This is a genomic window from Streptomyces olivochromogenes (assembly GCF_001514115.1).
Lineage (GTDB): Bacteria > Actinomycetota > Actinomycetes > Streptomycetales > Streptomycetaceae > Streptomyces > Streptomyces olivochromogenes.
The window spans coordinates 398,995-456,011 of the sequence record NZ_KQ948456.1 but is presented as its reverse complement, the minus strand read 5'-3'; the positions used below and the strand labels follow the sequence as shown (position 1 = coordinate 456,011).

The following is a 57,017-nucleotide window of genomic DNA, read 5'->3' as shown; positions in this document are numbered from 1 at the left end:
GCCCTGGCCCGCGCCCTGATCACCCGCCCCGAGGTGCTCTTCGGCGACGAGCCGACCGGCGCCCTCGACTCGCGGACCGGCCGAGAGGTACTGAGCCTGCTGCGCGCCATGGTCGACGACGACCGCCGGACGATCGTCATGGTCACCCACGACCCGGTGGCCGCCGCGTACGCAGACCGCGTGGTCTTCCTCGTCGACGGACGCGTCGACGGCGAGATGGCCGGCGCCGGCGCCGGCGACATCGCCGCGCGCATGACCGAGCTGGAGGCCGCGCCGTGCTGAGCGTCGCCCTGCGCACCCTGCGCGCCCGCTGGGTCACCTTCGTCGGCAGCTTCGTCGCGCTCGCACTGGGCGTCGCGCTCATCGCGGTGATGGGCCTGTCCCTCGCCTCGTCACTGAACGCGCCCGACGGGAAACCCGAGCGGTTCGCCGCCGCGCCGGTCGTGGTCAAAGGGGCCGACACCCTGCGCGTGCCCACCTCGATCGGCGTCCGGGTGCACAAGCTCGCCCGGCCGCGTGCCGTGCCCGCCGGGGCCGTCGCGCAGCTGAAGAAGCTCGGCACCGTCGTCGAGGACCGGTCGTTCGCCGTACGGGCCCGGGGCGGCCCCGGCGACCTGGTGGGCCATCCCTGGTCCACCGCCGCCTTCGCCCCGTACGAGATCGACGCGGGACGCGCGCCCCGGGCGGCCGACGAGGTCGTCGTCAGCGGCGACTGGGCGAAGCCGGGGGAGCGCGTACGGACCGATCGCGGCACGGTGCGGGTGGTCGGCACGGTACGGGTGGTCGGCACCGGACGGGTGGCCGGTACCGGACGGGTGGCCGGTACCGGACGGGTCGGAGCCGCCGGACGGGTCGGAGCCCCCGGACGGACCGGCGCCCCCGATCGGGTAGGCGCCACCGATCGGGTAGGCGCCGCCGGACAAGTCAGCGGCGCAGTCGCCCGACGCGGCTTCGAGAACGCCGTCTTCTACGTCGACGAGCGCGCCGCCGTATTGTCGCCCCGCAGTGTCCAGCTCGTCGTGGACGCCGACGCGGCGGCCGTACGTGAGGCGGTGCGCGGCAGCACGGGCGTCCAGGTCCTCACCGGCGACGCGCGCCGTTACGCCGACGCGGACCCGGACCGGGACAGCGAGGCGCTCACCGCCATGAACGCCCTGTTCGGCACGGCCGGCGGTGTCACCGGGTTCGTCTCGGTCTTCGTGGTGGCCTCGACCTTCGCCTTCGCGGTCGCTCAGCGGCGCCGGGAGTTCGGGCTGTTGCGCACGGCCGGGGCGACCCCGGGACAGATCCGCCGGATGGTCATCGCCGAGGCCGTGGTGGTGGGCGTGCTCGCCTCGGCCACGGGATGCGTGCTGGGCGCGTACGGTGCCCCACGGCTGGCCGCACGGATGGTCGACGGCGGGCTAGCGCCGGGCTGGTTCACCATCGGCGACGCCACCTGGCCGTACCACCTGGCCTTCTGGACGGGCCTGTTCGTCGCGCTGTGCGGTGTGGTGGCCGCCTCCTGGCGGGCGGGCCGCACGGCCCCCGTCCAGGCGCTGGGCGAGGCCTCGGTGGACACCCGTGCGATGACCCGGGGCCGACGGTTGTCCGGCCTGGCACTGCTGGCGACCGCCGCCGTCACCCTGGTCCTGGCCCTGGTCGGCGACCCGGGTGAACTGCTGCACCGGAAGACCTATGTGAGCCGGCCGATGCTGCTGATCACCGCCGTCGCCCTGCTCGCGCCGGTCGTGGTGCGCCCGCTGACCCGGCTGATCGCCTGGCTCCCGGCCCGACTCCCCGGCGCCGGCGGCATGCTGGTCCGGGAGAACGCCGCCGCCGGTGTGCGCCGCACCGCCGCGATCGCGGCGCCGGTCCTGGTCACCGTCGCCCTGGCCGGCTCGCTGCTGGGCGCGACCGCGACCCTGAACGAGGCGAAGGCCGACGAGACGCGCCGGCAGACGGCCGCCGACTTCGTCGTCACCCCGGCGAGCGGCGCGGGCTTCGACGCGGCCACCCTGCGCGGGCTGCGCGAGGTCTCCGGCGCGGAGGTGTCCGCGACCGCGTCGAGCGCCGTCTATGTGCTGGAGGACGGCGTGTCACTGGCCAAGTCCGAGGCGCGCGCGGCGGATCCCGGACCGCTCGCCGCCACCACCCGGCTGCCGGTCGAGGCCGGGCGGACGAGCGACCTCGACGACGACTCCATCATCGTCAACCGGGAGTGGCAGCGTCATACCGTGGGGCAGCGGGTGCGGGTGTGGCTCGGCGACGGCACGAGGAAGTCGCTGCGGATCGCCGCGGTGATGACCACCGGCACCGGCGACAACGGCGTGTACGTCACTCCGCGCAACGCCCCTGGCGCGCCCGTCGACCGGGTCGACGTCGCCCTCACCACCGGCGCGGACGCGCACGCCGTGGCCGCCGGACTGCGCGCGGCGGTGCGCACCTCGGGCGGGCAGGTCCTCACCAAGGACCAGTGGGTACGCGCGACTCGTCCCGAGACGAACCGGACGACCCGGCTCGGCCTCCTGCTGATCCTGGGCATCGCCCTCCTCTACACCGGCATCTCCCTGGCCAACACCATGGTCATGGCGACCTCCGACCGCGTGCGCGACCTGGCCGTGCTGCGCCTGGCCGGAGCCACCCGGTGGCAGGTGCTCCGGCTGGTGGGCGCCGAGGCGCTGACGGTCGTCACGGTCGGAGGGGTACTGGGCCTCCTCGTCGCGGGGCTCAACCTGCTGGGCATGTGGAGCGCGATGGGTCTGCTTTCGGCCCCGATCCCGATCGAGATCCCCTGGACGGCCGTCGGTGCGGTCCTCGGCGCCTGCGCGGTGACGGCCGTCGTCTGGTCCGTCATCCCCGCCGCACTCGCCATGCGGCGCCGGGCGGTGGAACCGGCGGCCGTCCGGGAGTGACGCCCAGTGCCCTCCCGTACCGCTACGCGGAGGTCCGCGACGTACCGCTACGAGGAGGTCCGCGCGGTGGTCGCGGCGATGGTTTCCAGCGAGCCGATGAGCAGGTCCCACAGGCGCTCGGTGTGCAGCTTCGTCGCCACGGAGGTGTTCGCCGGGCCGGAGCGGCCGCGGAAGTCGGTGACCGTCATGCCGTAGGTCGCCGTGCCCCGCAGTTCGACCTCGACATGGGCCGGCGTGACCTCCATCAGGCTCGGGTCGATGGCCCGGCCGACCGCGCACGCGTCGTGGATGGTGGCCATCGCGCCGTGCACCTTGCCGACGTTGGCGTTGTAGTGGTCGAGGAGGTCGACGACGAACCGGGACACGGGGGTGCCCAACGCCCCGATGCGGGAGAGCAGTTCAGGTGTGGCGGCGGCCTGTGCCGTCAGATCGAGGCCGACCATGGTCAGGGGCCAGCCCGCCGAGAAGACGATCGCGGCCGCCTCGGGGTCGGCGTGGATGTTGAACTCGGCCGCCGGTGTGATGTTGCCGCGGGTGTACGAGCCGCCCATCAGGACGACCTCCTTGACCAGTGCGGCGATACGGGGCTCCCGGCGCAGCGCCAGTGCGATGTTGGTCAGGGGTGCGGTGGGGACGAGGGTGATCTCACCGGGGTGGGCGAGGACCGTCTCGATGATCAGATCGACGGCGTGCCGGGGGTCGGTCTCCACGGCCGGGGGGATGAAGGCGGGGCCGTCCATTCCGGTGTCCCCGTGGATCTCGGCGGCGAGGGTCTGGTCCCGGACGAGGGGACCGCCGGCACCTGCCGCGACCGGTACGCCGCGCAGGCCCGCCAGGGTGCAGACCTGCCGGGCGTTCAGGGTGACCTTGTCGATGGTCTGGTTGCCCGCGACGGTCGTGATGGCGACGATCTCGACGTCGGGGTTCCCGGCGGCGAGCAGGATGGCGATGGCGTCGTCGAGCCCGGGGTCGCAGTCGATGATGATCTTCTTGGGCATGGGCGTCCTTCGGGGTGGGACGGGGATGCGGACCGGATCACTGAGAACAGCGTGTGCCGGTCCCACCCTGCCCTTGTCGGCCCCACGCCACCCTTGTCGGCCGCACCCCGCCCCTGTCGCGAAGGGTCACCTCGGCCGATGCGAGGTGGCTCACCTCGGCGGATGCGAGGCAACTCACCTCAGCCGATGCGAGGCAACTCACCTCAGTGGATGCGAGATCCTCCCCGACGCCTCGTCGATCTCGTCGTGCGCCTTGGTCAGCAGCTTCATCGCCAGTTCGTTGAGCGCCCGCGCGCCCGCGACCTCCTCGCCGACTCTCGGCTGGTTGGAGTCGGAGGGGTGGCGGCTGGCGTACCCGTGAGCGCGTACCTCGTTCCCGTCGGGGAGCCGGAGGAGAGCGGCGGCGCGGGTGCGGTGGTCGTCCTCCTCGAACTCGATCTCGACATGCCAGCCGACGGCGGTCCGTGCCTGCGCGGCGGCCGGTTGCGACTGTGTCATCTGTGTCATTGCGATCACCTCCGGGGCGGGCCCAGCCCCTGGTACGGGCCTCGGCCCCTCCTACCAGAGTGTGCTTCTTCCGCCGACTCCGCACGGGATGACGACCGACGTCGACAAGGAGTGACCGAACGACTACGAACCGCCCGTGCCGGGGCCGTTGAACCAGTGACAGGACGGCTGTCGGCGCGCTCGGCGAACGTCCAGGTCACGGCCCCCCGGCCGAACGGGTTTCCCCCCAGGGGTGGCGGTCAGGCAAGATGGGGTGTATCTGCCCACTGCCGATTTCAAGCGTCCGGACGGTTTCTCTTGGCTGAGTTCATTTACACCATGCGCAAGACGCGCAAGGCGCACGGCGACAAGGTGATTCTCGACGACGTCACCTTGAGCTTCCTGCCGGGTGCGAAGATCGGTGTGGTCGGTCCGAACGGTGCTGGTAAGTCCACCGTTCTCAAGATCATGGCGGGGCTCGAGCAGCCCTCCAACGGTGACGCGTTCCTGTCACCCGGCTACAGCGTCGGGATGCTGCTCCAGGAGCCCCCGCTCGACGAGTCCAAGACGGTCCTGGAGAACGTCCAGGACGGCGCCGCCGAGATCATGGGCAAGCTCAAGCGCTTCAACGAGGTCGCCGAGCTGATGGCGACCGACTACTCGGACGCGCTGCTGGACGAGATGGGCAAGCTCCAGGAGGACCTGGACCACGCCAACGCGTGGGACCTGGACGCCCAGCTGGAGCAGGCCATGGACGCCCTGGGCTGCCCGCCCGGCGACTGGCCGGTCACGAACCTCTCCGGTGGTGAGCGCCGCCGCGTCGCGCTGTGCAAGCTGCTGATCGAGGCGCCCGACCTGCTGCTCCTCGACGAGCCCACCAACCACCTGGACGCCGAGTCCGTGCAGTGGCTGGAGCAGCACCTCGCGAAGTACCCCGGCACCGTCGTCGCCGTCACCCACGACCGGTACTTCCTCGACAACGTCGCCGGCTGGATCCTCGAGCTCGACCGCGGCCGCGCCATCGGCTACGAGGGCAACTACTCGACGTACCTGGAGAGCAAGGCCTCCCGCCTCAAGGTCGAGGGCCAGAAGGACGCCAAGCGCGCCAAGCGGCTCAAGGAAGAGCTCGAGTGGGTGCGGTCCAACGCCAAGGGGCGTCAGGCCAAGTCCAAGGCGCGTCTGGCGCGCTACGAGGAGATGGCGGCCGAGGCCGACAAGATGCGGAAGCTGGACTTCGAGGAGATCCAGATCCCGCCGGGCCCGCGTCTGGGCTCCATCGTCGTCGAGGTCAACAACCTCTCCAAGGCCTTCGGGGAGAAGGTCCTCATCGACGACCTCTCCTTCACGCTGCCGCGTAACGGGATCGTCGGCGTCATCGGCCCGAACGGCGCCGGCAAGACCACCCTCTTCAAGATGATCCAGGGTCTGGAGACCCCGGACTCCGGCACGATCAAGGTCGGCGAGACCGTCAAGATCAGTTACGTCGACCAGAGCCGCGAGAACATCGACCCGAAGAAGTCGCTGTGGGCCGTCGTCTCGGACGAGCTGGACTACATCAATGTGGGCCAGGTCGAGATGCCGTCGCGCGCGTACGTCTCCGCCTTCGGCTTCAAGGGTCCCGACCAGCAGAAGCCGGCCGGTGTCCTGTCCGGCGGTGAGCGCAACCGGCTCAACCTCGCCCTCACCCTCAAGCAGGGCGGCAACCTGCTGCTCCTCGACGAGCCGACCAACGACCTCGACGTCGAGACGCTGTCCTCGCTCGAGAACGCGCTGCTGGAGTTCCCGGGTGCGGCCGTGGTCGTCTCCCACGACCGTTGGTTCCTGGACCGGGTCGCGACGCACATCCTCGCCTACGAGGGTGAGTCGAAGTGGTTCTGGTTCGAGGGCAACTTCGAGTCGTACGAGAAGAACAAGATCGAGCGCCTCGGCGCGGACGCCGCCCGCCCGCACCGTGCCACCTACAAGAAGCTGACCCGGGGCTGATCGATCTTGCGGCACATCTACCGCTGCCCGCTGCGCTGGGCGGACATGGACGCGTACGGCCACGTCAACAACGCGGTCTTCCTCCGCTACCTGGAGGAAGCACGTATCGACTTCCTGACCCGCCCGGACAAGCAGTTCAAGCAGGGGTCCGTGGTGGCGCGCCACGAGATCGACTACAAGCGGCAGCTCGTCCACCGGCGCGAGCCGGTGGACATCGAGCTGTGGATCACCCAGATAAGGGCCGCGTCGTTCACGATCACGTACGAGGTCAAGGACGCGGACCAGCTCTACGTCCGGGCCGCGACCGTGGTCGTGCCGTTCGACTTCGAGGCCCAGCGCCCGCGCCGCCTCACCGCCGAGGAGCGCGAGTTCCTGGCGGAGTACCGGGACGACCAGGCTGAGGAGGCCGTCGCGGCATGACCGTGACCGCCCTGCACCTCACCGACGACGGGGAGGCGGCGGACCTCGCCGCCTTCCTCGCCCGGCTGATCCACTACGACCGCGCCGCCGCCGTACGCCTCCAGGTGTCCGGCACCGCGCTCGCGGTCTTCGGCCGGCCGCCGTCGTTCGAGGTCCTCGCGATCCGTACGGCGCGGCTCGCCAAGCCGTACGAGAACGGTCTCGACGTCACCCTCGACGTGACCGTCTCCGCCGGTGAACTCCTGGAGTCCATCGACGAGTCGGCGGCCACCGTCAGTGTTCCCGGGGCCGTCACCGGGCCGCCGTGGGCCGGGGTCCTCCCGCCCCGCGGAGGCTGGCAGCCGGAGCCGGGACTGCCCGGGCCGGACGCCGTACGCGCGATGATCGCCACCGCGGTCGCCGAATTCCGGTCCCGTACGCAGGAGTTGGCGACCGAGGCACGTACGCGCGCCGAACTCGACCGCATAGGGCGGGAGATCTGGTCCCGGCCGATCGGTGACACCGGCCTTCAGGTACGGGCCGTGCACGCGGCGCAGTCGCTCGGGTTCCTGCTGCCGGTGCGTCAAACCGACCCGGGCGAGAGCCCGTTGAGGCTGTACTCGTCCGGGGCGTGGCTGCGGCTGCGTACGCCCTACGGATCGATCGCCGTCCGCAGGGCGGGACTCGGGGCACTGGACGTCAGCGTCCGCTGATTCCCCCGGGGCGCTGTCAGCCGGCCGTGTTGATCATCGACGCCGCCGCGTACGTCAGGTAGTTCCAGAGCGTGTGCTCGTGCTCCTCGGAGAGGCCGAGTTCGTCGACGGCCACGCGCATGTGCGCCAGCCAGGCGTCGTGTGCCGCCTGGTCGACGGCGAACGGGGCGTGCCGCATCCGCAGCCGGGGGTGACCGCGGTTGTCGCTGTACGTCGTCGGGCCGCCCCAGTACTGGATCAGGAACAGCGTGAAGCGTTCCTCGGCCGGGCCCAGGTCCTCCTCGGGGTACATGGCTCGCAGCAGCGGGTCTTCGGCCACTCCCTCGTAGAAACGATGCACGAGGCGCCGGAAGGTCTCCTCGCCGCCGACCTGCTCGTAGAAGGTCTGCTCCTGAAGCGTGCCGCGCCGAATCTCTTTCACCTCACCATCGTCTCAGACCGGGTGACCGAGGACGCAAGGCTTAGGACCAGCGGCCCAGAGCCCCCCCAGAGCCCCCCAGAGCCCTTCAGAGTCCCCGGCGGCCCAGCGGGAGTGACACTCGCCTCGCGGCCCGTCCCGCCGCACAGTGGAGGTATGGGCGCGCACGCTCTCGACCACGACCACGACCACGACCTCGACAACCTCGCCACCCTGGCGCGGGCCGCCCTGGTGCGCGAGATCGACCGGAGCGGGGCCTGGGCCGCCGACCCCGTGTGGCGGGCGGCGTTCGAGGAGGTCCCGCGCCACCTCTTCGTGCCGTACTACTACGTCGGTGCCGTGGGCGGCTTCGAGCGGGTGTGGGGCGAGGACCCCGACCCGCGCAGCCGGGAGCACTGGGTGCGCGGCGCCTACGCGGACGCCCCGCTGGCCACCCGGGTGCGCGACGGCGAACTGGTCTCCTCCAGCAGCCAGCCGTCGCTGATGGCGATGATGCTGACCGCGCTGGAGGTACGGGAGGGGGACGCCGTCCTCGAGATCGGCGCCGGCACCGGCTACAACGCGGCGCTGCTCGCCCACCGTCTCGGCGACCGCCTGGTGACCACGGTCGACCTCGACCCGGAGATCACCGAGTCCGCGCGCCGGCACCTGGCTACCGCCGGATACCACCCGACCGTCGTCACCGCGGACGGCGCCCGCGGGGTCCCCGAGCGCGCCCCCTTCGACCGGATCATCGCCACCTGCACGCTGACCTCGATCCCGCGGCCGTGGCTCGCCCAGTGCCGTCCCGGCGCCCGCATCCTGGCTCCGCTGGCCACCGGCCTGATCGCGCTGAGCGTCCGGGACGCCGGGCACGCCGAGGGGCGCTTCCTGCACACGCCGGCCTACTTCGTGCCCCTGCGCGGCGCGAGCCGACCCGAGGAGTCGGAGCCGCAGGACCTGCGTGAGCTGCCGCGCCGGGCCCGCGGCGACGAGCTGTTCCGGTTCCTGCTGACCCTGGCAGGGAGCGGCCTCGACCCGTACGAGGCGTACGAGCTGTGGGAGCGCGAGAGTCGGCCCGTGCGCGAGCGGTACGGGGTCACGGTCGACGGCGCGGACGCCTGGGCGTGGCTGGACGACCCCGAGGGGCCGTACGCCTGGCCGCTGCCGTGACTCGTGCCGTGACTCGTCCCGTGACTCGTGCCGCGGCTTCTGCCGCGACCTCCGCCGTCAGCCTCGCCTGATGGTGATCGTCGTCCAGGCGCCGACGTGCACCCGGTCGCCGTCCTGGAGCGGGATCGGCACGAAGGGCTGGATGGGCTCCTCGCCGCCGTTGACCGTGGTGCCGTTGGTCGAGTTCTGGTCGACGACCGCCCAGCTGCCGTCCGGCTGCTGGACCAGGACCGCGTGCTGGTGCGAGACGCCCGGGTCCTCCGGGGGCACCGAGAGGTCGATGTCGGGGGTGTCGCCGGTGGAGTGCCGACGGCGGCCGATCGTCATCTGGTTGCCGGTGAGCGGGCGCTGCTGCTCCGGTGAGTACGCGGGCAGGTTCAGGCCTGCGGCCTCGGGGCCGGAGCGCTGCATCATCGCCATGAAGTACTCGCGGTCGGGACCGATCGTCGCGCTCCAGGACAGCGGCTGGCGGTGTTGCTGGTAGTCGGGACCGGGGCCGGGCGGGGCCTGGGTCGCGCCGGGCTGTGGATAGCCGTAGCCGCCGCCCTGACCCATACCGGGACCACCGGGACCACCGGGACCACCGGGACCACCGGGGCGTCCGCCGGGACCGCCCGGTCCGCCGGGCGAATTGCCCGACGGCGGGGAGATCACCCAGTCGTCGTCACCGCCGCCGAAGGACGGGCCCCCGGACTGCGGACCGCCGGGCCCGGGCGGGCCCTGCTGCGGGAACGTGGGCGCGGCCGGCTGCTGGGTGAAGGCCTGCGGAGCGCCGGGACCACCGGGGCCACCGGGCGTGGGCCCGGGCGGCGGCGGAACCGGACGGGACGGGTCCGCGCCGAAGCCGCCGGGACCGGGACCAGGACCACCGAAGCCACCGGGACCACCAGGACCGGCACCAGGACCGCCGGGACCACCCGGGCCGGAAGGACCGCCCGGACGGGACGGGTCACCGCGGAAGCCCGACGGATCCTGCCCGTAGGGCGGAATCGGTTCCGCGGGGCGGTTCATCTGCGAGGGCCGCGAGCTCTGGTAGTCGAACGGGTCGTGACCGGGACCGGTCGCGGGGCCGGGACCACCAGGCTGCCCCTGCCCCTGCGGGGGCTGCTGGAAGCGCAGCGCCGGATTGGGCATTCCGGGCGCGGGTGACTGCGGACGCGGCGCCGCCGGGGTGTACGAGGTCGCCGTGTTCGTCAGGAAGTTCCACCGGCACTCCTCGCAGAACGGCGCACCGCCCTCACGGGGCGTACGGCACTGCGGGCAGAGCTCAGGCTCGGGATTCGGCACGGCGGACAGGTGCGGGCGCCCACCGGGGGCGCCGGGTCCACCCGGGCCCCCGGGACCGGACGGCGGGGGCGAGCCGGGCGGCGGATAGCCGTAACCGGCGGCGGGCGGCGGCGGTGGAGGGGGCGGAGGCACGGCACCGGCCATGCGGTGACCGCAGACCTCGCACCAGTCGTCGGAACCCGACTGGTGTCCGTTCGGGCAGGTCGGCATGTCGGCGCTTCCCCCTCTCCTTTTCCGGCCGTTATGACCGGGTTTCTCCAGCTCCCAGCGGGAACTGGGCTCGCTACTTCTTTACACGAACAGTCTTTGTGGACCGTGTCTCAAGGGTCATTTCGTCGGCCTCTTCGACCCTTGCCTTCAATCGCACAGTACCTGCCGCGGCGTCGACCACGTCCACCACCTTCGCAAGCAGTTTCGCAGTATCGGCGTTGCCCGACGCGCTCGCGAGCTGAACGGCCCGGCCCAGCTTGGCCGTTGCTCCGTCGACATCTCCCGATTTGCGAAGATCCAAACCCTGTTGGATGACTTGCGCCAGTTCCGCCTGACCTGTGTAGTGCGCGACCTGGGAGTTGATCCTCGTCGAGGCCACCATGTCATCGGTCCACACCGCCTTGACGAGCCCCTGGGCGCCGAGGTTGTGCACGCCCCCGTCGCCCTGCGGCACGACGAGCGAGACCCGGGCGGCCAGCATCTCCTGGCCCACTCCGGCCGAGGGGACCTCGACGCACACGTGGTAGTCGCGGGACTCGTCGCCCCAGGACCCGGTGGGGTAGTCGCCGGCGCGCGGGCCCGCCTCGGTGCGACGGTCGGTCAGCTCCTCGACCGTGGGGGCCACTTGCTTGACGAACTTGATCTCGGTGCCGACCGGCGTCCACAGGCGCAGCGCGACGTCCGCGACCTCCTTGCCCATGGCTGTTTCCATCATCTGCGTGAAGTCGGCGGACAGGGCGGCCGGGTCCGCGACGATGTCGGCGGTGCCGAGCAGGGCCGAGGCGATCCCGGTGACCTCCTTGACCTCCCAGTCCGTACCCACTCCACGCGCGTCACACGTGAAACGTCCGGCACAGGAGTCGAGGGCGGCCTTGAGGTCCTGCGGCGACTCGTGTTCGTTGCGGCCGTCGGTGAGCAGGATGCCGTGCCGGATCGACACCTCGGCCGAGGACAGCAGCCGGTCGGCGAGGCGCAGCCAGGTGCCGATCGCCGTACCGCCGCCCGCGCTCAGCCTGCGCAGCGCCTCCTTGGCCTGGCCGCGGGTCGCCGCGTCCGCCACCGCGAGGCGCCCGTTCCCGGGGTAGACCTCCTTGGCGACGTGCGTGCCGCCGATCACCGCGAAGCGCACCCCGTCGCGCAGGGTGTCGATCGCGGCGGCCGTGGCCTCACGGGCGCCCCGCATCTTGGTCGGCGGGTAGTCCATCGAGCCGGAACAGTCGACCATGATGGCCACGGCGGCGTCCGGGCTCTGGCCCGCCGCGTACAGGTGGGGCGCGCCGACCGCGCTCCCGACGGTGCCGCCGCCGGTGGCGCTCACCGTGACGATCGCGTTGACCTCGCGGCCGCCCTCGGGCAGGTACTCGTTCTGGTACACGTCGACCGAGAACTGCGGCACGTTCGACTTCGAGAAATTGGCCATGCCTTCTTCGTCCCCCTCAAGACCTCCGGTAGTTGGCGGAGGCGATGACTGTATGCGGACCGGTCCCCTCCGGTCCGAGGCCGTCCCCGTGGGCACGGATTGCGCCTTTTCGCGGCCTCAGGCCGATCCTGCCCCCTGCGGCGGGGCCGGGAACGGCACGACGGCCACTGTTACGTTGTCGTGGCCCCCGCCGTCCAGGGCGTGACCCACCAGGACCTGGGCGCTGTGCAGGGGCCTTTCGGCGGCGTCCAGCGGCACGACCTCGGCCATCTCCTCGGCCGCCTCCGCGTAGTTCCACAGTCCGTCGGTGCACACCACCACCACACCCGGCCGGTCCGGCTTGAAAGAGGCGGTGTGCGGCTCCAGTTCGTACGCGTCCGCGCCGAGCCAGCCCGTGATGGCGTGGGCGCGCTCGTCGGCGTACGCCTGTGCCTCGCTCATCAGGCCCGCGGCGACCATCTGCGCGGCCCAGGAGTCGTCCTCGGTGAGCCGGGCGGGGGGTGAACTCCGGTCGACGGGGACCCAGTAGGCGCGGCTGTCGCCGACCCAGCCGACGATCAGCAGGGCGGGGGTGACGACGGCGCCGACGAGGGTGCAGGCGGGCGCGTTCTGGTGCGGGGCGTGCTCCTCGTGCGCGGGGGGCGCCTCGGCCAGCGAGTTGACGGCCTCGGAGGCCGCGAGGATCGCCTCGTGCATGGCCTGCTGCGGGTGGGTGCCGAGCGGCAGCGCCGCCAGCAGCGCCTCGCCCGCCGCCCGCGACGCGGCGAGCGAGGCCTCGTCGGGGCGGGTCGCCGAGGAGACCCCGTCGCAGACGATCGCGACGACCGCGGGGGAGCCGTCCGGCAGCGCCGTCGAGGAGATCGCGAACGCGTCCTCGTTGCGGTGGTGGCGCAGGCCCCGGTCGCTGACCGCAGCCACCGCACCCAACTCCTGCTCCATGTGGTCCCGTTCGCGCGGCTGGGCGTGCCCGCAGTTCTCGCAGTAGCCGTCGCTGTCCACATGGCCGGAGCGGCAGGCGACGCACAGTTTGGTGCCCGCGGGGGGTGTGACGGGTGCGCCGAGGTCGGCCGTCCGCGGATCGACGACGGGCTCGGCGGGGGCTCCGGCCGGCGGGGCGAGCGGGTACTCGTCGGGCTCCGGGGGCCGGTCGAACCGTACGCCCGAAGGCTGCCCGCCCGAAGGCTGTGCACCTGAGGGCTGCCCGCCCGAAGGCTGTGCACCCGAAGGCTGTACTCCCGCGGGGTGGTCGCCCGGCTGCTGGGCCGCCGTGGACTCCGTGTCCGGGTGGGGGAGTTCGGAGCCACCCGAGTCCGTGCCCCGGATGTCGGTCGCCCGGTGCACCGGCGCGGGCGTGTCGGAGCTCGCCGGCTCCGGCGCGAGGGGCCAGTCCAGGGACGCGGCGGCCTCGGAGGGGCGTGTCGACGAGCCGTTCATGGCGATCGTGGGGTGGTCCTGGGGCGGTGCGGGCACCGCCGACAGGTCGTACCCGCACGCACCGCAGAAACGGTCACCCGCCTCCAGGGGCTCCTCGCAACTGGGGCACCGCGAAAGGGCCGTCGGCTGGGGCATCTGGGACATCAATCACACCCACGTCCGGGGGCGGTAACGGTTGGCACGTTCCACCAGGTCGATCCTCTCCTCGCCGCCCCGCGCGAGGCGGGCCAGCGTGCGGTACGAACGCTCCAGTGCGAAACGCAGACCGCGCTCGTCCACCGCACTGCCGAGCAGCACCGGTCCGCCGCCGGACTGCGGGGCGGAACTCCGGCTACCGGAGAGTACCCAGTCCAGGGCGCAGCCTAGGACCTCCGTCGACAACTGCTCGCGTCGCACCGCGTCCAGACCGTATCCGTCCAGAGCCTCGACCTGGCCCGCGGCGGCGGTCAGATCGTCCAGGAACGCGGCGGCCGCCGCCTCCTCGGCCAGCCGCTGCCGCAGCCGCGCCCGCACCGCCGCGACCCGCGCAGCCGTGTAGTGGATCGACGACTCCGGCACGGACTCCAGTGTGCGTACGGAGCCGCGGCGGTCGCCCGCCGCGAGCTGCACGCGGGCCAGGCCGAACGCCGAGCTGACATAGCTGGGGTCGGTCGTCCACACCAGGCGGTAGTACTCGCCCGCGTTGTCCAACTGCCCCAGCACCTCCGCGCACAGCCCGAGGGCCAGCTTGGGCGCGGGCTCGCCCGGGAAGGCGTCGTAGATCGCGTCGAAGGACAGCGCCGCGGTCTCGTGCTCCCCGGTCGCCAGGGCCGCGACACCCCGGTACCAGACCACCCGCCAGTCGTCGGGATGGTCCGCCTCCAGCGCCTCCAGCGCCCTGCTCGCACTGGCCAGTTCGCCCATCTCCAGCCGGGCCCGCAGCTCGCGCAGGCGCAGCTCCAGAGAGCCGATGGGCGCCGCGTGCAGCGCGGTGATCAGCTCCGCGGGCGCCGAGGCCATCAGGCCCGCGAGGAAACCGGCGTTGGGATCCCCCGGGTCGACCCGGGGGACCGGCAGCGCGAGCGCGGTCGCCGCGGCGTTCAGCGGCTTGACCAGAGCGGCCGGGACCGGAGCGGGAGCCAGGGGGAGCGGCGGGGTCCCGTTCACCCCCGCTCCGTTGCTGCCGGGGGGCGGCGCGGGCGCGCGCTTTCTCCCCCGCAGGGGCACCGCGCGCGCCCCCAGCCGTGACACGTCCCCGTCCAGCTTCCCGAACAACTCGGTGTCCGTGACCTTCAGTTCCGGCCCGAACAGGGTGGACAGGGCAGGGCGCGCCCGCCCCGTCTGGAGGGACACGACCTCCCTGAGCACACCCGTCAGCTGCTCCGCCATCTCCTGCGCGGACGCGAACCGGCGCGCCGGATCGGGGTCGGTGGCGCGCACCAGGAGCCGGTAGAAGGACTCGTACGTCCGGAAGACCTCGATGTTGTCCGGGTCCGGCAGGGAGTCCACGAAGACGTTCGTGTACCCCTGGAAGTCGAAGGTCAGCACGGCCAGGGTGCGGGCGACCGTGTAGAGGTCACTCGCCACCGAGGGACCGACCTCGGCCACCTCCGGCGCCTGGTAGCCCACCGTGCCGTAGATGGCCGACTCGTCGTCGTCCATCCTGCGCACCGCGCCCATGTCGATCAGCTTGAGCTGGTCCTCGGTCTGGATCGCGTTGTCGACCTTGAAGTCGCAGTACAGCAGATTGCGGCTGTGCAGATGGCCGAGCGCCTCCAGGGCCTCGATGCCGTACGCGCAGGCCTGCTCCACCGGGAGCGGATCGCGCTTGCCGTCCTTCGTACGACGGTCGTTGGCGATCTCCTTCAGCGACTTGCCGCCGACGTACTCCATGACGATGTACCCGTCCAGCGAACCCGTCCGCTGGTCCAGGTGCTCCACGAAGTTGTAGATCCGCACGATGTTGGCGTGCTCGATCTCCGCGAGGAAGCGCCGCTCGGAGATCGCCGCCGCCATCGCGTCCTGGTCGCCGGTGTCGAGCAGGCCCTTGAGGACCACCCAACGGTCGGAGACCGCGCGGTCGACGGCGAGGTAGACCCAGCCGAGCCCGCCGTGCGCGAGACAGCCCACCACCTCGTACTGGCCGTGCACGATGTCGCCCGTGTGCAGCTTCGGCACGAACGAGTACGGGTGACCGCACTTGGTGCAGAACCCCTCGGTGCGCCCCACCCGCTCACCGCGCGAACGGCCCACCGGCGCCCCGCAGTCGGAGCGCGAGCAGAACCGCTTGCGCTCGGGCACCTCCGGGTTCTCCAGCACCATCGCGCGCGGGTCGGGCCGCGGCACGTCCGGCACCTGCACCAGCCCGACGCCGAGCCGTCCGCGGCCACTGGAGGAGGCGGTCGAGCCCGAGCTGCGCACCGACACCGAGCGGCTGCTCGCGTTGCCGGACAGCGAGCGCGACAGGCGCCCGGAGACCGAGCGCCGCGACTGGGAGGAGCGCGAGGACGTACGGGAACTGGAGCTGCGGGAACTCGCCCGCGAACTGCTGCCGGAGCCGCGCGAGCCCTTGCCGCCCGCGGTGAGTCCGGTCGGGGGCGAGCCCACCATGCCGTTCGACGCGACGACGGGTGCCAGACCGCACGTGTCGCAGTACAGCTCGCCGCCGCCCACGTCCTCGTACGACCCCGGGCAACCGGGCCGCTGGCACTTCTGCTGCTCACTCACACTGCATCACCTTCAACGCTCACGCGTGTGGCCCCCTACGGTCGGTGGGCCCGCCCTGTTCGGGCACCCGCGGGCTGAGCAGATCGACGGCGGCCCGCTGATAGCGCAGCACCGCCTCCTCCGCCACCCGCAGATCGCAGGGCGCGCTCCACAGCATGCGTCGGGCCGCGTCGTAGCGCTCGATGAGGAACGGGTCCTCCGCGAGGCCGTGCCGGGCCACCTTCGCCTTGTACGCGTCGAGGCGGCCGCGCAGCTCCGCGCGGACCGCGAGCGGCTGGGTGACCGCGGTCAACGACTCGCGGGCGCGCAGCAACTCGTCCTCGGCCTTCTCCTCCAGCGCCTCCAGGAGGGGCGACAGACGGTGCCACTGGGCGTGTCTGCGGTACTCCGCGGCCGTCGCCAACTGCTCCTGCAGCACCGTAGGCGGCCCGCTGACGGCCGGCACCTCGGACGCGGCGATCTTCGCCAGTACCTCACCGCGGGCGCTCCTCGCCTCCGCGAGCGTGCGGTCGGCGCGACTGAGCACGTCCCGCAGCCGCACGAGACGGGCCTCCGCGTCCTGGCGGACGGTGAGCACCGCGTCGATCTCGCGGCGCACGTCCTCCAGCGCGCGCGCCTCGCGGTCGTACGTCGTCGTGTCGGGACGTCCGCCGCCGGGCGCCGAACTGCCCTTCGTGGGCGCCCAGAAGGCCAGCGGGTCGGAGACGACCTGCTGACGCAGGGTGCTCAGCGTCCGGGTGATCCGCTCCAGGTCGTCGCCCGCCGGGTGCTCGCCGGGGCGTACGCCCACGGAGTGCGCGAGCTGGCGGGTGCGCTGGAGCTCCGCGGCCAGTAAATCGATCCGGGCGGGCAGCGCGGACCAGACGGCGTCCGCCGCGACGACCATGTCGAGCGAGGACGCGTACAGCTCGTTCATCCGCTCCACCAGCGCGACCAGCGAGAACCGCTCGCTGAGCCTGCCGGTGCCGGTGAGCGTCGGCGCGTTCGCCGCGGCGGTGGTCGAGCCGGCGACCGTGATGCCCGCGCCGCGCAGCAGCTCGGTCAGGTCGACCAGGTCCTCACGGCTCGACCAGCGTCGCCGGGAACGGATGTCGCGGGCGGAGCGCAGCGCGTCCGTGTACGCGTCGAAGTACGCCCACAGCAGCGTGATCGACGCGTCCGCGGTCGACCAGCGCTCCTTGGTCGTGCCCGTGAGCTCGGCGCCCTCGAGGAGTCTGCGGCCCGCGTGGTCCTGCAGGGCGAGGAGTGAGGTCTCGATGGCCTCGTGCTCCGCGCCGAGCCGCGCCAGCGCACGGTCCACCTCGTCCCGGTCCATCACCGGCTCGGGGGGTCCCGTGACGCCCATCGATCACCTCTCGCTCTCGGTCGTGCCCGTCGCTTGCGTTCCCGCCGGCCGCGTCGTCCGCGCCGCCGTTACCCGGTTTCCGTCATTTGTAGTGCGCCGTCGGCGGAGTCGCCGACGGGGAGTCCGCCTTCAGGGTCGCGGACAGCCACTTGGTGTACGAGGCCTGCCAGCCGCCGCTCTTGCGGTAGTCCACGAGTACCTGGTTGACCCGGCGTACCAGATCGTCGGCGCCCAACTTCATCGCCACGCCGTAGTAGTCGTCGGTGAAGGTCTTGCCCTTCAGCTCGACCGTCGGGTCCTGCGCCGCCTGGCTGGCGGCGAGCGCGCCGTCGGTCACCACGGCGTCGACCTGACCGAGCTGCAGCCGCACCAGGCAGTCGAGTTGGTTGGGCACGGTGGTGGTGATGTCGGCGGAGGCGGTGAGCGCGCCCGCCTTCTTGTCGGCCGACAGCTTGTCGTACGCCGTCGAGCCCGCCGCCGAGCAGATCCGCTTGCCCGCCAGCGTCTCGTCGTACCCCTTGATGCCCGAGGTCTTGGGGGCCAGGACCTGCTGCCCGGTCAGGAAGTAGGGGGCCGAGAAGGCCACGTCCTTGAGGCGGGAGCAGGTGATCGTCATGGTGCGCACCACCATGTCGACCTGACCGGACTTGATCGCGGGGATGCGCTGGTTGGTGGGGATGGCGTGGAAACGGACGGCGCTCGGGTCGCCGAGGATCTCCTTCGCGATCTCGTGCGCGAGATCGATGTCGAAGCCCTCCAGGTCGCTGCTCTTCGCCGTGTTGTTCGGATCGCGGTAGCCCCAGCGGTAGCTGTTCTGGTCGACGCCGACCGACAGATAACCGCGCTGCTTGATGGCCGTGATCGTCTCGCCGCTGTCGTCGGAGGACGGGGAGGGGCTCTGGTCCTGCGGGTCGGTGCACGTGTCGGCCCTGGCCTGGATGCCCTGGCCCACGCCCTGGCCGCCGGTGCCCGTGCTGCCGTCCCCGCGGGCGCTGCTCAGCGGCAGCAACAGGGCGAAGACGGCGGTGACGACCAGGGCGAGGGCCATCGCGCCCACGCCGCCCCAGCCCTTCAGGCTCGCCCTCAGACGTCGTGCGGTCATCGCCATGCCCCCTTTCACCGCTCCCCCTCTCACCGGTACTCCGAAAGCCTGCGCCCGATGCCCAGCAGGGCGCCCGCCGCGGCCAGCACCGCGAGGACGGCCGCGCCCGCGGGGAGCCCGCTCATCGCGTCCCGGCCGTTGCCTGCCGCCTGCTTGAACTCACTCTCCTCGTGCGTCAGCGCCGCCGCGAGGTTGGTGTCCACGCCGTCGAAGCACTCACCGGTGGGCTTGTCGGCCGCCGAACCGATCACCTTGTTCAAAGCGCCCTGGTAGTCGCCCGAGTCGTCGGCCGTGCGGGCCTCCTGGTGGCGGGACTTCCAAACCTTCATGTTGGCCGTCGCGGCCTCGACGGGCTTCTTGCCCGCCGTGTCGTCGGCGATGCCCTCGGCCAGCGCCAGGCCCTTGGTGAGGGTCTTCATGTCCTGCTGGAAGTCGTAGTCGTAGAGGTCCATGACCTGCGTCGTGGACACCTGCTTGGTCTCCGCGCCCCGGCTGACCAGCGTCAGGTTCTCGTTGCCCCGCGCCTTCAGAGAGGCGATCCGGGCGTCGTGCAGCACGTTCAGTGAGCGGACCCCGTGGTCGTACGAGGAGTTCAGCCCGGCCCGGGCCACGCTGTGCCCGACCACCAGCCAGAGCAGCACCACCGCGGAGGCGGCCGTGGCGGCGACCAGTCCCTGGTTCAACACCCGGTTCGTACGGTGGTAGTGGCGTCGCTGGGCCCAGAAGAGCCCGCCGAGCGCGAGGACGCCGAGACCGATCGCGGCCCACGGGTAGGGCTTCGCGTCGGCGTAGTCGGCGCTCAGCCGGGCGTTCTCCCGCTTGTAGAGATCCTCGGCCGCGGGGAGCATCTGCTGCTGCATCTTCTCGTTCGCGTACCGCAGATACGCGCCGCCGAGCGGATAGCCCTGCCGGTTGTTGGCGCGGGCCCGCTCGATCAGGCCCTTGTACTCCGGCAGCAGCTTGTTGAGCTTGGCGATCGTGTCCGTGGACGGGGATCCCGGGTCGGAGTTGGCGGCGGCGGTGATGAGCCCCTGCGCGGCCGTCCGGATGTCCTTCTCGTACCGGTCGCGGGTGTCCGCGCTCTCCTGGCCGCCCGCGAGGAAGCCGCTGGAGGCCGCGGTGTTGGCGTCCGCGAGCGAACGGTAGATGTCCGCGGCGCCGGCGCTCAGCGGCTGGCTGCTGTGCAGCACGTCGTCCGCGGCGCTCGAACGCTCCGTCATCTGCCAGGCGGTGACCGCGCCGAACGCGACGACCAGGAGGGCGAGGACCGCGCCGATGAGGCGCAGCCGGCCCGGTTCCGTCGTCGCCGCGGCGCGCAGGCGGTCCACGCCCTCCGCCCAGGCGGTGCGGCGTGCGGGGGCGGTGTCGGGCGTGGCGGGTCTGCCCGGTGGTGAGGGGGGCCCGGACCGCGGCGCCGTCGCTGTCGCCGTCGCGCCGTACTGGGCCGCTGTCGCGCCGGACTGCGGTGGGACGGCAGGCATCGTGGGCGTGGCCGGCTGCCCCGGTGGCGCCGTGCCCTTCGGCGGCTGTGTCACTTGACCTCCCCCATGGTCATCCGTCGGTCACCTCCCCCGCGTGCGCGGGAGCACGAAGAGAGGTACACGGCCGCAAGTATCGCCGCCGGGACTGACATCCGCACAGGCCTTGACTCGATCTTGTTCGGATTGCAGCCCACCCTTCGTACAGCGGTGGCCCGTTCGGACGGCAGCGCGATCGCGGCGCTCCGCGCTGCCCCCCTGACCATGAATACGCGGCCGGTGTGTGTTCGGTTCCCTTTCGAATGCGCCGGTACGCGGGGTATGTGCGAGGGGTGGTCTTTTCGGGCGCGGGTGAGTGGGGGCCGTTCGCGCCGTTCCCCGCGCCCCTGGGCCGCGGGGCTGCGCCCCGGCCCCCCATCAAACGCCGGTCAGCCCCAGGCCTTTACGGGCGCGGGGAACGGCGCGACCAGCCCCCACTCACCCGCAGCCGAAAAGACCACCCGGGGTCTGGGGGGGGCGAAGCCCCTCAACCCCCCTCGTAGAAGGCCCGTACGCGGGTGTGGATCTCGGTGGGGGCGTGGAGGTGGTCCAGGCCCAGGAGGGCGGCGCCCAGTACGGGGCGGGACGAGATCACCTGGGGGACCGCCTTGGGAGCCTGGGCCGACAGGAGTTCGCGGATCCGGTCGTCGAGTTGGGGGTGGCGGGCGGCAAGGACACCGCCTCCCAGGAGGACGGGGGTCTCCTCGGCGAGGAGGTCGAGGCGGGTCAGAGCGACCGTGGCCATCGCGACGACCTCGTCCGCGAGCCGGTCCACGAGAGCGCGAGCGACCTCGTCACCCTCCGCCGCCGTCGCGAACAGCACCGGAGTCAGTTCATACCGGCGGTCGTGCTCGATGTGCTCCAGGTGCAGCGCCTCGATCAGGGCGTACATGGAGGACAGGCCGAAGTGGGCCGGGAGGGTGTGGGACAGGGCCGTGGGTCCGCCCCGGCCGTCCTCCGCGCGGGCCGCGTACCACAGGGCCTCCTCCGCCAGGCCCCAACCACCGCCCCAGTCCCCGGAGATCCGGCCGAGCGCCGGGAAACGGGCGGTGCGGCCGTCGGGACGCATGCCGACGCAGTTGATACCCGCGCCGCACACGACGGCGACCCCGCGCGGCTCCGCTATCCCGGCGCGCAGGATCGCGAACGTGTCGTTGCGCACCTCCACGCTCGTGCCCCACGCGCGCGCGTGCAGCGCGGCCGCCAACTGCTCCTCCTCCACGGGAAGATCGGCGTTGGCGAGGCAGGCCGAGACATGGGTCACGGAGTCGACGCCCGCCTCGGCGAAGGCGCGGGCGACGGCCTCGCCCACGGTGTCCACGGCCGTGGCGACCCCGACCGTCGGCGGCCGGAATCCCCCGCCGCGCGCGGCCCCGATCACCCGCCCGTCCGTGGACACGACCGCGACGTCGGTCTTGCTGTTCCCCGCGTCGATGGCCAGGACCATGCCCGCGGGGTCGGATCCGGCGGCCGTCCCGGCGCCGGGTCCGGATGACGTCATGCCCACGCGAGGTGCTCCCGGTTGTGCGCGATCAGTTGGTCGGTGAGGGCGTCGGCGTACTCGTACTGGCCGATGAGGGGGTGGGCGAGGAGGGTCCGGAAGACCCGGTCGCGGCCGCCGCGCAGGGCGGCTTCCAGGGCCAGGTCCTCGTAGGACGTCACGGCCGCCATCAGCCCCGCGTACAGGGGGTCGACCGGCAGGACCGGCAGTGGTGTCGGGCCGTGCGGACCGACGGCCGCCTGCACCTCGATCACCGCGTCGTCCGGGAGGAAGGGCAAGGTGCCCCTGTTGTAGGTGTTGACCACCTGGTAGGGGCTGCCGCCACCGCCGAGCAGCGCGGCGGCGAGGTCGACGGCCGCCTCGGAGTAGTACGCGCCGCCCCGCTTGGAGAGCAGCTCCGGCTTCTCGTCGAGCGCCGGATCGCCGTACATCTTCAGCAACTCCCGCTCCATCGCGGCGACCTCCGCCGCCCGTGACGGCTTCGTCCGCAGCTCTCGTACGACCTCGTCGTGCGCGTAGAAGTAGCGCAGGTAGTAGGAGGGGACCACGCCCAGGCGGTCCACGAGGGTGCGCGGCAGGCGCAGGTCGTCGGCGATCGAGTCGCCGTGCTCGGCCAGCAGCTTCGGCAGGACGTTCTCGCCCTCGGGGCCGCCGAGGCGCACCCCGGTCTCCCAGCTGAGGTGGTTGAGACCCACGTGGTCCAGATGGACGTCCACGGGGGCGACGCCGAGCATGCCGGCGAACTTCCGCTGGAAACCGATCGCCACGTTGCACAACCCGACCGTCCTGTGGCCCGCCTGGAGCAGCGCGCGCGTCACGATCCCGACCGGGTTGGTGAAGTCGATGATCCAGGCGTCGGGGTTGGTACGGCGGACGCGCTCCGCGATGTCCAGCACCACCGGCACCGTGCGCAGCGCCTTCGCCAGACCGCCCGCGCCCGTCGTCTCCTGGCCGATGCAGCCGCACTCCAGCGGCCAGGTCTCGTCCTGCTCGCGGGCCGCCTGGCCGCCGACGCGCAGCTGGAGCAGGACCGCGTCGGCGCCTTCGACGCCCGCGTCCAGGTCCGAGGTCGTGACGATCCGGCCGGGGTGCTCCTGCTTGGCGAAGATGCGTCGCGCCAGGCCGCCCACCAGCTCCAGGCGGTCGGCGGCCGGGTCGACGAGGACCAGTTCCTCGACGGGCAGGGTGTCCCGCAACCGGGCGAAGCCGTCGATGAGTTCGGGTGTGTAGGTCGACCCTCCGCCGACCACGGTGAGTTTCATGTGTGTGTCAACCCTTCACTCCGGTGAGCGTGACGCCCTCGACGAACGCCTTCTGTGCGAAGAAGAACACGAGGATCACGGGGGCCATGACCAGCACGGTCGCGGCCATGGTGAGGTTCCAGTCGGTGTGGTGCGCGCCCTTGAACGACTCCAGCCCGTAGGAGAGGGTCCAGGCGCCGGGGTTCTCGGAGGCGTAGATCTGCGGGCCGAAGTAGTCGTTCCAGGCGTAGAAGAACTGGAAGAGGCCCACGGCGGCGATACCCGGCTTCGCCATCGGCAGGACGACCTTCAGCAGGGTCTTCAGGTCCCCGCAGCCGTCGACCTTCGCCGCGTCGAGGTACTCGTTCGGGATGGTCATCAGGAACTGGCGGAGCAGGAAGATGGAGAACGCGTCACCGAAGGCCATCGGGATGATCAGCGGCCACAGTGTGCCGGACAGGTCCAGCTGTTTCGCCCAAAAGAGGTACATCGGGATGATGACGACCTGCGGCGGCAGCATCATCATCGAGATGACCAGCATCAGTGACAGGTTCCGGCCCCGGAAGCGGAACTTGGCGAGGGCGTAGGCCACCGGGATCGACGACACGACCGTCAGGACGGTGCCGGCACCGGCGTACAGCAGTGTGTTCTTCCACCAGGTGAGGAAGCCGGGGGTGTCGAAGACCTTGCGGTAGTTGCCCCACTCCCAGGTGTGCGGGATGAGATCGCGGCTGAGTGCCTGCGAGTCGCTCATCAGGGAGGTCAGGAAGACGAAGACGAAGGGGAGGACGAAGAAGAGGGCGGCGGCGACGCCGAGGGCGTGGATCGCGACCCACTCCAGGAGCGCCTTGCGGCGGGCGGTGCGCTCGGCGGGCGAGACCGGGGCCCGCAACTCCACGGGCTTGTCGAGTACTTGTGTCATGGCTGTCAGTCACCTGCCTGGATGAGACCGCCCCGGCGCCGCATCAGGAACGCGGTGAACACCATGGACAGGGCGAAGAGCACGAGCGCGACCACACAGGCGGAGCCGTAGTCGAAGCGCTGGAAGCCGAGGTTGTAGACGAGCTGCGGCAGGGTGAGCGTCGACTTGTCGGGGTAGCCGGGCTCGAACTGCGTACCGGCGCCCTGGATGACGCCCGACGCGACCTTCCCGGCGATCAGTGGCTGGGTGTAGTACTGCATGGTCTGGATCACGCCGGTGACCACGGCGAACATCACGATCGGCGAGATGTTCGGCAGCGTGACGTACCGGAACCGCTGCCAGGCCGAGGCGCCGTCCAGCTCCGCCGCCTCGTACTGCTCCGTCGGTACGTCGAGCAGCGCGGCCATGAAGATGACCATCAGGTCGCCGATGCCCCACAGGGCCAGCAGGGTCAGGGCCGGCTTGGACCAGCTGGGGTCGTTGAACCAGCCGGGGGCCGGGATGCCGACCTTCTCCAGGATCGAGTTGACCGGTCCCGTACCGGGGTTGAGGAGGAAGGCGAAGGCCATCGTCGCGGCGACGGGCGGGGCGAGATAGGGGAGGTAGAAGAGGGTGCGGAAGACGCCCGTGCCCGTCTTGATCTTCGTGATCAGCAGGCCCACGCCGAGTCCGAAGACGACCCGCAGGCTGACCATGACCAGCACCAGCCACAGGGTGTTGCGCAGCGCGGGCCAGAACAGCGGGTAGTGCTCGAAGACGTAGGTCCAGTTCTTCGTCCCGCTCCACGTCGGCGGTTTGAAGCCGTCGTAGTGCATGAACGAGAAATAGACGGTCGAGAGCAGCGGATAGGCGAAGAAGACCGCGAAGCCGATCAGCCACGGCGACATGAAGGCGAGGGTGCGCAGCGCCGATCGGCGCCGCTTCGAAGCCAGAGTGACGGTGCTCATGTCCGTGCCCGTCTACTACTTCGCCTGCGCGATGTCCGTGTCGATCTGCGCGGCGGTCTTCTGCAGACCCGCCTTCAGATCCTTCGCCTTGCCGCTCTCGTAGTCGTATCCGAACTGCTGGATCGTCACGAGGTAGGTGCCGCCGTTGATGGACGCGGGAGTCGTCGTCGAGTTCGGGTTCGAGGCGATGTCCAGGAACGTCTTGAAGCGCGGGTCGTACTTCAGTTTCGGCGACTTGAGCGCGGCCAGCGTGGAGGGGACGTTGTGAATCGCGTTGGCGAAGCCGACCACCGCGTCCGTGTCCGTGGTCATGTATTTGACCAGTTCCCAGGCCGCGTTCTGCTTCTTGCTGGTGGCCGCGATGCCCGCGATGGTGCCGGTGATGTAGCCCTTGCCGTACTGGTCGGCCTGGTCGTCGGGAACGGGCAGCGGGGCGACGCCGATCTCGAAGTCCGGCTTGGCCTCCTCGGCCATGCCGAGCCGCCATTCGCCGTCCAGCTGCATGGCGACCTGGCCGGTGTGGAAGGGGTGCTTGGGGCCCCATTCGTCACCGAGCTTGGAGCGGTACTTGTCCAGCTTCTGGTAGCCGCCGAGTTCGTCGACGAGCTTCTTCTGGAGGGTGAATCCGGCGGTGAAAGCGGGGTCCTTGGCGAGGGTCGACTTGCCGCTGCTGTCGAAGTACGTCGGGGAGAACTGCCCGAAGTAGTGCTCGGTGGTGGACTCCCAGCCGTGGTAGTTCGGCATGAAGCCCAGCTGGGAGTAGGAGTCGCCCTTGGAGACGGTGAGCTTCTTCGCGTCCGCCTCGAATTCGGACCAGGTCTTCGGGGGGCTGGAGATCCCGGCCTTCTTGAATGCGTTCTTGTTGTAGTAGAGGCCGTACGCGTCACCGAGCAGCGGAACCGTACAGCGGTTGCCGTCGAACTGGCTGTACTCGTTCATCGCCTTCGGGAAGGTCGTCGTCGGGTCGATGCCCGCCTTCTTGAAGAAGGGGTTGAGATCGACAAGGGCGCCGGAGGAGCAGAACTTGCCCACGTTGTTGGTGGTGAACGAGGAGATCACGTCGGGAGCCTTGTCGCCGCCGGAGCGCAGGGCCTGGTTGATCTTGTCGTCGGTCATGTTGGCGACGATGTTGACGTGGATGTTGGGGTGCGCCTTCTCGAAGCCCGCGACCAGGGCCTTCACGCCCGCGATCTCACCGGGCGCGCTCCAGGCGTGCCAGAAGTTGATCGTCGTGTCCTTGGAGGCGTCGTCGCTCGCGCCCGAGGGCGACTGGCCGGTACAGGCGGTGGTGAGGAGGGCGAGCGAGGCGGAAGCGGCGAGAGCTGTGGCGACTTTCCTGGATATTCCGGGCATGGCGGGGTCTCCCTACGGCAGGGCGGCGGTGGTGGTGGTGTTCGCGGGACGATTCGCGGGACGGGGAGTCGGTCGAGGGCTGGGACTCAGCGGGAGGTGTCGAAGACCTCGTCGCGGGTGGCCGCCAGCGCGCTCTCCAACGCGCCGCGCAGCACGGGGTGTTCGTGTACGTCGCCGACCACGAGGCGCGGTCGGGAGGCGGCCAGCTCCTCCAGCTCGGCCTGCACCAGGACGCGCAGCGGTTCGCCGCCGGCGGTGAGCGAGGCGCCGCTGAGCACGACGAGTTCGGGGTCGAGCACGGAGACGAGTGAGGCGAGACCGGTGGCGAGACCGGTCGCGTACGTCTCCAGGAGCCGCAGGTGCGGCCCCTCGTTGATGCGGGCGGCCTGTTCGACGAGGGCGGCGGCGACCTCGGCGTAGGGCCCGCTCGGCACCGGCTGGATGCCCAGCTCGCGGGCGAGCTTGGGAATGGCCTGGGAGCCGGCCAGCTCCTGGTAGCCACCGCTGTTGGCCTTGGTCACCTGGCGTACGAGGGGTGCGCCGGGCACGGGCAGGAAGCCGACCTCGCCCGCGCCGCCGGTCCAGCCGCGGTGCAGTCGGCCGCCGAGGACGAGGGCGGCGCCGAGGCCGCCCTCGTTCCACAGCAGTACGAAGTCCTCGTGCCCGCGCGCCGCCCCGAGCCGCTGCTCGGCGATGGCCACCAGGTTGACGTCGTTCTCGTACTCGACGGGCATCGGCAGCGCGGCCGCGAGCTCGTCGAGGAGGCTGGGGGAGTGCCAGCCGGGCAGGTGGGAGGCGTACCGCAGGCGGCCGGTGTTGGGGTCGAAGGCGCCGGGTGTGCCGATGACGAGCCGGTGGACGTCGCCGCGGGCCAGCCCCGCCGCCTTCACCGCGCCGTCGAGGGCGTCGGTGATCTGGCGTACGACGGGCTGTGCGGGGTGCCGGCCCGGGGTGGGCAGCTCGTACTCGCCCACGGTGCGGCCGGTGACATCGGCGACGGCGGCGAGGATGCGCTCGGGCGTGACGTCCAGGCCCGCCGCGTGGGCGGCCCTCGGATTGACGGCGTACAACTGGGCGTTGGGGCCCGGCCGCCCCTCGCTCGTGCCGGTGGCCAGCACGAGTCCGGCGGCCTCCAGCCGGGCGAGGAGCTGGGAGGCGGTGGGCTTGGACAGCCCGGTCAGCTTTCCGATCCTGGTCCGCGAGAGCGGTCCGTGCGCGAGCAGCAGATCGAGGGCGGCGCGGTCGTTCATGGCGCGCAGGACGCGCGGGGTGCCCGGCGTACCGGCGGATCCTGCCATGTTTGTCGACACCTGCCTTTCAACTGCCCAGTCGCTCAGCTTCCCAGGGTGGCCGCGGGGAAGTCCACTGCAAGATCATTGTTAGGAAAGTTTCCTATTGGTGGGAGGAAGGTAGGCCGCGGGCCACGGAGGCGTCAAGAGAAACCGCCCCCGAGGCAACAGAGTCGTTACCTGGGCCGGAGGTCCGCATCCTCGCCCCGGAGTTCCCCCGGACGCACGAAGTCGCCCCCGCCGCAGACGAATCTGTGTGCCGCGGGGGCGACTTGCGGTGAGCCGGGGGAGGACCCGGCCTCGTTTACTTCACGTCGACGTAGTCGCCCGTGGCCGTGGCGGTGCCCGTGGTGGTCGTGCCCGCGAAGCTGTAGCGGTACGAGCCGTCGGCGGAGGCCTTGACCGTGGTGGTCAGGGCGCCCTTGGAGCCGGAGGTCACCGTCTTGACGGTCTTGTAGGCGGTGGCGCCCTTGGCCTTGAACTGGAGGGCGACCGGCTGACCGGTGTAGCCGGAGTACTTGGCGGTCTCCCAGTCGGCGCGGGTGAGCGCGCCCTTGACGGTGAGGGTCTTGCCCTTCTTCACCGGCTCGGGGGTGGCGTCGGTGGTGAGCTTGGCGGCGCGCTTGATCTGCGTGGTGCCGAGGCCGCCCCACATGTCGTAGCCGTAGTTGACGCTGATGTGGTTGCCGGAGTCGTCGGTGGTCGAGGTGCTGAGGCCGTAGAAGCCGGCCACCTTCCAGGTACCGGCGTCCGACGCGCCGAAGAAGTAGTCCTGCGGCTCGATGGCGATGACCTCGGTGCAGGAGTCGGTGACCGTGGTGGCGGTCGTCGAGGTCGTGGTGCAGCTGGGGACGTCGTCCGACTCCATCTCGTTCTGCATCTTCGAGAGCGACGATCCGCGGTAGAGCGCGATGCCCGCGATGCCCGTCTTGTTGTCGATGACGAGGTCGACCGGGTGGGTCAGGGTGTACGTGATCGGGACCCTCACCGTGCTGGTGGTGCCGACAACGATCGCCTTGCCGTTGTTGACCACCACGTGGGAGAAGGTGAGGTCCGGCGTGGCGGCCGACGCGGACGGCACGACCAGGGCGGACAGGGCCAGGGCACCGGAAACGGCGGCGCCGATGGCGAACTTGCGCATGGATTCCCCACATTCGAAGCGGGCCCCTGGGCGTGGAGCTCCAGAACAAGGGCCGCTGTTGGGGCGACAGTAGACGTCCTCCGGATGTGGCCGAAATACGGGGGGTATGTGAAGGAGATTAATTTCGAGGGCGCGCTCCGGACGCATCACGGCTTCGTCACGATCGGCAGATGCGCAGGTGGGACGGGGTGCGGAGCTTTGAGGTGATCTGCGGCGTTGGGGACGGTGATGCGACGTCAAAGGGGGATGGTGGCGGCGGTGATATCCGGTCACCTTCACAGGTTCTTGTTCATAGGATCCGGCCACATGAGAGTGAACCGTTTGGTGCGGGGTGGGGCGGGACGGGGGCCTCGCGCATGAAGCCCGTGAAGCTGCTGATGGCCTGCTGGCGCGCGGCCGCGGCCAAGTGCGTGCCGTTGGCGCTCACCCTGATGCTCATCGACCTTGTGAACGACGGTCTCACCTGGGATTCCGTGAGCGGGGAACTGGTCTTCAGCCCTCTGACATGGGGGATCCTCACGTTCGCGACGGCGGCCGTCGGGGTCCGGTCGCTGCGGCGGCGGGCCGGTGCGGCCGGCATCCCGCTCTCCGTCGAGGCGCTGGACGACCGGCAGACGCACGTACTGCGCCCGGTGCCGGTCTCGGACGGGTGGCAGGAGCGGGTCCGCGAAAAGCTGGCGGCATCGGAGCGGGCGTTCCTCGTCGCCGAGAAGGGCCACGAGGAGATCCACTTCCGGTGGCGTCCCGGGCGGGGGAAGCAGTCCGTCTGGGGATCGATGTCCTTCGACGCGCCCTCGGGAGACGTCGTCCTCGACGTCCGGGACGGTGAGGGACTCCTGGGGGTGGCCGGACTGGGCAAGGGGTCCTCGTTCGCCGCGGTCTGTCAGATAGCCGGGGCGACCGGGCTGGCGTCCGGGACCGCCCGTGGCTGAGCAGTCGTGGTACGGCGTTCGGTGTGTCTTCCGCCATCGTGAACTGGGCGTCTACGAGGAGCGGGTGACGCTGTGGACCGCAGGCTCCCTGGACGAGGCCATCGGCCGAGCGGAGGCCGAGGCGGGTGAGTACTGCGCGGCGCTGGGGGAGGCCGAGTACACGGGCTTCGCCGAGGCGTTCCGGATGGACGGGGTGCCGGGGGAGGGGGCCGAGGTCTTCTCGCTCATGCGGGAGAGCGACTTGCCTTCTGGCGCCTACGTGGGGAAGTTCTACGCGACGGGGCGAGAGCGGACCGGCTGACGGCTGAGCGGGTGAGGCCGAGCGGCCGGTCGACGAGATCGCCGTACGTGAGCCGATGGCTGATGCCGGAGCTGTGGACTTGCTCGTACGTGAGAGGGGGGCGGCGCCCGGAACACCCGGGCGCCGCCCCCTCACACGTACGGCCGGGGCCTACTTCGGTGCGCTCGACGCGGCCGGGGCCGAGGCGGGGGCCGGGATGGGGGCGGTCGCCTCCGACTGCGGGGAGGCCGGGTTGCCGAGGACCGACGGGGCCGCCACCGCGGCGGTCGGGTCGATGGGCTCCGCCTCCGGGGGCACCGTGGGGCCGCCGACGATGCGGATGTCCGCGGCGTCGAAGGCGCGCTTGACGCGCCAGCGGAGTTCGCGTTCGACGGAGAGGGACTTGCCGGGCATGGTCTTCGCCGAGAGACGGACGACCATGGAGTCGAGCAGGACGCTGTCCAGACCGAGGACCTCGATCGGACCCCACAGGCGCTCGTTCCAGGGCTCTTCCTTGGTCATCGCCTCGGCGACCTCGTCGAGGGTGCGCTTCACCTTGTCCAGGTCCTCGTTCGAGCGGACCGTGACGTCGACGCCGGCCGTGGCCCAGCCCTGGGAGAGGTTGCCGATGCGCTTGACCTCGCCGTTGCGGACGTACCAGATCTCGCCGTTGTCGCCGCGCAGCTTCGTCACGCGCAGGCCCACCTCTATGACCTCGCCGGAGGCGACCCCCGCGTCGATCGTGTCGCCGACGCCGTACTGGTCCTCAAGGATCATGAAGACGCCGGAGAGGAAGTCCGTGACCAGGTTGCGGGCGCCGAAACCGATCGCGACACCCGCGACACCGGCGGAAGCCAGCAGCGGGGCCAGGTTGATCTGGAACGTGCCCAGGATCATCAGCGCGGCGGTGCCCATGATCAGGAAGGACGCGACCGAGCGGAGGACCGAGCCGATGGCCTGCGAGCGCTGCCGGCGGCGCTCGACGTTCACCAGCAGGCCGCCCAGGGCCGTGCCGTCGACCGCCTGGACCGTGCGGGTCATGCGATCTATCAGCTTGGTGATCGCCCGCCGCACCACCACTCTCAGCACCCCCGCGATCACCAGGATCAACAGGACGCGCAGACCGATCGCCAGCCACGTGGACCAGTTCTGCTCGACCCAGCTGGCGGCGTTGGTCGCGCTCTGCTGGGCGTCCTGAAGCGTGGCGGTCGTCGGGTCCGTCGTCGCCGAGGGGGACGGCGACGGGGTGGACCCCGAAGCCAACAGGGCGGTCAAGAACACGGAAGGTACCTCCAGGCGTAGCGGTCCGCCCGCGGCTCGGGGACATGTGAGGACAGCGGCGGGCAGAACCACCACACTAACGGGGCATCGTGTGTGGATCGTTGCAATGTTCGAGGGAGAGACCCTACTCACCTGGGGATGAAAGAGGGTGTGGTCGAAAACACTCCCAGCCCGTTACCGGGACATGGTGGCGCTTCCACCAGGCAAGAGGGGAGACTGACTGCAGATCGTCCCGGCGCGAGCCACGCGCCGCCGGCGTACAAGGAGGCATCCGTGCCGCACGTCCTGGTCCTCAACGCGTCGTACGAGCCACTCGGCGTCGTACCGCTCCGCCGCGCGCTCGTCCTCGTCCTTGAGAACAAGGCCATCTGCCTCGAGGAATCCGGCGCCTTTATGCACAGTGCAACCGTTACTGTCCCCGCACCCAGCGTGGTCCGGCTGAAGAGGTTCGTACGGGTCCCTTACCGGGGGCCCGTTCCGCTGACCCGTCGGGCACTGTTCGCCCGCGACGGCGGCCGGTGCATGTACTGCGGTGGCGTCGCAACCAGCGTCGACCACGTCATCCCGCGCTCCCGCGGAGGTCAGCACGCCTGGGACAACGTGGTGGCGTCATGCCGCCGCTGCAACCACACCAAGGCCGACCGCCACCTGGTCGAGATCGGCTGGCGCCTGCGCCACAAACCCGCCCCGCCGACGGGGCTCGCCTGGCGCATCATCGGAACGGGGCATAGGGACCCGCGCTGGCTGCCCTACCTGCAGCCGTACGGCGCGGAGGATGCGATGGCCCGGATCGACGGCATTTCCGCCTGACGATCCGGGCCTTTGTGTTCCCTGCGGCTCTCCCGCCGTGACCCTGTCGTGCCGTTCCGGCTCCCCAGGAGGACCCCCGTGCCTTCCGGGGAGCCGGCCGTGCCCGCGGGGCGGACGGTATGCGGGTCACGCATTTCAGGTGCAGGGCGGCTCAGGTGTGGCACAGCCTTGGTGGAGCGTGGCTCAGGTGCGGCGCGGCCCTGGTGGAGCGTGGCTCAGGTGTAGCGCAGCTCCGCCGGGTGCACGGAGCGGCGCAGCAGCGGCAGTGACGTGGCCGCGGCGAGCAGACACGCCGCGTAGACGGCTACGGGCACCAGCAGCGGCATGAGCAGCGGTACGGATCCCACGCCCGCGGCGACCGACGCGTACCCGGCGCCGATGCCCAGGCCGCCGAGGCCCGCCAGCGCGACCGCCGGGGCCAGCGGCAGGGCCGTCTCCAGGAGCAGCGCCCGGCCCAGTACCGCCGCCGGTACCCCGGCGGCGGCCTGCGCGGCCAGGCCACGGCGGCGGGTGGCCAGGGACTCGGCGGTACCCACAGCGAGGCCGGAGAGGGTGATCGCGAGGGCGATCAGGACGGCGGCGCCGGTCAGGTTGATACCAGTGGTGTAGAAGGACATGCTCGCGGCGAGTGAGTCGGGCCCGCGTCCTTCGAGCTCCTGGAGCAGCACCTGGCGGATGCCGAGGAAGCCGGTTCCCACGACGGTCACCAGGAGGACGGCGGCGTGGCTGCGGGCGGCGGCCCACGGGTCCTCGCGCAGGCGTTCGGCGGCGATCAGTACCGCCGGGTTCCCGGTACGGGCCGGGAGTCGACGTCCGATGCGCCGGGCCGTGGCGCCGGTCAGCCAGACGGCCCCCATACCGGTGACGATCACCAGGGCGAAGGCCAGCGGCGGGGCCGTACTGAACCCGCCGAAGGTTGTTGGTGCCATCACGATTCCCACGGTCAGCAGGAACAGCGACGCCACCAGGAAAGCGCCCCCCGGGCCCGGACCCGTCCGTGGGTGCACCCGGCGCACCCAGCCCAGCGGCGAGGCGACCACACGGCGCAGGGCGAGCGTGCTCACCAGTGCGCCCAGCGCGGGTACGGCGACCGTGATCAGCGCGAACCCGGCCCACACGACGGCAGGCGGACGCTGCCACTGGCTCAGCAGGAGCAGCGTGGAGAAGACCGCGGCGACCGCCGAGCCCACGAGGCAGGCGAGCCCGGCCTCCAGCGCGGCGATCCGCCGCACCTGGGCCGCGGAGGCCCCCGCCAGCCGCAGCCCGGCCAGCCGTCGGTCGCGGTGCACGGCACCGATGCGGGCGCACTGTCCGAGGAAGCCCAGCACCGGTACCAGCAGGAGCAACAGCGCGAGGACGATGCCCGAGCGTTCGCCGGGCTGGTCCAGCAGGCCGTTGCCGAGGGACACCCGGTGCTGTCCGTCGAGCGAGGCGACCGCGGCGGCGGCCAGGCCGAAGCCCGTGGCGAGCCCCGCGCCCACCGCCGTGAGCGTGACGCGCCACCACTCCCGCCGGTCGGAACCGTGGGTCAGCAGCAGCGCGAGCCGCAGTTCTGTCCTCATCGGGACACCTCCACGGAGGTCCCGGCGGTGAAGGCCTGCGCCGCGTCGTCGACCACGAGCCCGTCGCGCAGCGCCACCTCGCGGTCCGCGTACGCGGCGACCCGGGCGTCATGGGTGATCAGCAGGACGGCGGTGCCGGACTCGCGGGCGGTGTGGGTGAGGGCGGTCATGACCTGCTCGCCCGCGAGCGAGTCGAGCGCGCCGGTCGGCTCGTCCGCGAAGACGATCCGCGGGCCGGTGACGAGCGCCCGCGCCAGCGACACCCGCTGGGCCTGGCCGCCGCTCATCTCGCCGGGCCGCAACGCCTCCTGCCCCCGTACGCCGAACCGCTCCAGCCACTCACCGGCCTGCTCCCGCGCCGCCGTACGCGCGGTGCCCGCGAGGAGCAGGGGCAGCGCCACGTTGTCGAGGGCGGTCAGCTCCGGGATCAGCTGCCCGAACTGGAAGACCACCCCGAAGTCGGTACGGCGCAGCTCGCTGAGCCGGCTCTCGGGGAGCCGGTCGAGGCGTTCACCGGCGTAGTCCACGGTGCCCTCGTCGGGACGGACGATCCCTGCCAGGCAGTGCAGCAGCGTGGACTTGCCGCTGCCGCTGGCCCCGGTGACGGCCAGGATCTCGCCGGTCCGCAGTTCCAGGGTGCTGCCGCGCAGTGCCGGGGTGGAGCCGTGTGTCTTGACGAGGCCTCGGGCCGCCAGCAGCGGAGTGTCCCTGGTGCTGCTCGTACTGCTGCTCATGCTGCGTCGACCTCCGCGGTCAAAGTGGTGAGCCGGGCCGCCGTGGTGTCCATCCAGCGGAGATCGGCGTCGAGGTGGGTGAGGGCGTAGTCGGCGGAGAGCACGGTCGCGAGATCGGCGCCCGGGCTCGTCTTCACCGCGGTCAGTTCGCGCATCCGCGCCATGTGCGCGGCACGCTGCGCCCGCAGATAGCCGGCGGCGTCCGTCGAGGCGAGGATCCCGACGACGACCTTGGCGAAGATCTCGTTCGTCACGAAGGGCGCGGGCGGGGCGATCTCCGCGGCCCAGTGGGCCAGTTCACGGGTCCCGTCCTCGGTGGAGCGGTACATGGTGCGCTCCGGGCCGCCGTCCGAGTCGGTCCCGTCGAGCTCGGCGAGTCCGTCGCGGACCAGGCGCTGCAGGGTCGTGTAGACCTGCCCGTAGGCCAGCGGGCGGGCCTGCGGGAAGCGTTCGTCGTGGCGTCGCTTGAGGTCGTAGCCATGGCTCGGGCCTCCGGCGAGCAGCCCCAACAGGATGTGACGGGTGCTCATGGAGATCAGTATGCACTCGATATATGTACTGAGTGAATAGTGATCGTCGAAAAATTCTCGCCCGAACAGAATGTGACCAGACGCACGTTGTCCGTCCGCATACGTCTGCCCCGGCGCCCGCTGGGTAGAGCTGCGATAACCCGCTTCCAGCCGTACGACGACAAGGAGACCCCCGTGGCCGCATCGGCACACCTTCTGCTCTCGGCCCTCTCCAAACGCCCGACGGAGCCCTCCGTCGAGCCCCACGTGTGCGTCTTCAGCGCCGAGGGCTCCTCCGCCGAACCCCCGCTGACCAGCGAACCTCCCCTGCCCGACGCCGAGCCGCTGACCAGCGAACCGCCGCTGGCCGACGCCGCGCACCTGACCAGCGAGCCCGTCTCCACCGGCGCCGCCACGGACATCTCGGGGGTATAGATGGCGCCTCGCCCGCCCGCGGACCCCTCGCCCGCCGGTTCCTCGCTGGCCGGCCCTCCCGACCCGCACGCACCGCTGGCGCGGCTCGCCGCACTGCACGGCGTCGCCACCTCCTACAGCCCCTCCCCGGACCGTACGGTCGCGGCCACGGACACCGCGGTGCTCGCGGCCCTGGCGGCGCTCGGCGTCGACGCGAGCACCCCGGACGCCGTCCGCGCGGCCCTCGCCGCCCGGGAGGCCGAGACACGGGAGCGGCTGCTGCCGCCCACGGTGGTGTGCTGGGGCGGCAGCCCGCCCGCCGCGCTCGCCGGACTGCCGACCGGCACCCGGCTGCGCATCACCACCGAACAGGGCGAGACCCGCGCCGCCGCCGAGCACCTCCCGCCCGGCGTCCACACCCTGCACGCCACCGCGCCCGACGGCCGCACCGCCGAGGCCCACCTCGTCGCCGCCCCCGCCCGGCTGCCCGCGCCGCCCGGACGCACGTACGGACTCCTCGTCCAGCTGTACTCCCTCCTCTCCCGGCGCTCCTGGGGCATGGGGGACCTCGGCGACCTCGCCGAACTCACCGCCTGGGCCGGCCGGGCGCTCGGTGCGGGATTCGTGCAGGTCAACCCCCTGCACGCGGCCGTACCCGGCACCCCCACCGACCCCTCCCCGTACCGGCCCTCCTCCCGCCGCTTCCCCGACCCGGTCCATCTGCGCGTCGAGGACATCCCCGAGTTCGCCTACGTCGACGACCCGGGCCGGGTCGGGGTGCTGCTGGAGCGCGCCGAGCGACTGCGCGCATCCGTGCTCGACAAGGGCGCGTTGATCGACCGCGACGCCGTGTGGGAGCTCAAGCGCGAAGCGCTGGAACTGGTGTGTCAAGTGCCGCTCGGGCCCGGCCGACGCGCCGCCTACGTCGACTTCCTCGCCGAGGAGGGCGAGGCGCTGGAGGACCACGCCACCTGGTACGCGCTCGCCGAGGCGTACGGCCCCGAGTGGCAGCGGTGGCCGGTGGGCCTGCGCGACCCGCGCTCACCCGAAACCACCCGCGCCCGCGGCGAGTTGATGGACCGCGTCGACTTCCACAGCCGCCTCGCCTGGCTCACCGACGCCCAACTCGCCACCGCCCAGCGCTCCGCGCGCGACGCCGGGATGGCGGTGGGCCTCGTGCACGACCTCGCGGTCGGAGTGCATCCCGGCGGAGCCGACGCCTGGGCGCAACAGGAGTACTTCGCGGCGGGCATGTCCGTCGGCGCGCCCCCGGACGCCTTCAACGCACGCGGCCAGGACTGGGGCCTGCCGCCCTGGCGCCCGGACCGCCTCGCCGCCTCGGGCTACGCCCCGTACCGCCGCCTTCTGCGCGCCCTCCTCCGGCACGCGGGCGCCCTGCGCATCGACCATGTGATGGGCCTGTTCCGGCTCTGGTGGGTGCCGCAGGGACAGCCGCCCACCGAGGGCACGTACGTCCGCTACGACGCCGAGGCGATGCTCGCGATCCTGACCCTGGAGGCCTCGCGGGCCGGGGCCCTGGTGATCGGCGAGGACCTCGGCACCGTCGAGCCCGGTGTACGCGAGACGCTGCACGAGCGCGGGGTGCTCGGCACCTCGGTGCTGTGGTTCGAACGCGACTGGGACGGCGACGGGAAGCCCCTGCCCCCCGAGCGCTGGCGCCCCGACTGCCTGGCCACCGCCACCACCCACGACCTGCCGCCCACCGCCTCCCGGCTCACCGGCGACCACGTCGAACTCCGCGACCGGCTCGGCCTGCTCACGGGCTCACTGGAGGACGAGCGGACCGCGGCCACGGCGGACACGGGGGAGTGGCTGGCGCTGCTCGCCCGCCTCGGACTGCTGCACGGGGCGGGCGACGCGGGTTCGGCGGTGTCGGAGGAGGCCGAGATCCAGGCCGTGCACCGCTTCCTGCTGCGCACCCCGGCCCGCATGATCGGCGTGTGGCTCCCGGACACGGTCGGGGACCGGCGACCGCAGAACCTGCCGGGCACGTGGGACCAGTACCCGAACTGGCGGCTGCCCATCGCCGACGCGGAAGGCCGCCCGGTGACCCTGGAGGAGCTGGCGGCCTCGCCCCGGCTGTACGCGCTGATCGACGTGCTGCGGGGACGGTCCGGGGATCGCGGCGGACGCGATGGCCGCGGACGCGATGGCCGCGCGAGCGATGACCAGGGGAGCGATGACCAGGGTGACGGCGGGAGTGCGCGTGGGCGTGATGGTGGGAGTGTGCGCGGGCGTGACGGAGGCGGGTGAGCGGGCCTGACCGGGGCGGGTGAGTGCGGGTGAGCGGGCGTGACCGGGGCAGGTGAGCGGGCGTCCGGGCGGGGGTGCGGCCTCCGTACGGCACCCCGGGCGCGCGACTCATTCAGGTGTTCGCTACGTTTGCACCGTGGACAAGAAGAACGCCCTGCGCGCCGGCGCCCTGGCTTCCGGTACGACGCTGATGATGCTGCTCATGTCGTCCCCCGCGCTCGCGCTGACCCGCGACGACGGTGACGACCCCGGCAAGGGCCTGAGCGTGATCGAAACGCTCGGCCTCTACGTCGTGACGCCGATCGTCCTGTTCCTGGTCATCGCGGGCCTCGTGATGGTCCTGGACAAGTCCGACAAGCAGCCGAAGCGGACCTGATTCCGGCTCGCTTCCTGGAGCCCCGGCCGCGCGCCGAGGCCTGAATCCTTCTCGATCGAGGGAGTCCGCGCACCCACCGGGTGCGGGGACTCCCTCGACGTGTTTTCGCAGTCCCCCGATTTTCGGAGTCCCCCGACGCGTTCTCGGGGGAGTCTCTTCGGGGCCCGTCACGGATGCGGCGCCGTGAGATACCGCTGCACCGTCGGCGCCAGCCACGCCACGACCTCCTCGCGGGGCAGCGCGACGGCGGGCGGGAATCGCAGGACGTAGCGGGCCATCGCCATGCCCAGCACCTGTGAGGAGGTCAGCGCGGCCCGGGCCGGTGCCTGCTCCGGGTCGGGGCACACGCGCAGCGCGACCGGCATGAGCTGGTCCCGGAAGATGGCCTGCATGCGCGCGGCGCCGTCCGGATTGGTCACGCCGACCCGGAGCAGCACGGTGAGGACCTCGTTCTCCTCCCAGAGGTCGAGGAAGTGGCCCACCAGGGTGCGGCCCACCTCGTGCGGGTCCAGCCCGTCCGGGTCCGGCAGTCGCAGGTCGACGTCGAGGACCGCGGCGAACAGTCCCTCCTTCGAGCCGTAGTACCGCATCACCATCGACGGATCGATCCGCGCGTCCTTGGCGATCGAGCGGATCGTGGCGCGCTCGTAGCCGTCGGCGGCGAAGCGTTCGCGCGCGGCGGTGAGGATCGCGGTGCGGGTGGTGTCCGAGCGGCGGGCCGCGGGGGCCGCGGCGGGTGCGGGGAATTCCTTGGCAGACATGCCAACAATCGTAGGCCAACAGTTGTTGACAGTCCAGAGCGGGCTCTCTATGTTGGTAAACAAGCGTTGGCCAACAAATGTCGACCAACGGGCGTTGGCATCAGGAGGCTGCCATGAACGACAAGACGAACGGCAAGGTGAACGGCACCACCGCGCCCCGGAACGTGATCGTCGTCGGCGCCGGCCCCACCGGCCTTCTGCTGGCCGGGGACCTCGCCGCCGCCGGTGTCCCCGTCACCCTCGTCGAGAAGCGCCCGCACGGGATCAGCAACCTCTCCCGTGCCTTCGTCCTGCACGCCCGCACCCTGGAGCAGCTCGACGCCCGCGGTCTCGCCGACGAGCTGGAGAGTCGCGGCCGGACCGTCGACCGCGTGCGCCTCTTCGACCGGCTCTCCGTCGCCCTCGATACGCTCCCCTCCCGCTTCAACCACCTGCTCGTGATCCCGCAGTACGAGGTGGAGCGGGCGTTGGAGCGGCGGGCGGTCGGGGCCGGGGTGCGGTTCGCGTACGAGACCGAGGTGACCGGCCTGCGCCAGGACGCGGCGGGCGTCACGCTCGAAGTCCGGGGTGCGGACGGGGAGGCGGGGGAGCTGGCGGCCGCGTACGTCGTCGGGGCGGACGGGATGCGCAGCGCGGTGCGTGAGGCGGTGGGGCTGCCGTTCCCCGGGAAGTCGGTCATCCGGTCCGTCGTCCTCGCCGACGTCCTGCTCGCCGAGGAGCCGGAGTCGATCCTCACCGCCAACGCCGTCGGCGACGCCTTCGCCTTCATGATCCCCTTCGGCGACGGCTACTACCGCGTGATCGGCTGGCACCGCGGCCGCGACGTCCCCGACAGCGCGCCGCTCGAACTCGACGAGGTCAAGGAGATCGTCCGGTTCTCCCTCGGCCGTGACTACGGCATGCACGACGCCCGCTGGATGTCCCGCTTCCACAGCGACGAGCGCCAGGCGCCCGCGTACCGGGTCGGGCGGGTCTTCCTCGCCGGTGACGCCGCCCATGTCCACGCCCCGGCCGGCGGGCAGGGCATGAACACCGGCCTCCAGGACGCGGCGAACCTCAGCTGGAAGCTCGCGCTGGTCGTCAACGGCCATGCGGACACGGGCTTGTTGGACACCTACCAGGCCGAGCGTCACCCCGTCGGCAAGGCGGTGCTGCGCAGCAGCGGCGGGATCGTCCGGCTCGCGATGGCCAAGCACCCCTGGACGCTGGCGCTGCGCTCCGCGTTCATCGCGGTCCTCAACGGCGTCGGCCCCGTGGGCCGCAAGGCGGCGGGCCAGATCACCGGCATCGGCTTCGCCTACCGGGCCCCGCGCGGCTCTCACGCCCTCGTCGGCACCCGGGTCCCTGATGTCGCGCTGAAGGACGGCCGCCTCTACGAGGCCCTGCGTGGCGGCCGGTTCGTCCTCGTCGCACCGGCGGCGGCCGTCCGGGCGTACGGCCTGGACGACCTCAAGGGTCGCAAGGACCGTCTCGCGGTGGAGAGTTGGGCGAGTGGCCGGCGTACGACCCTGCTGGTGCGGCCCGACGGATACGTGGCCTGGGCCGCCGAATCCCCCGACGCGGCGACCGTCGAGCGGGCGTTGGCGGCGGCGCTGGGCGGGGATCCGTCTTCGAACTGATCCTGCCCGGAGCGGGAATGACGCGAGGGTGACCGCCGCTTCGTGGAAGTGCCGGCATCTCGACACCGCGTCCGGTGCGGTATGTCACCGTGTGCGACGTTGAGTTGAACATGACCGATGGTAACGGTTTACGGTGATTGCGACCACGCGTTCGACACGATGCGTGACGGCGAGGGCGGGGTCGTCCTCGTGAGCAAGGACGGGAAGACGGTGGTTCCGACGAATTACAGGTACCGGCCGTGAGTGCGTTCCGGATGTACCTGAGAGTGGTCAGCGAGTCCCTGCAACCGGAGGAGATCTCCGTGCGGCTGGGGACCGGGCCCGACGAGGCGACCGCGATCGGCAGCCGCAGGCGCCCCCAGTCGCCGCCGCGCGCGCATGCGACCTGGATCCGGCACGTCTCGGCCGCGGGCGGGCCCGGGCGGCCTGAGGATCTCGAACCGGTGGTCCTCGGCTGGGGGCCGGAGTTCGCCGCGGCCCTGGGACGGCTGGCCGGCTCCGGAGACGCCGACGTCTCCCTGGTGGTCGTCCAGGAGCTCACCGATCCCGAGGACCCGCTGCAGAAGGGCATCTTCCTGGGCGCGGCCCTGCTGGCCTGGCTGGCCGAGGCCGGGGCGTCGCTGGACATCGATCAGTACGTGTACTACGACTGCGACGCCCAGCGGGGCGACGGCGACCCCGGCCAGTAGCGCTTCGTCAGGTTCTGCCGCCACTGGTCGATGTCTGGGCTTTCGGGTCGAGCCGCCCGACGCCGAGGACGGCCTGGGCGGCGGCACATGCCTGGATCTCAACCCGTGGGTTGAGGCGGAAACCCACCCTCGGCTCCACCCTGGAGCCGAGGTGGTTCCGCGTCGTGAAGCGCAAGCTCATGGGCATGACGACGACCGATTACGTGATCTCCGCGTCCCTCATCCTCCTCGTGATCCCGCAGATCCGAGGAGTCCGGCAGACGCTGCACAACACGCTGCTGCCGCTCGTGGCCGTCGCCGCCGCGGCCGCCTACTACCTCAAGTCCTTCCCGACCCAGGGGCACGACCTCGGACTCGACATCGCCGGTGTCGTCGCCGGCGCGGTGCTGGGCGTCGCCTGCGGCGCGGCCACCCGGCTGAGCCGCGCCTCGGACGGGATCGCGTTCGCCCGCGCCGGGGCACTCGCCGCGCTCCTGTGGATCGTCGGCATGGCCTCGCGCGCCGGATTCGAGTACTGGTCCACTCATGGCGGTTCCGGGAGCCTGGCGCGGTTCAGCCAGGACAACCTGATCACCGGTGCCGCCGCCTGGACCGCCGCGCTGCTGCTGATGGCACTGGCTCAGGTCCTGGGCAGGCTCGCCGTGATACGTGTCAGGTCGAGCCGGGTCGCCATGGCGGGCTGAGGCCCTCAGGGCCAGGCTCGGCCCGCCCGGCCGAGACCCTAGGCGCCGGTGCCCATCAGCAACTCGCGCAACAGGGCGGCCAGTTGACCGGCCCGTTCCTCGTCGAGGTGGGCCAGGGCCTCCGTCTGGACGGCGAGCCCCGCGCCGACGGCCTCGTCGATGAGCCGCAGCCCCTTGTCCGTGAGCGTCACCTGGAGTCCGCGCCGGTCGTGCGGGTCGGGGGAGCGCCGTAGCAGCCCCGCGCGTTCCAGCTTGTCCAGGCGCCCGGTCATTCCGCCGGTGGTGAGCATGAGCGTCGCCGAGAGCTGCCGGGGCGAGAGGGTGTACGGGTCGTCCGAGCGACGCAGGGTCGCGAGCACGTCGAACTCCCCGCGCGAGATCCCGTAGGGCGCGTACGCCTTCTCCATTCGGTCGCCCATCGTGCGGGCGAGCCGGAAGACGCGGCCGAAGACCTCCATCGCGGCGGTGTCGAGGTCCGGCCGGACGGTGGCCCACTGCTCGATGATCGCGTCGACGGGGTCCTGGGGCGTCTTCATGGGGGCGAGTATCTGCCGAGGGGTCGATTGCCTGCAAGAAAGTAGCTGACGAGGAAGTAGCTGGCGAGGGAGTTGCTTGGAGGCGAGTTGTTCAATGAGAAGTAGCTTGACTGGAAGTGGCTTACAGCTAAGCTACTTTCCATTGACCTACTTTGGAATCGGGTGCCCCCATGGCCGCGAACGTGAACCGTCCCGCCCTCATAGCCCTGACCGCACTGGCCCCCATCTCCTGGGGCAGCACCTACGCCGTCGCCACGGAGTTCCTCCCCGCCGACCGCCCCCTGTTCACCGGGGTGATGCGAGCCCTGCCCGCCGGGCTGTTGCTCCTCGCGCTGGCCCGGGTGCTGCCGCGCGGCGCCTGGTGGGGGAAGGCGGCGGTGCTGGGCGCGCTGAACATCGGCGCCTTCTTTCCGCTGCTGTTCCTCTCCGCGTACCGGCTGCCCGGCGGCATGGCGGCGGTCGTCGGCTCGGTCGGGCCGCTGTTCGTCGCGGGCCTCGCGGCGCTGCTGCTCGGTGACCGCCCGACCCTGCGGACGCTGCTCACCGGTATCGCCGCGGCCCTCGGTGTCAGCCTCGTCGTGCTGAAGGCGGCGGGCGCGCTGGACGCGGTGGGGGTCCTCGCGGCGCTCACCGCGACCGCGTCGATGTCCACCGGCACGGTGCTCACCAAGCGGTGGGGCCGGCCGGACGGGGTCGGTCCGTTGGCGCTCACCGCCTGGCAGTTGACGGCGGGCGGGCTGCTGATCGTTCCGGTCGCCCTCCTGGTCGAGGGCGCGCCGCCCGCGCTGGACGGCCGGGCGGTCGGTGGATACCTCTACCTCGCGTTGGCGAACACGGCGGTGGCGTACTGGCTCTGGTTCCGGGGCATCGGCCGGCTCAGCGCCACCCAGGTCACCTTCCTCGGCCCGCTGTCGCCGCTGACGGCGGCCGTCATCGGCTGGGCGGCACTGGGGCAGTCGCTGACGCCGGTGCAGGTGGCGGGGATGGTGCTGGCGTTCGGGGCGACGGTGTTCGGCCAGGTCGGGCCGCGTGGCGGGCGCCCGGCTCCCGCTGGATCGTTCAGTCCTTCTGAAAGAAATGGTCGAAAAGATTCGATGGACGTGACGATTCCCGCCTTGCGACGGTAGTCGGGCTCCGGGGACGCGGTCCCCGGTCGGCCCCGACCACCGAAAGGCAAGGGACATACGTGGCAGTCCTGGACCGGACACGCACACGCACGCACGGCGCCGCGGAGCTCGGGATCGTCCTGGCAGGGGTCGCCACCGTGGTCTGGTCCGGCAGCTTCGTCGTCTCGCGCGCGCTGCACGACAGCGTGCCGCCGGTGCAGCAGGCGCTGTGGCGCTGGGTGATCGCGTCGGCGGCGGTCACCCGTTCGCGGGGCGCGAGGCCGAGGCGGCGGAGGCGTACGAGCTGCTCGGCGCGGGCGTCGTGATGCGTGAACTCGCCGGTGACCGCCCGCACCGCCATGTGGTGGCGGCGGTGCGGCGCGGGGCGGAGGAGGGCGCGGCGGTGGGGCGGGTGCTGGAGGCTTTGCGGGAGGCGGCTGCGGGGCTGGGGGAGCGGCGATAACGTCACGTCGTCCGCGCGTGACGTAATTGCCCCGATGCCCCGATGCCCCGATGCCCCGATGCCCCGATGCCCCGATGCTCGGATTTCTGGAGGTTCCTGTGGTCGACGCCGTGTGTCCTGGCTGCGGGAAGCCGCTGGCCGGGCGGAGCGGGCGCAAGGGGCGGACTTCCGTGTACTGCTCGGCCGCCTGTCGGCAGAGGGCGTACCGGGAGCGGCGGGCGGCGCCCCCGGACACCGCCCAGGGGCTCATCGAGGAGGTCGGGCGGCAGGTCCGTGAGCTGGTCCCGGCGCCGCCCGCCGTCTTCTACTCCGGGGTGAGCGAGCTGGCCACCTCCGTGGGACGGTTGCGGCGCATCGCCCGGACGGCCCGCGACTCGGCAGATCCTGGTACGGAGGAGCCCGTCATGGACGAGCCCGGCGCGGCAGATTTCGTCACGACCGGCCCCGTTACGGAAGTGGCCCTCGCGGAGAGCGACTTCGCCGCGCTCGTCGAGTCGTACCGGCGCGAACTGCGCGTGCACTGCTACCGGATGTCGGGCTCGTACGACGATGCCGAGGACCTCGTGCAGGAGACGTTCCTGCGGGCCTGGCGGGCCCGGGACGGGTTCGCGGGGCGGGCGAGCGTACGGACGTGGCTGTACCGGATCGCCACCAACGCCTGCCTGGACTTCCAGCGGCGCACGGCGCGCCGCCCGCAGCGCTACGAGCCGCTGCCCGGGATGAACCACGGCGGCGCCGAGCCCCCGGCCCGCGTCACCTGGCTCCAGCCCTACCCCGACGACGACCTGCCCTCCACCGAGGAGCAGCCCGACGCGCTCGCCGTCTCCCGGGAGACCACGGAGCTCGTCTTCCTCGCCGCGATCCAGCATCTGCCGCCCCGCCAGCGCGCCGTCCTCGTCCTGCGCGACGTCCTGGGGCTGGCCGCCGCGGAGACCGCCGCGGTACTGGACATGACCGTCGCCTCGGTCAACAGCGCGCTGCAACGGGCCCGGCCCACCCTGCGCGACCACCTGCCCCGCCGCCGCGCCGACTGGACCGCGGAGGCGGACGTCCGCGAGCGCGAGATCCTGGCGCGTTACATGGCCGCCGCCGAACGCCTCGACCTCACCGAGGTCGCCACCCTGCTCAGCGAGGACATCACGCTCACCATGCCGCCGAACCCGTTCTGGTTCGTCGGCCGCGAGGCGCTCGTCGAGTTCCTGTCCGTCAGCCTCGACCCCGCCTCCCCGATGTTCCTCGGCCACTGGCGCCACCTGCCCGCCCGCGCCAACGGGCAGCTCGCCGCCGGGGGGTACGTCCGGCGCCCGGGTACGACCGTCTACCGCGCGCAGGTCCTCGACGTCCTCCGTATCGAGGGCGACCGGATCGTGGAGATCACCTCCTTCGAGCCGCATCTCTTCCCGGCGTTCGGACTGCCGCTGCGGCTGCCCGCCGACCGATGAGTGAGAGGCGGCGCGTACGTCTGCATGACCGACTCGTACGGCCGACTCGTACGGGCCGCTCCGACGACCCACCTCACGGAGGTTCACCATGCTGCTCACCGACAAGACCGCGGTCATCTACGGCGCCGGCGGATCCATCGGCGGCGCCGTCGCCCGTACCTTCGCCCGCGAGGGTGCCCACGTGCACCTCGTGGGGCGTACGGCGGCGACGCTCGACGCGGTGGCCAAGGACATCGAGGCGGAGGGCGGCCACGCCGGGACGGCGGTCGTCGACGCGCTCGACGAGGCGGCGGTCGAGGCGCACATCGCGTCGCTGGACGCCGTCGACATCTCCTTCAACCTCGTCACCCGTGGTGACGTGCAGGGTGCCTCGCTGCTCGACATGCCCGTCGACGACTTCGTACGCCCGGTCGTCACCGGTATCCGCGCCAACGTCGTCACCGCCCGCGCCGCCGCCCGCCGTATGGCCGAGCGGGGCTCCGGCGTGGTTCTCACGCTCAACAGCGGTTCGGCGCACGGCAGTCCGATGATGGGCGGAACGGGCCCGGCCGACGCGGCGATCGACACGCTGGTACGCAACCTGGCGATGGAACTGGGGCCGCGCGGGGTGCGGGCCGTGGGCCTGTGGGCGGCCGGCGTGCCCGAGACACTGACCCGCGAGAAGCTCGCCGCGGTCGACAGCGCCATGGCCCTCGACGAGAACGCACTCCAGGGCCTGCTCGCCAACCTGGCCGGAATGCGTATGACCCGCCGCAACCCCACCCTCCCCGAGATCGCCGCGACCGCCGCCTTCCTCGCCTCCGACCACGCGGGCGGCATCACCGGCACCTTCGTCAACGTCACCGGCGGGATGTTCCCGGGCTAGGACGACCGGCTGGGACGAGCGGCCAGGAGGACCGGCTAGGACGACCGACGGCCGCGGTGGTCGCGCCACCACGTGCGGGCCCACAGCACATGCACCCCGCCGAGCGCGACCACGACGGCCGTCGCGTCGAGGCGCACGGCGGCGGAGTGGCCGGGGCCCAGGTGCGCCACCGCGCGGGCGAACAGCGTGATGTCCGCGGGCAGGGTGACGGTCGCGAGGAAGGCGAGACACAGCGTGGTGCCGACGACGAGCACCACGCTGTACACGCGCACCGCCCGCCGTTCGTGGGCGGGGAGTTCGAGACTGGGGTCCGGGGCGGTGGTACGGCGCAGTGCCCGCCGTGCCGCGTACTTCGTGTACGCCACCCCGTCCCCGTACAGATCGCGGCAGCGCGTCAGGTCCTGGAGCACGAAGTACAGGTCCGTACGCATGAAGACCATGAGCTGGAAGGGGAGGGGGAGCAGGGCGAGCAGGGCGACGGCGGCCAGGATCCGGCGCGGGGTGCCGTGCGTGGCGCCCGCGGCGAGGGCGGCCAGGGAGGCGACGGTGAGGTTGGTCGCGATCCCGGCGAGGTAGGCGGTCAACCGGTGGCGGCGCGGGGCGAGTTCGATGCCGCTGATGTCCGTCTGCATGACCAGGAACTGCAGGCGCGTGCCGAGCCGCATCCGGCCGGGCACGCCGGTCGCCCGGGCGGTCACCAGGTGCGCGCACTCGTGGAGAAGCAGGAGCGTCCAGCCGAAGCCCGCGCCGAGCGCGATCACCGCGCTGCCGTGGGGGCTCCAGAGGAGGGTGCGGTAACTGAAGGGAACGGGTGGGCGGGTGAGCAGGGTGGTGGTGATCAGCAGGGCGATGAGGACGGGCAGGGCCGGACTGAGCACCCAGCGCACATGGCGGGGCCTGATCCGGGCGAGCGTCGGCTTCGGCGGGGGTGGCGAGGCCACCTCCCGTCCGTCCACCTCGGCGACGAACCCCAGGTCCACCAGCGCCTCGACGAAATCGGGTACGTCGATGTCGTCGCCGGTGGTCTCCCGCAGCCGTTCCTCGACCTCGGCGGTGCTCAGCCCCTGCCCGAGCAGGTCCAGCGCCTGCTTGCCGACCTCGGGCAGCGCGACGAACCGGCCCGTCGCCAGCCGGCCGACGATCCACTCGTCGCCGTCGGGGCGGGAGTCGAGGGTGTGCAGGCGCACGCGGCTCACGCGCGTTCCCCGGCCGCGCCGGTGGCTCCGCCCGCGCCGGTGGCCCCGTCGACAGGTCCGTCGCCGCACACCGGGCAGTCGGGCCGCCGGGGGGATCTCTGCAGCACCGGGTCGCCGGGCAGCATCAGGTTCATCCCGAAACGGAAGCCGGGGTCGAGCGCCGGGACGCCGGTCAGCAGGGCCAGGGCCGCGTGGGCGAGCAGTCCGCCGGACAGGCCCGCGGTGACCGCGGTCGCGGGGTTCCACGGCAGGTGCGGGGAGGCGACCCCGTCGTCCTGGCCGGGCGCCAGGCGCAGCTCGCGGCGGGCCACCTCACCGGCTCGCAGACACTCCCAGCAGGCACCCCGGCCGGGTACGTGGACCCCGGCCGTCACCAGGGGGCCGCGGTAGCCGGCGTCGACCCAGGGCAGGTCCGCGGCCAGACAGACACGGTTCGCCCAGCGGCGGATGTCGTCGGGACGGTCGGCGGCGAGGACGAGAAGGTCGTACGAGCCCCGCGACGGGTACGGGACTTCGGGTGCCCCGGCCTGTTTCGGATCGTTCGGGGCTTGGGGTGGTGCGGCCTGATTCGGTTCGTTCGGGGCTTGGGGCGTCCCGGCCCGTTTCGGTTCGCTCTGGGCTTCGGGTGCCCCGGTCCGTATCAGCTCCGCCAGGTCCGCCGGGTGTCGTATCTCCCGGCGCTCCCCGGTCACCGTCACGTCCGAGTTCAGCGCCCGCAGGGTGGCGAGCGCGGCCGTCACCTTCGGGCGGCCGAGGTCGGACTCGCGGAAGAGGGGCTGGCGGTTGAGGTTGGACAGCTCCACCACGTCCGGGTCCACGCAGTGCAGACGGCCGACCCCGGAGGCGACCAGGCTCTGCGCGGCGTACCCGCCCGTGCCGCCGACGCCGACCAGCAGCACCCGGGCCCGGCGCAGCCGGAGCTGGGCGTCCCAGGGGCTTGTGCGGGGTCCGAGGTCCATCCAGCGCAGCAGCGGCACCCCCCGGCTGTAGCGCAGCCGTTCCCGCTCGGACACCGGCACGGGCGCCGCCGCGTCCTCCACGAACCCGGCGTCGAGCAGGTCCGCCATCGCCTGCCGGGCGTCCTCGGCCGTGAGGTCGGGAAGTTCGGGATGCGCCCTCAGCACCTCGCCGACCACCGCCGACGGCTCCCGCGTTCCGTCCATCGTCTCGACCAGCGTCCAGACCCAGCCCTGCGGGTCCTCGATCTCGGCGCCGATGCCGTGGATGACGCTGCCGATGCGGACGTTGCCGTCGATCGTGCGGTACGGCCGGTGCTCGGGCTTGATCCGGGGCCTGCGGAGCGTGTCGACCGGCACCGTCACCAGGACCCCTTCCCGTTACAGGTACATGCCTTGACACTCTGGTCCCCCGAGTCGAGCCTTGACAAGACGCGGTCGGCGATCGCGCCCGCAACGCTCAACGTCCCTATTGACGAGAGGAGTTGGGGTGCCCACCAAGATTGTGATCCGCCCGTTGGACAAGAAGGAGACCACGGGCGACAGCAGCGGAGGCAACGGCGGCTGATCCGTTTCGCCGGACAGGTACTCGGCCACCGCAGAGCCCACACAGAGAGGGGGCCACATGGCCGCCAAGATCGTGATCCGTCCGCTGGACAAGAAGGAGACCACCGGGGACAGCAACGCGAACGGCACCTGACCGGAGCCCGGCATGCGGGGAACCCCGTATCCCACCCTCGGCGAGCTGCTGCGACGCGCTCGCGCGGCGGTGGCGGCACGGCCCGGTGCACTGCGGTTGCGTGCCGTCGGGACCTCGCGTGCCGGCCGGCCGCTGTGGCTGCTGTCGGCCGGACACGGCCCCCGGCACATCCTCACGGTCGCCGGCGCGCACGCCAACGAACCGGTGGGCGGGGTCACTTCGCTCTCCCTGGCCGAGAGGTTCGCGCGGGAGCCGGCGCTGCTCCAGGAGTCCGGCTGCACCTGGAACTTCCTGCTCTGCCTCGACCCCGACGGCGCGAGCCTCGCGGGGCGCTGGCTGACCGGGATGCCCGGCGAGCGGATGCCCGGCGAGGGGCTGCCCGGCGAGGGACGCGTCGCCGAGGCCTCGCCGACCCTCCGGGGTTACTACCGGCGCTTCTACCGGCCCGCCTTCGCCGCGCAGCCCGAGTTTCCGCCCGTCGCGAGTGACCCGCGTCCGGTGATGCCGGAGTCCGAGGCGCTGGTGCGGCTCATCGACGAACTACGCCCGGTCGTGCAGTTCTCGCTCCACGGCGTCGAAGTGGGCGGATCCTTTCTGCAGTTGACTCGCGCGGTGCCGGGGGCGGCGGCCGCCTACCGTCGGATCGCGGCGGACCTCGGCATTCCCCTGGAACACCGGCCGTTCGACGGCATGGGATGGCTGGCCGAGAGCCCGGGCGTGCTCGTCCTGCCGGACAGCAGCCCCACCGAGGAACGGGACCCCTCCGGCTTCACCTCCCAGGCGACCTGGCTGTACGCGATGCGGCACGGAACCGTGTCGGCGGTCGTCGAGGCGCCCTTCTGGAGCGTGGCGGGCGTCAGCGATCCACGGCCCGTCGCCGAGCCCCGGCGCGAGGTCGCGGAGGCGAGCGAGATCCTTCTCGGCCGGGCCAAACAACTGGAGGCGGTGGTGGGGGAGCTGGGACCCAGGTCACCGCAGACCCCCGACCAGATCGCCCACTTCACCGCCGCCCGTGAGCTCATGGACATCGGCCCCGGAGTCGTGGACACCTGGAACTCCGCCGAACTCGCCACCACCGTGGGCAACGCCGTCTCCCTCGGCGTCGCCGCCCGGCGCATCCCGCTGCGCGCGGCGGCCATGATGCGGCAGGCCCTGGGCGGCGCCCCCGCGCTGGACACCCTCGTGGAGGCCTGGGCCCGTGAACTGGCGAGCACCTTCGACGCCCGCTGGGTCCCCGTGACCGACCAGACCGAGCTCCAGACCCGCACGATGCTCGCACTCGCCCGCGCCCTGGTGTGACCCCGGGCGCCCCCACGCGCCCACACGCACGCACGCGCGCGCTCATGCGAAAGGGGGCTCCCGGCACGACGCCGGGAGCCCCCACTCACGTACGACCGACTACGCGGACGCCGCCGCCGCGTCCGCCGCCTGGGCCTTCAGCGCGCGCTCGATCCCGGAGCGGGACTCCGAGATCAGGCGCCGCAGGGCCGGGGCGGGCTCGGCCGAGGCCAGCCACGCGTCCGTCTTGGCGAGGGTCTCCTCGGAGACCTGGACGGACGGGTAGAGACCGACCACGATCTGCTGGGCGATCTCGTGCGAACGCGCGTCCCAGATGTCCTTCACCACGGAGAAGTACTTGTCCGTGAACGGGGCGAGCAGTTCGCGCTGGTCGGTCTGCGCGAAGCCGCCGATCACCGCTTCCTGCACGGCGTTCGGGAGCTTGTCGGACTCGACGACCGCGGCCCAGGCCTCCGCCTTCGCCTCCTCGGTGGGACGCGAGGCCCGCGCCGTCTCCGCGTGCCGCTCACCGGCCGCCGTCTTGTCGCGCTCCGCCTCGGCGCCGATCTCCGCCTCGTCGTAGCGCCCGACCGCCGCGAGCCGCTGGACGAACGCCCAGCGCAGCTCGGTGTCGACGGCGAGGCCCTCGATGGTCTCCCGGTCCTCCAGCAGGCCCTCCAGAAGGTCCAGCTGCTCCGGCGTACGGGCGGTCGTCGCGAAGGCACGCGCCCAGGCGAGCTGGTGGTCGCCGCCGGGCTCGGCGGCGCGCAGGTGCGCGAGCGTCGCGTCCGTCCAGCGGGTCAGCAGCGCCTCGCGGGCCGTCGGGTCGGCGTACAGCTCGATCGCCAGCTTCACCTGGCGCTGCAGCGACTGCACGACACCGATGTCGGACTCCTTGCCGATGCCCGACAGGACCAGGGACAGGTAGTCGCGGGTGGCGAGCTCACCGTCGCGGGTCATGTCCCAGGCCGAGGCCCAGCACAGGGCACGGGGCAGGGACGACTCGAAGTCGCCGAGGTGCTCGGTGACGAAGGCGAGCGAGTCCTCGTCGAGGCGGACCTTGGCGTACGACAGGTCGTCGTCGTTGAGCAGGAAGACCGCCGGGCGGCGCCCCCCGACCAGCTCCGGTACGGCCGTCAGCTCGCCGTCGACGTCCAGCTCGACGCGCTGGTCGCGCACCAGCCTGCCGCTGTCGTCGTCGAGGTTGTAGAGGCCGATCGCGATGCGGTGCGGGCGGAGGGTCGGCTCACCCTTGGCACCCTCCGGGAGCGCCGGAGCCTCCTGACGGATCGCGAAGGAGGTGATGACCCCGTTCGCGTCGGTCTCGATCTCCGGCCGCAGGATGTTGATGCCCGCGGTCTGGAGCCATTTCTCCGACCAGGTCTTCAGGTCGCGCCCGGAGGTCTCCTCCAGGGCGCCCAGCAGATCGCTCAGGCGCGTGTTGCCGTAGGCGTGCCGCTTGAAGTACGCCTGCACGCCCTTGAAGAACTCGTCCATGCCGACGTAGGCGACGAGCTGCTTCAGGACGCTCGCCCCCTTCGCGTACGTGATGCCGTCGAAGTTGACGAGGACGTCGTCCAGGTCGTTGATCTCGGCCATGATCGGGTGGGTGGAGGGCAGCTGGTCCTGCCGGTACGCCCACGTCTTCATGGAGTTGGCGAAGGTCGTCCAGGAGTGCGGCCAGCGCGACTGGGGGGCGTAGGCCTGGCAGGCCGCCTCGGCGTAGGTGGCGAACGACTCGTTCAGCCACAGGTCGTTCCACCACTCCATGGTGACCAGGTCGCCGAACCACATGTGGGCCAGCTCGTGCAGGATCGTGGCGGCCCGCAACTCGTACGCGGCGTCGGTCACCTTGGACCGGAACACGTACTGGTCGCGGATCGTCACCGCGCCCGCGTTCTCCATCGCGCCGGCGTTGAACTCCGGCACGAAGAGCTGGTCGTACTTCTTGAACGGGTACGCGTAGTCGAACTTCTCCTGGAACCACTCGAAGCCCTGCCGGGTGACCTCGAAGATCGCGTCCGAGTCGAGGAACTCGGCGAGTGAGGGCCGACAGTAGATGCCGAGCGGCACGCTCTGTCCGTCCTTCTCGTACACGCTGTGCACGGAGTGGTACGGCCCGACGATCAGCGCGGTGATGTACGTGGAGATCCGCGGCGTCGGCTCGAAGACCCAGGTGTCGTCCTTGGGCTCGGGCGTCGGGGAGTTGGAGATCACGGTCCAGCCGCTGGGCGCCTTCACGGTGAACTGGAAGGTGGCCTTCAGGTCGGGCTGCTCGAAGCTCGCGAACACCCGGCGCGCGTCCGGGACCTCGAACTGGGTGTAGAGGTAGGCCTGCTGGTCGACGGGGTCGACGAAGCGGTGCAGGCCCTCACCGGTGTTGGTGTACGCGCAGTCGGACACGACACGCAGGACGTTGCGGCCCTCCAGGAGCCCCGGAAGCGCGATCCGCGAGTCTTTGAAGACCTCGGCGGGATCGAGAGGGTCCCCGTTCAGGGTCACCTCGTGAACGGCGGGAGCCACCAGGTCGATGAAGGTCTCCGAGCCGCTCTCCTCGACGTCGAAGCGCACCGTGGTAACGGACCGGTAGGTGCCGCCCTCCTGCGCGCCCGAGAGGTCGAGATCGATCTCGTACGAGTCAACGGTGAGCAGCTTCGCCCGCTGCTGCGCCTCTTCGCGGGTCAGGTTTGTGCCAGGCACGCGGTCATCTCCTCGTTATGTGACGGTTGCGCCATCCTTCCATGGGACCTGCACGGATGCGATGTCCGTTTCCCGCCGGTGCCAGGCACACGCGGGCGCGAGCCTGGAGACATGACGACGTACACGGCGGACGCGACGACGTACACGGCACGTTCCATCGACCCGGCGGTCCTGAAGGATCTCCGCACAGCTGACGATGCGGACCGTCCGATGGTTCCCTTCGCGGACGAGGAGGGCGGCGCGCCGCTGCGCTGCTGTCTGCGGCGCAGCGAACCCGGCGAGCGGATCGCCCTCGTTTCCTACGCGCCCCTGCGCCGCTGGGCCGCCGGGACGGGCGTCGACCCGGGCGCGTACGACGAACAGGGCCCGGTCTTCATCCACGCCGACGACTGCCCGGGCCCCGACCTGCGCGGCCACCCCTTCCCGGGCGCTCACCGCACGGTCCGCCGCTACTCCGCCGAGGGCCACATCCTGGGCGGCCGTCTGGTCGGGAACCCCGAGGCCTTCGACGACGCCTTCGACGAGGCCTTCGCCGACCCGGAGGTGGCGCTCGTCCACGTACGGGCCGTGGAGTACGGGTGCTTCCTCTACGAGGTGCGGCGGGCGTGAGAAGGGGCGGTCACCGTGCGGTGACCGCCCCCGGGGCACGTGGTGCGGGCGTCAGCCCCTGAGCTCCGTCAGCCCTTGAGTTCCGCCGCCACCAGCTCCGCGATCTGGACCGCGTTCAGTGCGGCACCCTTGCGGAGGTTGTCGTTGGAGACGAAGAGGGCGAGACCGTGCTCGGCCGTCTCGTCGGCGCGGATGCGGCCCACGTAGGACGCGTCCTTGCCGGCGGCCTCGAGCGGGTTCGGGATCTCCGAGAGGGTGACGCCCGGGGCGCCGGCCAGCAGCTCGGTCGCGCGCTCCACGCTCAGCGGACGCGCGAAGCGGGCGTTCACCTGGAGGGAGTGGCCGCTGAACACCGGGACGCGGACACAGGTGCCGGAGACCTTGAGGGCGGGGATCTCCAGGATCTTGCGGGACTCGTTGCGGAGCTTCTGCTCCTCGTCCGTCTCGTGCAGACCGTCGTCGACGATCGATCCCGCGAGCGGGAGCACGTTGAAGGCGATGGGGCGCTTGTAGACCCCCGGCTCGGGGAAGTCGACCGCGCCGCCGTCATGGGTCAGCTTGTCGGCGTCCGCGGCGACCTTCAGTACCTGGCCGTGCAGCTCGGCCACGCCCGCGAGGCCGGAGCCGGACACCGCCTGGTACGTCGCGACGACCAGCGCCTCGAGCCCCGCCTCCTCGTGCAGCGGCTTCAGGACCGGCATCGCGGCCATCGTCGTGCAGTTCGGGTTGGCGATGATGCCCTTGGGGCGGTCGGCGATCGCGTGCGGGTTCACCTCGGACACCACCAGGGGCACCTGCGGGTCCTTGCGCCACGCGGAGGAGTTGTCGATCACGACCGCGCCCTGCGCGGCGACCTTCTCGGCCAGCGCCCTGGAGGTCGCGCCGCCCGCGGAGAACAGCACGATGTCCAGGCCGGAGTAGTCCGCCGTAGCCGCGTCCTCCACCGTGACACCGTCGAGCACCGTCCCGGCCGAACGCGCCGAGGCGAACAGCCGCAGCTCCTCGACCGGGAACTTCCGCTCGACGAGGATCCTGCGCATGACTGTGCCGACCTGACCGGTGGCTCCGACGATTCCGACCCTCACGGCGACTCCCTTAGCGTGCGTTCTACGTGGTCCAGCGCTTCCATCATGCGTCTCACCCGTCCCCGCGTGTCCAATCCTTTGCCCGTGCCGCCCGAGGAATGGGACACGTCCGCCGTTCGGCATTCCTGCGGCATCCGAAAGAAAACCGTCCACCGGCCGCCGGAGACCGCAAGCCGTACGGCATGGGCGTCCTCACCGGCCCCGGCCCGGTGTGACGTACGACTCTTTTGCGTGCGGCCGAACGTTTTGGCCCGCACCGGCGTCGTAGAGGAAACGCGGGAGGGGAGAGGCGGAGTGCTGCGCAGAAAGGCACGCCGGGTCCAGGGGGCGGACGATCCCCTGGACGCGGCCCAGGAACGCCGGGTGCGGGCGGTGCTCGCGCTCGGTGGCGTACCGCAGGCGGACCTGCCGGACGGGGTGCAGCAGGTCCGCCTGCGGTTGCTGGAACGCGCGGCGAAGGGGGACGAGGCGCCGCGTGACGTGTCCGCGTGGGCGGCGGTCGTCGCCTCGAACCTGGCGATGGACTGGCACCGGGCCAAGCGGCGCCAGGAGCGGCTCGGTGAACGGCTGGCCTCGCTGCGGCAGCCCGCGGACGCCCGTGACGAGGACTCCAGCGTGCTCTCGCTCGCCGTGGCGCGGGGTTTGGACGAGCTGCCCGACGCCCAGCGCCAGGTCCTCGTCCTGCGCTTCTACGCCGATCTGTCCGTGCGCGGGATCGCCGAGGAGCTCGGCATCCCGGAGGGCACGGTCAAGAGCAGGCTGCACTCGGCGGTCCGCGCCCTGCGCGCCCGCCTGCACGAGGACGAGGTGGTGTGACGTGGCCGAGTATGAGGGAGTGGACGCGCTGTTGGCCGCGATCACTGACGAGGCTCTGCCCGAAGGGGCCGGCGACGACCCGGAGTTCATGGCCGAGCACCGGTCGGCGGTGGCCGATGTGGCGCTGCTGCGGGAGCAGTTGGCGGTCATCGGGGACGCGCTGGCGGACCGTGAGGAGGAAGCGAAGCCGGTTCCGGTGCGGGCTCCCAGAAAGCGCACCCGCCGCCCCGAGGGCGCCCCCAGAAATCGCGGGCGCCGTCCCCTAGCTCTTGTGGTGGGCACCCTCGTCGTGGCCGCCGTGGCCGCGATGGTCGTCGGCATGGGCTGGATCCTCGCGCACAACGGGGCAGGCGTGTCGGAGACCAGCGGGGCCAAGGCGGCCGACAGCGGGAGCGCGGGCGACGGGGCCTCGCTCAGCGCCCCCGGCTATCTGGCCTGCGCCCGGCTCGTCGCGGAGGGCACGGTCGCCGACGTCGAGCCGCTCCCCGGCACCACGGAGAACCGGATCACCCTGCACGTGGACCGCTACTACAAGCCCGAGAAGGGGAAGGCCGAGGTCGTCCTCGTCCTGGACGAGGAGGTGGCTCCCCGGCCGCGCGAGGGCGAGCGGGTACTCGTCGCCCTCCAGGACGATCCGGCGACACCGACCGGCTGGACCACGGGGGAGAAGGCCATCGCCGACGAACGGGCGTGGATCGTGAAGGCGCTGCCCGCGTCCCGCACCCTCACGTGCCCGTGAAAAAGGCACGTGCCCGTGAAAAAGGCACGTGCCGGTGAAGAAGGCACGTGCCCGTGAAGAAGGGCGGGCGCCCGTTTCCGGACGCCCGCCCCTCGTAGGTCAGCCGGTTGTTACGGCGTGACCTTCTCGATCTTCACGCTGCCGAGGCCGGCGGCCGTGCCGCGGGCGTTCACCAGCTGGACCTGGCCGAAGAACTCGCGTCCCTCGGGGGCCGGCGCGGCCGCGGTGACCTCGCCGGACACCGTCGCCGTACCGCCCGTGGCGAGCTTCACCGGCGTCGACTCGTCGACCTTGACCGAGCCGAGCGCGGAGGAGAAGAACACGTCACGGTAGTCGTACGCGGTCGAGCCCGACGGGACCGAGTAGCCCACGACCTCGATGGTGTACGTACCGGCGGCGGGGTTGGGGATGGAGACCGCCTCCTCCGAGTCGCCGTCCGCGGACTGCGCGACCTGCTTGCCGGCGGAGTCGTACACCGTCAGGTCCAGGTCGGCGGCCGTGTCCGAGACGTTGCCGATGGCGACGTCGAGCGACGCGGCGCCGGCCGGCACCTCGACCGTGCTGGTCTGGGTGGCACCGCCCGCGATGGTCGGCCGGGCCGTCTTCGAGGAGCCGAGCGGGCCGCCCTTCAGGGTGCCGTCCAGCGCCGCGAAACCGTTCGTCACCTTCCAGGAGGCGGTGACCGGCGTGCCGACCTTGGCCTCGGGGATCGTCACCACGGCCGGGTCGAAGGCCGCGCCGAGCACGGTGGCCTCCAGCTTGTACGGGTTGTCGAGCAGCGGCGAGGTGCGGCGCGCCTCGACCTCGACCTCCCAGACACCGGGCTGCGGGTCCGCGTACGAACGCACGTCGGGCTTGCAGCCGTTGGTGTTCGGGTAGTTGCTGTAGCAGTACGGCGTGCCGGTGTCCTCGACCGGGACACCGTAGGGGTGGATGGAGATGAACCGGGTCTGGCTCAGGTCCTTCAGCCCGCCGATCGCGACCTCCAGCGCCTTCGCGCCCTCGGGCACGGTCAGGAAGTACGACTTCGTGCTGTTGCGCTGCACCGAACTCGACGCGGAGTAGCTGTACTTGAGCGGCGTGGAGACCACGACCGTCGTCAGGATCTGCTTGTCGAGGCCCTCGGTGCGCGGGTCGTCGACCT

Annotated in this window: 51 protein-coding genes (2 of these 51 only partly in view); 23 read left to right on the top strand and 28 right to left on the bottom strand. The window is 71.6% G+C overall.

Translation table 11 applies throughout. The features are described 5' to 3' along the window. A protein-coding gene (locus AQJ27_RS19720) for an ABC transporter ATP-binding protein (RefSeq protein ID WP_079065089.1) crosses the window boundary here: on the top strand, positions 1-282 show its 3' portion. Its footprint begins 456 nt before the window's first position; only the last 282 of its 738 coding nucleotides appear in the window; its start codon lies off the left edge, out of view; it ends in the stop codon at positions 280-282. After that, a complete protein-coding gene (locus AQJ27_RS19715) occupies positions 276-2,894 on the top strand; it encodes an FtsX-like permease family protein (RefSeq protein ID WP_235613481.1) in 2,619 nt (872 codons plus the stop codon). The genes AQJ27_RS19720 and AQJ27_RS19715 overlap by 7 nt, the downstream gene beginning before the upstream one ends. Before the next feature lie 47 nt (positions 2,895-2,941). Here AQJ27_RS19715 and AQJ27_RS19710 read toward each other — a convergent pair whose 3' ends face one another. Together AQJ27_RS19710 and AQJ27_RS19705 are read right to left on the bottom strand one after the other, a co-directional pair. After that, positions 2,942-3,892, bottom strand: coding sequence for a nucleoside hydrolase (locus tag AQJ27_RS19710; RefSeq protein ID WP_067370352.1), 951 nt, complete (start codon positions 3,890-3,892; stop codon positions 2,942-2,944). Positions 3,893-4,090: 198 nt separating this feature from the next. Continuing rightward, entirely contained in the window at positions 4,091-4,399 is a 309-nt protein-coding gene (locus AQJ27_RS19705; protein ID WP_235613480.1) for a DUF1876 domain-containing protein, read from the bottom strand. Positions 4,400-4,696: 297 nt separating this feature from the next. Here AQJ27_RS19705 and ettA point away from each other — a divergent pair, with 297 nt between their 5' ends. From ettA to AQJ27_RS19690, 3 genes are read left to right on the top strand one after another with little or no spacing between them, the layout of a single operon-like run. Further along, positions 4,697-6,361: an energy-dependent translational throttle protein EttA gene (gene ettA / locus AQJ27_RS19700; RefSeq protein WP_079065088.1), complete on the top strand. Its 1,665-nt coding sequence runs from the start codon at positions 4,697-4,699 to the stop codon at positions 6,359-6,361. 6 nt (positions 6,362-6,367) lie between these two features. Further along, positions 6,368-6,781: an acyl-CoA thioesterase gene (locus AQJ27_RS19695; RefSeq protein ID WP_067370347.1), complete on the top strand. Its 414-nt coding sequence runs from the start codon at positions 6,368-6,370 to the stop codon at positions 6,779-6,781. A gap of 2 nt (positions 6,782-6,783) precedes the next feature. Further along, a complete protein-coding gene (locus tag AQJ27_RS19690; protein ID WP_067370642.1) occupies positions 6,784-7,473 on the top strand; it encodes a DUF8010 domain-containing protein in 690 nt (229 codons plus the stop codon). Positions 7,474-7,489: 16 nt separating this feature from the next. Here the strand turns inward: AQJ27_RS19690 and AQJ27_RS19685 are convergent, their stop codons facing one another. Continuing rightward, entirely contained in the window at positions 7,490-7,894 is a 405-nt protein-coding gene (locus AQJ27_RS19685; protein ID WP_054231791.1) for a globin, read from the bottom strand. Positions 7,895-8,047: 153 nt separating this feature from the next. Here AQJ27_RS19685 and AQJ27_RS19680 point away from each other — a divergent pair, with 153 nt between their 5' ends. Further along, complete coding sequence (locus AQJ27_RS19680; RefSeq protein WP_067370345.1) at positions 8,048-9,043, top strand: methyltransferase domain-containing protein; 996 nt, start codon at positions 8,048-8,050, stop codon at positions 9,041-9,043. A 57-nt stretch (positions 9,044-9,100) separates the two neighbouring features. On the opposite strand, the gene AQJ27_RS19675 is transcribed toward AQJ27_RS19680, so the two are convergent. The 14 genes from AQJ27_RS19675 to AQJ27_RS19610 form a co-directional block, all read right to left on the bottom strand. Further along, on the bottom strand, positions 9,101-10,540 hold the full coding sequence (locus AQJ27_RS19675) for an FHA domain-containing protein (protein WP_067370343.1): 1,440 nt from the start codon (positions 10,538-10,540) through the stop codon (positions 9,101-9,103). Positions 10,541-10,613: 73 nt separating this feature from the next. Beyond that, the gene (locus tag AQJ27_RS19670) at positions 10,614-11,960 is read right to left on the bottom strand and encodes a vWA domain-containing protein (RefSeq protein WP_067370340.1); all 1,347 of its coding nucleotides are present in this window, start codon (positions 11,958-11,960) and stop codon (positions 10,614-10,616) included. A 117-nt stretch (positions 11,961-12,077) separates the two neighbouring features. Beyond that, on the bottom strand, positions 12,078-13,541 hold the full coding sequence (locus tag AQJ27_RS19665; protein ID WP_067370338.1) for a PP2C family protein-serine/threonine phosphatase: 1,464 nt from the start codon (positions 13,539-13,541) through the stop codon (positions 12,078-12,080). After that, on the bottom strand, positions 13,542-16,100 hold the full coding sequence (locus tag AQJ27_RS19660) for a serine/threonine-protein kinase (RefSeq protein ID WP_067370335.1): 2,559 nt from the start codon (positions 16,098-16,100) through the stop codon (positions 13,542-13,544). 19 nt (positions 16,101-16,119) lie between these two features. After that, complete coding sequence (locus tag AQJ27_RS19655) at positions 16,120-17,445, bottom strand: hypothetical protein (protein WP_067370332.1); 1,326 nt, start codon at positions 17,443-17,445, stop codon at positions 16,120-16,122. 82 nt (positions 17,446-17,527) lie between these two features. Then, on the bottom strand, positions 17,528-18,547 hold the full coding sequence (locus AQJ27_RS19650; RefSeq protein WP_067370638.1) for a glutamate ABC transporter substrate-binding protein: 1,020 nt from the start codon (positions 18,545-18,547) through the stop codon (positions 17,528-17,530). 29 nt (positions 18,548-18,576) lie between these two features. After that, positions 18,577-20,028 (bottom strand): hypothetical protein, encoded by a 1,452-nt coding sequence (locus AQJ27_RS19645; protein ID WP_235613495.1) that lies wholly within the window; start codon positions 20,026-20,028, stop codon positions 18,577-18,579. Between the two features lie 523 nt (positions 20,029-20,551). Beyond that, positions 20,552-21,565 (bottom strand): N-acetylglucosamine kinase, encoded by a 1,014-nt coding sequence (locus AQJ27_RS19640; RefSeq protein ID WP_235613479.1) that lies wholly within the window; start codon positions 21,563-21,565, stop codon positions 20,552-20,554. Beyond that, a complete protein-coding gene (locus AQJ27_RS19635) occupies positions 21,562-22,827 on the bottom strand; it encodes a 6-phospho-beta-glucosidase (protein WP_067370327.1) in 1,266 nt (421 codons plus the stop codon). Before AQJ27_RS19635 ends, AQJ27_RS19640 begins: the two co-directional genes overlap by 4 nt. Before the next feature lie 7 nt (positions 22,828-22,834). Further along, complete coding sequence (locus AQJ27_RS19630; RefSeq protein ID WP_067370324.1) at positions 22,835-23,728, bottom strand: carbohydrate ABC transporter permease; 894 nt, start codon at positions 23,726-23,728, stop codon at positions 22,835-22,837. A gap of 5 nt (positions 23,729-23,733) precedes the next feature. Continuing rightward, entirely contained in the window at positions 23,734-24,675 is a 942-nt protein-coding gene (locus tag AQJ27_RS19625) for a carbohydrate ABC transporter permease (protein ID WP_067370321.1), read from the bottom strand. Positions 24,676-24,690: 15 nt separating this feature from the next. Further along, the gene (locus AQJ27_RS19620) at positions 24,691-26,028 is read right to left on the bottom strand and encodes an ABC transporter substrate-binding protein (protein ID WP_067370318.1); all 1,338 of its coding nucleotides are present in this window, start codon (positions 26,026-26,028) and stop codon (positions 24,691-24,693) included. Between the two features lie 86 nt (positions 26,029-26,114). Next, the gene (locus AQJ27_RS19615) at positions 26,115-27,326 is read right to left on the bottom strand and encodes an ROK family transcriptional regulator (RefSeq protein WP_067370315.1); all 1,212 of its coding nucleotides are present in this window, start codon (positions 27,324-27,326) and stop codon (positions 26,115-26,117) included. Positions 27,327-27,621: 295 nt separating this feature from the next. After that, positions 27,622-28,458 carry a hypothetical protein gene (locus AQJ27_RS19610; RefSeq protein WP_067370312.1) on the bottom strand — a complete coding sequence of 279 codons (837 nt, stop codon included), beginning with the start codon at positions 28,456-28,458 and terminating at the stop codon, positions 27,622-27,624. A gap of 356 nt (positions 28,459-28,814) precedes the next feature. On the opposite strand from AQJ27_RS19610, the gene AQJ27_RS19605 reads away from it, so the two are divergent. Together AQJ27_RS19605 and AQJ27_RS19600 are read left to right on the top strand one after the other, a co-directional pair. After that, positions 28,815-29,390 carry a hypothetical protein gene (locus tag AQJ27_RS19605; protein ID WP_067370308.1) on the top strand — a complete coding sequence of 192 codons (576 nt, stop codon included), beginning with the start codon at positions 28,815-28,817 and terminating at the stop codon, positions 29,388-29,390. Continuing rightward, positions 29,383-29,691, top strand: a complete 309-nt coding sequence (locus AQJ27_RS19600) for a hypothetical protein (protein WP_067370305.1) — start codon at positions 29,383-29,385, stop codon at positions 29,689-29,691. Before AQJ27_RS19605 ends, AQJ27_RS19600 begins: the two co-directional genes overlap by 8 nt. Positions 29,692-29,841: 150 nt before the next feature. Here AQJ27_RS19600 and AQJ27_RS19595 read toward each other — a convergent pair whose 3' ends face one another. Continuing rightward, on the bottom strand, positions 29,842-30,951 hold the full coding sequence (locus tag AQJ27_RS19595) for a mechanosensitive ion channel family protein (protein ID WP_235613478.1): 1,110 nt from the start codon (positions 30,949-30,951) through the stop codon (positions 29,842-29,844). Between the two features lie 273 nt (positions 30,952-31,224). Here AQJ27_RS19595 and AQJ27_RS19590 point away from each other — a divergent pair, with 273 nt between their 5' ends. Then, positions 31,225-31,761, top strand: coding sequence for an HNH endonuclease (locus AQJ27_RS19590; protein ID WP_067370302.1), 537 nt, complete (start codon positions 31,225-31,227; stop codon positions 31,759-31,761). A gap of 215 nt (positions 31,762-31,976) precedes the next feature. Here the strand turns inward: AQJ27_RS19590 and AQJ27_RS19585 are convergent, their stop codons facing one another. The 3 genes from AQJ27_RS19585 to AQJ27_RS19575 are packed head-to-tail and all read right to left on the bottom strand — an operon-like array spanning position 31,977 to position 34,587. After that, complete coding sequence (locus tag AQJ27_RS19585) at positions 31,977-33,323, bottom strand: FtsX-like permease family protein (RefSeq protein WP_067370299.1); 1,347 nt, start codon at positions 33,321-33,323, stop codon at positions 31,977-31,979. Next, entirely contained in the window at positions 33,320-34,057 is a 738-nt protein-coding gene (locus tag AQJ27_RS19580) for an ABC transporter ATP-binding protein (RefSeq protein WP_067370296.1), read from the bottom strand. Before AQJ27_RS19580 ends, AQJ27_RS19585 begins: the two co-directional genes overlap by 4 nt. Beyond that, positions 34,054-34,587, bottom strand: coding sequence for a PadR family transcriptional regulator (locus tag AQJ27_RS19575; RefSeq protein WP_067370293.1), 534 nt, complete (start codon positions 34,585-34,587; stop codon positions 34,054-34,056). The genes AQJ27_RS19580 and AQJ27_RS19575 overlap by 4 nt, the downstream gene beginning before the upstream one ends. 174 nt (positions 34,588-34,761) lie before the next feature. Here AQJ27_RS19575 and AQJ27_RS19570 point away from each other — a divergent pair, with 174 nt between their 5' ends. The 3 genes from AQJ27_RS19570 (at position 34,762) to AQJ27_RS19560 (ending at position 37,630) form a co-directional block, all read left to right on the top strand. Next, positions 34,762-35,001, top strand: coding sequence for a hypothetical protein (locus AQJ27_RS19570; protein ID WP_067370291.1), 240 nt, complete (start codon positions 34,762-34,764; stop codon positions 34,999-35,001). After that, complete coding sequence (malQ, locus tag AQJ27_RS19565) at positions 35,002-37,254, top strand: 4-alpha-glucanotransferase (RefSeq protein ID WP_079065087.1); 2,253 nt, start codon at positions 35,002-35,004, stop codon at positions 37,252-37,254. A 136-nt stretch (positions 37,255-37,390) separates the two neighbouring features. Continuing rightward, entirely contained in the window at positions 37,391-37,630 is a 240-nt protein-coding gene (locus AQJ27_RS19560; RefSeq protein ID WP_054231770.1) for a hypothetical protein, read from the top strand. 167 nt (positions 37,631-37,797) lie between these two features. Here the strand turns inward: AQJ27_RS19560 and AQJ27_RS19555 are convergent, their stop codons facing one another. Continuing rightward, positions 37,798-38,391, bottom strand: a complete 594-nt coding sequence (locus AQJ27_RS19555) for a TetR/AcrR family transcriptional regulator (RefSeq protein WP_067370288.1) — start codon at positions 38,389-38,391, stop codon at positions 37,798-37,800. Positions 38,392-38,504: 113 nt separating this feature from the next. On the opposite strand from AQJ27_RS19555, the gene AQJ27_RS19550 reads away from it, so the two are divergent. The 3 genes from AQJ27_RS19550 (at position 38,505) to AQJ27_RS19540 (ending at position 41,382) form a co-directional block, all read left to right on the top strand. Next, positions 38,505-40,010 carry an FAD-dependent monooxygenase gene (locus AQJ27_RS19550; RefSeq protein ID WP_067370285.1) on the top strand — a complete coding sequence of 502 codons (1,506 nt, stop codon included), beginning with the start codon at positions 38,505-38,507 and terminating at the stop codon, positions 40,008-40,010. Between the two features lie 239 nt (positions 40,011-40,249). Further along, the gene (locus AQJ27_RS19545) at positions 40,250-40,699 is read left to right on the top strand and encodes a DUF4279 domain-containing protein (RefSeq protein WP_067370282.1); all 450 of its coding nucleotides are present in this window, start codon (positions 40,250-40,252) and stop codon (positions 40,697-40,699) included. A gap of 185 nt (positions 40,700-40,884) precedes the next feature. Further along, entirely contained in the window at positions 40,885-41,382 is a 498-nt protein-coding gene (locus AQJ27_RS19540; RefSeq protein WP_067370629.1) for a hypothetical protein, read from the top strand. Between the two features lie 38 nt (positions 41,383-41,420). On the opposite strand, the gene AQJ27_RS19535 is transcribed toward AQJ27_RS19540, so the two are convergent. Beyond that, positions 41,421-41,918, bottom strand: coding sequence for a MarR family winged helix-turn-helix transcriptional regulator (locus tag AQJ27_RS19535; RefSeq protein WP_067370279.1), 498 nt, complete (start codon positions 41,916-41,918; stop codon positions 41,421-41,423). A gap of 170 nt (positions 41,919-42,088) precedes the next feature. Here AQJ27_RS19535 and AQJ27_RS19530 point away from each other — a divergent pair, with 170 nt between their 5' ends. The 4 genes from AQJ27_RS19530 to AQJ27_RS19515 all read left to right on the top strand — a co-directional run bounded on the left by AQJ27_RS19530 (position 42,089) and on the right by AQJ27_RS19515 (position 45,794). Beyond that, positions 42,089-43,045, top strand: coding sequence for an EamA family transporter (locus tag AQJ27_RS19530; RefSeq protein WP_067370277.1), 957 nt, complete (start codon positions 42,089-42,091; stop codon positions 43,043-43,045). Positions 43,046-43,253: 208 nt separating this feature from the next. Then, the gene (locus tag AQJ27_RS60830; RefSeq protein WP_067370274.1) at positions 43,254-43,487 is read left to right on the top strand and encodes a hypothetical protein; all 234 of its coding nucleotides are present in this window, start codon (positions 43,254-43,256) and stop codon (positions 43,485-43,487) included. Between the two features lie 74 nt (positions 43,488-43,561). Further along, a complete protein-coding gene (locus AQJ27_RS19520; RefSeq protein ID WP_067370270.1) occupies positions 43,562-44,929 on the top strand; it encodes a sigma-70 family RNA polymerase sigma factor in 1,368 nt (455 codons plus the stop codon). An 88-nt stretch (positions 44,930-45,017) separates the two neighbouring features. Then, entirely contained in the window at positions 45,018-45,794 is a 777-nt protein-coding gene (locus AQJ27_RS19515; RefSeq protein ID WP_067370267.1) for an SDR family NAD(P)-dependent oxidoreductase, read from the top strand. 35 nt (positions 45,795-45,829) lie between these two features. Here AQJ27_RS19515 and AQJ27_RS19510 read toward each other — a convergent pair whose 3' ends face one another. Continuing rightward, complete coding sequence (locus AQJ27_RS19510; RefSeq protein WP_067370264.1) at positions 45,830-46,990, bottom strand: hypothetical protein; 1,161 nt, start codon at positions 46,988-46,990, stop codon at positions 45,830-45,832. After that, entirely contained in the window at positions 46,987-48,306 is a 1,320-nt protein-coding gene (locus AQJ27_RS19505) for a HesA/MoeB/ThiF family protein (protein ID WP_067370625.1), read from the bottom strand. Before AQJ27_RS19505 ends, AQJ27_RS19510 begins: the two co-directional genes overlap by 4 nt. Positions 48,307-48,658: 352 nt before the next feature. Between AQJ27_RS19505 and AQJ27_RS19500 the strand changes: the two genes are divergently transcribed. Next, a complete protein-coding gene (locus tag AQJ27_RS19500; protein WP_067370260.1) occupies positions 48,659-49,945 on the top strand; it encodes a M14 family zinc carboxypeptidase in 1,287 nt (428 codons plus the stop codon). Between the two features lie 99 nt (positions 49,946-50,044). On the opposite strand, the gene pepN is transcribed toward AQJ27_RS19500, so the two are convergent. Beyond that, entirely contained in the window at positions 50,045-52,624 is a 2,580-nt protein-coding gene (gene pepN, locus AQJ27_RS19495) for an aminopeptidase N (protein ID WP_067370257.1), read from the bottom strand. Positions 52,625-52,735: 111 nt separating this feature from the next. Between pepN and AQJ27_RS19490 the strand changes: the two genes are divergently transcribed. Beyond that, on the top strand, positions 52,736-53,233 hold the full coding sequence (locus AQJ27_RS19490) for a DUF1203 domain-containing protein (protein WP_067370254.1): 498 nt from the start codon (positions 52,736-52,738) through the stop codon (positions 53,231-53,233). Positions 53,234-53,301: 68 nt separating this feature from the next. Here the strand turns inward: AQJ27_RS19490 and AQJ27_RS19485 are convergent, their stop codons facing one another. Beyond that, complete coding sequence (locus AQJ27_RS19485; RefSeq protein ID WP_067370251.1) at positions 53,302-54,318, bottom strand: aspartate-semialdehyde dehydrogenase; 1,017 nt, start codon at positions 54,316-54,318, stop codon at positions 53,302-53,304. A 294-nt stretch (positions 54,319-54,612) separates the two neighbouring features. Here AQJ27_RS19485 and AQJ27_RS19480 point away from each other — a divergent pair, with 294 nt between their 5' ends. Beyond that, positions 54,613-55,134 carry a sigma-70 family RNA polymerase sigma factor gene (locus AQJ27_RS19480; RefSeq protein ID WP_054231760.1) on the top strand — a complete coding sequence of 174 codons (522 nt, stop codon included), beginning with the start codon at positions 54,613-54,615 and terminating at the stop codon, positions 55,132-55,134. A gap of 1 nt (position 55,135) precedes the next feature. Then, on the top strand, positions 55,136-55,873 hold the full coding sequence (locus AQJ27_RS19475) for a hypothetical protein (protein WP_067370249.1): 738 nt from the start codon (positions 55,136-55,138) through the stop codon (positions 55,871-55,873). A 110-nt stretch (positions 55,874-55,983) separates the two neighbouring features. On the opposite strand, the gene AQJ27_RS19470 is transcribed toward AQJ27_RS19475, so the two are convergent. Next, on the bottom strand, positions 55,984-57,017 hold the 3' end of the coding sequence (locus AQJ27_RS19470; RefSeq protein ID WP_067370246.1) for a S8 family serine peptidase. The gene runs 2,269 nt beyond the window's last position; only the last 1,034 of its 3,303 coding nucleotides appear in the window; the start codon falls outside the window, past its right edge; the stop codon is at positions 55,984-55,986.

Coding starts and splice junctions, on each gene's coding strand:
- malQ (WP_079065087.1), top strand. CDS start 35,002: ATGGCGCCTCGCCCGCCCGCGGACCCCTCGCCCGCCGGTTCCTCGCTG.
- AQJ27_RS19500 (WP_067370260.1), top strand. CDS start 48,659: ATGCGGGGAACCCCGTATCCCACCCTCGGCGAGCTGCTGCGACGCGCT.
- AQJ27_RS19705 (WP_235613480.1), bottom strand. CDS start 4,399: ATGACACAGATGACACAGTCGCAACCGGCCGCCGCGCAGGCACGGACC.
- AQJ27_RS19550 (WP_067370285.1), top strand. CDS start 38,505: ATGAACGACAAGACGAACGGCAAGGTGAACGGCACCACCGCGCCCCGG.
- AQJ27_RS19615 (WP_067370315.1), bottom strand. CDS start 27,326: ATGGCAGGATCCGCCGGTACGCCGGGCACCCCGCGCGTCCTGCGCGCC.
- AQJ27_RS19585 (WP_067370299.1), bottom strand. CDS start 33,323: ATGAGGACAGAACTGCGGCTCGCGCTGCTGCTGACCCACGGTTCCGAC.
- AQJ27_RS19490 (WP_067370254.1), top strand. CDS start 52,736: ATGACGACGTACACGGCGGACGCGACGACGTACACGGCACGTTCCATC.
- AQJ27_RS19640 (WP_235613479.1), bottom strand. CDS start 21,565: ATGACGTCATCCGGACCCGGCGCCGGGACGGCCGCCGGATCCGACCCC.
- AQJ27_RS19535 (WP_067370279.1), bottom strand. CDS start 41,918: ATGAAGACGCCCCAGGACCCCGTCGACGCGATCATCGAGCAGTGGGCC.
- AQJ27_RS19605 (WP_067370308.1), top strand. CDS start 28,815: ATGAAGCCCGTGAAGCTGCTGATGGCCTGCTGGCGCGCGGCCGCGGCC.
- AQJ27_RS19635 (WP_067370327.1), bottom strand. CDS start 22,827: ATGAAACTCACCGTGGTCGGCGGAGGGTCGACCTACACACCCGAACTC.
- AQJ27_RS19580 (WP_067370296.1), bottom strand. CDS start 34,057: ATGAGCAGCAGTACGAGCAGCACCAGGGACACTCCGCTGCTGGCGGCC.
- AQJ27_RS19710 (WP_067370352.1), bottom strand. CDS start 3,892: ATGCCCAAGAAGATCATCATCGACTGCGACCCCGGGCTCGACGACGCC.
- AQJ27_RS19650 (WP_067370638.1), bottom strand. CDS start 18,547: ATGACCGCACGACGTCTGAGGGCGAGCCTGAAGGGCTGGGGCGGCGTG.
- AQJ27_RS19630 (WP_067370324.1), bottom strand. CDS start 23,728: ATGACACAAGTACTCGACAAGCCCGTGGAGTTGCGGGCCCCGGTCTCG.
- AQJ27_RS19675 (WP_067370343.1), bottom strand. CDS start 10,540: ATGCCGACCTGCCCGAACGGACACCAGTCGGGTTCCGACGACTGGTGC.
- AQJ27_RS19655 (WP_067370332.1), bottom strand. CDS start 17,445: ATGGGCGTCACGGGACCCCCCGAGCCGGTGATGGACCGGGACGAGGTG.
- AQJ27_RS19645 (WP_235613495.1), bottom strand. CDS start 20,028: ATGCCTGCCGTCCCACCGCAGTCCGGCGCGACAGCGGCCCAGTACGGC.
- AQJ27_RS19680 (WP_067370345.1), top strand. CDS start 8,048: ATGGGCGCGCACGCTCTCGACCACGACCACGACCACGACCTCGACAAC.
- AQJ27_RS19625 (WP_067370321.1), bottom strand. CDS start 24,675: ATGAGCACCGTCACTCTGGCTTCGAAGCGGCGCCGATCGGCGCTGCGC.
- AQJ27_RS19540 (WP_067370629.1), top strand. CDS start 40,885: ATGACGACGACCGATTACGTGATCTCCGCGTCCCTCATCCTCCTCGTG.
- AQJ27_RS19610 (WP_067370312.1), bottom strand. CDS start 28,458: ATGCGCAAGTTCGCCATCGGCGCCGCCGTTTCCGGTGCCCTGGCCCTG.
- AQJ27_RS19620 (WP_067370318.1), bottom strand. CDS start 26,028: ATGCCCGGAATATCCAGGAAAGTCGCCACAGCTCTCGCCGCTTCCGCC.
- AQJ27_RS19515 (WP_067370267.1), top strand. CDS start 45,018: ATGCTGCTCACCGACAAGACCGCGGTCATCTACGGCGCCGGCGGATCC.
- AQJ27_RS19670 (WP_067370340.1), bottom strand. CDS start 11,960: ATGGCCAATTTCTCGAAGTCGAACGTGCCGCAGTTCTCGGTCGACGTG.
- AQJ27_RS19530 (WP_067370277.1), top strand. CDS start 42,089: ATGGCCGCGAACGTGAACCGTCCCGCCCTCATAGCCCTGACCGCACTG.
- AQJ27_RS19520 (WP_067370270.1), top strand. CDS start 43,562: ATGCTCGGATTTCTGGAGGTTCCTGTGGTCGACGCCGTGTGTCCTGGC.
- AQJ27_RS19555 (WP_067370288.1), bottom strand. CDS start 38,391: ATGTCTGCCAAGGAATTCCCCGCACCCGCCGCGGCCCCCGCGGCCCGC.
- AQJ27_RS19575 (WP_067370293.1), bottom strand. CDS start 34,587: ATGAGCACCCGTCACATCCTGTTGGGGCTGCTCGCCGGAGGCCCGAGC.